This window comes from Halorubellus salinus (assembly GCF_020567525.1).
GTDB classification, from domain to species: Archaea; Halobacteriota; Halobacteria; order Halobacteriales; family Natrialbaceae; genus Halorubellus; species Halorubellus salinus.
The window spans coordinates 444053-496958 of sequence record NZ_JAJCVI010000004.1; the positions used below are offsets into that span (position 1 = coordinate 444053).

68 protein-coding genes and 2 tRNA genes (1 of these 70 only partly in view) are annotated in these 52906 nt (G+C 67.4%); 48 read left to right on the forward strand and 22 right to left on the reverse strand.

Annotated elements, in window-relative coordinates; all coding sequences use genetic code 11:
* Nucleotides 1–88: 88 nt before the first annotated feature.
* The gene (locus LI336_RS13450) at nt 89–892 is read left to right on the forward strand and encodes a TrmB family transcriptional regulator (protein WP_227133648.1); all 804 of its coding nucleotides are present in this window, start codon (nt 89–91) and stop codon (nt 890–892) included.
* Between the two features lie 127 nt (nt 893–1019).
* Nucleotides 1020–1265 (forward strand): hypothetical protein, encoded by a 246-nt coding sequence (locus LI336_RS13455; RefSeq protein WP_227133649.1) that lies wholly within the window; start codon nt 1020–1022, stop codon nt 1263–1265.
* Between the two features lie 89 nt (nt 1266–1354).
* On the opposite strand, the gene mptA is transcribed toward LI336_RS13455, so the two are convergent.
* Entirely contained in the window at nt 1355–2284 is a 930-nt protein-coding gene (mptA, locus tag LI336_RS13460; protein WP_227133650.1) for a GTP cyclohydrolase MptA, read from the reverse strand.
* Nucleotides 2285–2392: 108 nt separating this feature from the next.
* Nucleotides 2393–3232 (reverse strand): NAD(+)/NADH kinase, encoded by an 840-nt coding sequence (locus LI336_RS13465; RefSeq protein WP_227133651.1) that lies wholly within the window; start codon nt 3230–3232, stop codon nt 2393–2395.
* Nucleotides 3233–3414: 182 nt separating this feature from the next.
* Between LI336_RS13465 and LI336_RS13470 the strand changes: the two genes are divergently transcribed.
* On the forward strand, nt 3415–4695 hold the full coding sequence (locus tag LI336_RS13470; RefSeq protein ID WP_227133652.1) for a KaiC domain-containing protein: 1281 nt from the start codon (nt 3415–3417) through the stop codon (nt 4693–4695).
* Here LI336_RS13470 and LI336_RS13475 read toward each other — a convergent pair.
* Nucleotides 4692–5171: an antitoxin VapB family protein gene (locus tag LI336_RS13475; RefSeq protein WP_227133653.1), complete on the reverse strand. Its 480-nt coding sequence runs from the start codon at nt 5169–5171 to the stop codon at nt 4692–4694. The two genes, LI336_RS13470 and LI336_RS13475, sit on opposite strands and share 4 nt — an antisense overlap.
* Nucleotides 5172–5263: 92 nt before the next feature.
* On the reverse strand, nt 5264–5545 hold the full coding sequence (locus LI336_RS13480; RefSeq protein WP_227133654.1) for a hypothetical protein: 282 nt from the start codon (nt 5543–5545) through the stop codon (nt 5264–5266).
* A 199-nt stretch (nt 5546–5744) separates the two neighbouring features.
* Between LI336_RS13480 and LI336_RS13485 the strand changes: the two genes are divergently transcribed.
* From LI336_RS13485 to LI336_RS13515, 7 genes are all read left to right on the forward strand, one after another.
* Nucleotides 5745–6407, forward strand: a complete 663-nt coding sequence (locus tag LI336_RS13485; protein WP_227133655.1) for a helix-turn-helix domain-containing protein — start codon at nt 5745–5747, stop codon at nt 6405–6407.
* Nucleotides 6408–6485: 78 nt separating this feature from the next.
* Nucleotides 6486–7133 (forward strand): DUF7344 domain-containing protein, encoded by a 648-nt coding sequence (locus tag LI336_RS13490; protein WP_227133656.1) that lies wholly within the window; start codon nt 6486–6488, stop codon nt 7131–7133.
* Nucleotides 7133–7384, forward strand: coding sequence for a HalOD1 output domain-containing protein (locus LI336_RS13495; protein ID WP_227133657.1), 252 nt, complete (start codon nt 7133–7135; stop codon nt 7382–7384). Before LI336_RS13490 ends, LI336_RS13495 begins: the two co-directional genes overlap by 1 nt.
* Before the next feature lie 85 nt (nt 7385–7469).
* Nucleotides 7470–8765, forward strand: coding sequence for a DNA double-strand break repair nuclease NurA (locus LI336_RS13500; RefSeq protein WP_227133658.1), 1296 nt, complete (start codon nt 7470–7472; stop codon nt 8763–8765).
* 169 nt (nt 8766–8934) lie between these two features.
* A complete protein-coding gene (locus LI336_RS13505; protein ID WP_227133659.1) occupies nt 8935–10332 on the forward strand; it encodes an FAD-binding oxidoreductase in 1398 nt (465 codons plus the stop codon).
* A 92-nt stretch (nt 10333–10424) separates the two neighbouring features.
* Nucleotides 10425–10658 carry a SelT/SelW/SelH family protein gene (locus tag LI336_RS13510; RefSeq protein WP_227133660.1) on the forward strand — a complete coding sequence of 78 codons (234 nt, stop codon included), beginning with the start codon at nt 10425–10427 and terminating at the stop codon, nt 10656–10658.
* Nucleotides 10659–10724: 66 nt separating this feature from the next.
* Nucleotides 10725–11573 (forward strand): bile acid:sodium symporter family protein, encoded by an 849-nt coding sequence (locus LI336_RS13515; RefSeq protein ID WP_227133661.1) that lies wholly within the window; start codon nt 10725–10727, stop codon nt 11571–11573.
* A gap of 24 nt (nt 11574–11597) precedes the next feature.
* On the opposite strand, the gene LI336_RS13520 is transcribed toward LI336_RS13515, so the two are convergent.
* Entirely contained in the window at nt 11598–11933 is a 336-nt protein-coding gene (locus tag LI336_RS13520) for a DUF7113 family protein (protein ID WP_227133662.1), read from the reverse strand.
* A gap of 251 nt (nt 11934–12184) precedes the next feature.
* Here LI336_RS13520 and LI336_RS13525 point away from each other — a divergent pair, with 251 nt between their 5' ends.
* The 3 genes from LI336_RS13525 (at nt 12185) to LI336_RS13535 (ending at nt 15633) form a co-directional block, all read left to right on the forward strand.
* Nucleotides 12185–14029 (forward strand): ATP-binding protein, encoded by a 1845-nt coding sequence (locus LI336_RS13525; RefSeq protein WP_227133663.1) that lies wholly within the window; start codon nt 12185–12187, stop codon nt 14027–14029.
* 137 nt (nt 14030–14166) lie between these two features.
* Nucleotides 14167–14721 (forward strand): universal stress protein, encoded by a 555-nt coding sequence (locus LI336_RS13530; protein WP_368408379.1) that lies wholly within the window; start codon nt 14167–14169, stop codon nt 14719–14721.
* 39 nt (nt 14722–14760) lie between these two features.
* Entirely contained in the window at nt 14761–15633 is an 873-nt protein-coding gene (locus tag LI336_RS13535; protein WP_227133664.1) for a hypothetical protein, read from the forward strand.
* A gap of 33 nt (nt 15634–15666) precedes the next feature.
* Here LI336_RS13535 and LI336_RS13540 read toward each other — a convergent pair whose 3' ends face one another.
* From LI336_RS13540 to LI336_RS13555, 4 genes are all read right to left on the reverse strand, one after another.
* Nucleotides 15667–16158: a double winged helix-containing putative transcriptional regulator gene (locus LI336_RS13540; protein WP_227133665.1), complete on the reverse strand. Its 492-nt coding sequence runs from the start codon at nt 16156–16158 to the stop codon at nt 15667–15669.
* 3 nt (nt 16159–16161) lie between these two features.
* Nucleotides 16162–17097: a methenyltetrahydromethanopterin cyclohydrolase gene (gene mch / locus LI336_RS13545; protein WP_227133666.1), complete on the reverse strand. Its 936-nt coding sequence runs from the start codon at nt 17095–17097 to the stop codon at nt 16162–16164.
* 141 nt (nt 17098–17238) lie between these two features.
* On the reverse strand, nt 17239–17553 hold the full coding sequence (locus LI336_RS13550; RefSeq protein ID WP_227133667.1) for a thiamine-binding protein: 315 nt from the start codon (nt 17551–17553) through the stop codon (nt 17239–17241).
* A 64-nt stretch (nt 17554–17617) separates the two neighbouring features.
* The gene (locus tag LI336_RS13555) at nt 17618–18073 is read right to left on the reverse strand and encodes a universal stress protein (RefSeq protein WP_227133668.1); all 456 of its coding nucleotides are present in this window, start codon (nt 18071–18073) and stop codon (nt 17618–17620) included.
* A 279-nt stretch (nt 18074–18352) separates the two neighbouring features.
* Here LI336_RS13555 and LI336_RS13560 point away from each other — a divergent pair, with 279 nt between their 5' ends.
* Nucleotides 18353–19249: a plastocyanin/azurin family copper-binding protein gene (locus LI336_RS13560; RefSeq protein ID WP_227133669.1), complete on the forward strand. Its 897-nt coding sequence runs from the start codon at nt 18353–18355 to the stop codon at nt 19247–19249.
* A 205-nt stretch (nt 19250–19454) separates the two neighbouring features.
* Here LI336_RS13560 and LI336_RS13565 read toward each other — a convergent pair.
* Nucleotides 19455–19525: transfer RNA gene (locus tag LI336_RS13565), tRNA-Gly, on the reverse strand.
* A 330-nt stretch (nt 19526–19855) separates the two neighbouring features.
* Between LI336_RS13565 and LI336_RS13570 the strand changes: the two genes are divergently transcribed.
* From LI336_RS13570 to secY, 25 genes are read left to right on the forward strand one after another with little or no spacing between them, the layout of a single operon-like run.
* A complete protein-coding gene (locus tag LI336_RS13570) occupies nt 19856–20701 on the forward strand; it encodes a putative RNA uridine N3 methyltransferase (protein WP_227133670.1) in 846 nt (281 codons plus the stop codon).
* A gap of 4 nt (nt 20702–20705) precedes the next feature.
* Nucleotides 20706–21722 (forward strand): 50S ribosomal protein L3, encoded by a 1017-nt coding sequence (locus tag LI336_RS13575; RefSeq protein WP_227133671.1) that lies wholly within the window; start codon nt 20706–20708, stop codon nt 21720–21722.
* 3 nt (nt 21723–21725) lie between these two features.
* Nucleotides 21726–22478: a 50S ribosomal protein L4 gene (gene rpl4p / locus LI336_RS13580; RefSeq protein WP_227133672.1), complete on the forward strand. Its 753-nt coding sequence runs from the start codon at nt 21726–21728 to the stop codon at nt 22476–22478.
* Nucleotides 22475–22732 (forward strand): 50S ribosomal protein L23, encoded by a 258-nt coding sequence (locus LI336_RS13585; protein WP_227133673.1) that lies wholly within the window; start codon nt 22475–22477, stop codon nt 22730–22732. The genes rpl4p and LI336_RS13585 overlap by 4 nt, the downstream gene beginning before the upstream one ends.
* Nucleotides 22733–22734: 2 nt before the next feature.
* A complete protein-coding gene (locus LI336_RS13590; protein WP_227133674.1) occupies nt 22735–23457 on the forward strand; it encodes a 50S ribosomal protein L2 in 723 nt (240 codons plus the stop codon).
* Complete coding sequence (locus tag LI336_RS13595) at nt 23454–23885, forward strand: 30S ribosomal protein S19 (RefSeq protein WP_227133675.1); 432 nt, start codon at nt 23454–23456, stop codon at nt 23883–23885. The genes LI336_RS13590 and LI336_RS13595 overlap by 4 nt, the downstream gene beginning before the upstream one ends.
* 3 nt (nt 23886–23888) lie before the next feature.
* Nucleotides 23889–24350, forward strand: coding sequence for a 50S ribosomal protein L22 (locus LI336_RS13600; RefSeq protein WP_227133676.1), 462 nt, complete (start codon nt 23889–23891; stop codon nt 24348–24350).
* Entirely contained in the window at nt 24350–25297 is a 948-nt protein-coding gene (locus tag LI336_RS13605) for a 30S ribosomal protein S3 (RefSeq protein WP_227133677.1), read from the forward strand. Before LI336_RS13600 ends, LI336_RS13605 begins: the two co-directional genes overlap by 1 nt.
* A gap of 3 nt (nt 25298–25300) precedes the next feature.
* Nucleotides 25301–25507 carry a 50S ribosomal protein L29 gene (gene rpmC, locus LI336_RS13610; RefSeq protein ID WP_227133678.1) on the forward strand — a complete coding sequence of 69 codons (207 nt, stop codon included), beginning with the start codon at nt 25301–25303 and terminating at the stop codon, nt 25505–25507.
* 6 nt (nt 25508–25513) lie between these two features.
* On the forward strand, nt 25514–25909 hold the full coding sequence (locus LI336_RS13615; protein WP_227133679.1) for a ribonuclease P protein component 1: 396 nt from the start codon (nt 25514–25516) through the stop codon (nt 25907–25909).
* The gene (locus tag LI336_RS13620; RefSeq protein WP_227133680.1) at nt 25900–26235 is read left to right on the forward strand and encodes a 30S ribosomal protein S17; all 336 of its coding nucleotides are present in this window, start codon (nt 25900–25902) and stop codon (nt 26233–26235) included. The genes LI336_RS13615 and LI336_RS13620 overlap by 10 nt, the downstream gene beginning before the upstream one ends.
* Complete coding sequence (locus tag LI336_RS13625; RefSeq protein ID WP_227133681.1) at nt 26235–26633, forward strand: 50S ribosomal protein L14; 399 nt, start codon at nt 26235–26237, stop codon at nt 26631–26633. Before LI336_RS13620 ends, LI336_RS13625 begins: the two co-directional genes overlap by 1 nt.
* Nucleotides 26630–26986, forward strand: a complete 357-nt coding sequence (rplX, locus tag LI336_RS13630) for a 50S ribosomal protein L24 (RefSeq protein ID WP_227133682.1) — start codon at nt 26630–26632, stop codon at nt 26984–26986. Before LI336_RS13625 ends, rplX begins: the two co-directional genes overlap by 4 nt.
* Nucleotides 26983–27693, forward strand: coding sequence for a 30S ribosomal protein S4e (locus tag LI336_RS13635; protein WP_227133683.1), 711 nt, complete (start codon nt 26983–26985; stop codon nt 27691–27693). The genes rplX and LI336_RS13635 overlap by 4 nt, the downstream gene beginning before the upstream one ends.
* Nucleotides 27693–28223 (forward strand): 50S ribosomal protein L5, encoded by a 531-nt coding sequence (locus LI336_RS13640; RefSeq protein ID WP_368408380.1) that lies wholly within the window; start codon nt 27693–27695, stop codon nt 28221–28223. The genes LI336_RS13635 and LI336_RS13640 overlap by 1 nt, the downstream gene beginning before the upstream one ends.
* Complete coding sequence (locus LI336_RS13645; protein ID WP_227133684.1) at nt 28216–28398, forward strand: 30S ribosomal protein S14; 183 nt, start codon at nt 28216–28218, stop codon at nt 28396–28398. Before LI336_RS13640 ends, LI336_RS13645 begins: the two co-directional genes overlap by 8 nt.
* 2 nt (nt 28399–28400) lie before the next feature.
* Entirely contained in the window at nt 28401–28793 is a 393-nt protein-coding gene (locus LI336_RS13650; protein WP_227133685.1) for a 30S ribosomal protein S8, read from the forward strand.
* Nucleotides 28794–29330 carry a 50S ribosomal protein L6 gene (locus LI336_RS13655; RefSeq protein ID WP_227133797.1) on the forward strand — a complete coding sequence of 179 codons (537 nt, stop codon included), beginning with the start codon at nt 28794–28796 and terminating at the stop codon, nt 29328–29330. It begins immediately after the preceding gene.
* Nucleotides 29331–29333: 3 nt separating this feature from the next.
* Nucleotides 29334–30041 (forward strand): 50S ribosomal protein L32e, encoded by a 708-nt coding sequence (locus LI336_RS13660; RefSeq protein WP_227133686.1) that lies wholly within the window; start codon nt 29334–29336, stop codon nt 30039–30041.
* Nucleotides 30034–30483, forward strand: coding sequence for a 50S ribosomal protein L19e (locus LI336_RS13665; protein ID WP_227133687.1), 450 nt, complete (start codon nt 30034–30036; stop codon nt 30481–30483). Before LI336_RS13660 ends, LI336_RS13665 begins: the two co-directional genes overlap by 8 nt.
* Nucleotides 30483–31034 carry a 50S ribosomal protein L18 gene (locus LI336_RS13670; protein WP_227133688.1) on the forward strand — a complete coding sequence of 184 codons (552 nt, stop codon included), beginning with the start codon at nt 30483–30485 and terminating at the stop codon, nt 31032–31034. The genes LI336_RS13665 and LI336_RS13670 overlap by 1 nt, the downstream gene beginning before the upstream one ends.
* Entirely contained in the window at nt 31031–31687 is a 657-nt protein-coding gene (locus LI336_RS13675) for a 30S ribosomal protein S5 (RefSeq protein WP_227133689.1), read from the forward strand. Before LI336_RS13670 ends, LI336_RS13675 begins: the two co-directional genes overlap by 4 nt.
* Nucleotides 31684–32148 (forward strand): 50S ribosomal protein L30, encoded by a 465-nt coding sequence (rpmD, locus tag LI336_RS13680; RefSeq protein ID WP_227133690.1) that lies wholly within the window; start codon nt 31684–31686, stop codon nt 32146–32148. The genes LI336_RS13675 and rpmD overlap by 4 nt, the downstream gene beginning before the upstream one ends.
* Nucleotides 32149–32150: 2 nt before the next feature.
* Complete coding sequence (locus LI336_RS13685; RefSeq protein WP_227133691.1) at nt 32151–32642, forward strand: uL15m family ribosomal protein; 492 nt, start codon at nt 32151–32153, stop codon at nt 32640–32642.
* Between the two features lie 3 nt (nt 32643–32645).
* The gene (secY, locus tag LI336_RS13690; protein ID WP_227133692.1) at nt 32646–34133 is read left to right on the forward strand and encodes a preprotein translocase subunit SecY; all 1488 of its coding nucleotides are present in this window, start codon (nt 32646–32648) and stop codon (nt 34131–34133) included.
* 679 nt (nt 34134–34812) lie between these two features.
* Here secY and LI336_RS13695 read toward each other — a convergent pair.
* The 4 genes from LI336_RS13695 to LI336_RS13705 all read right to left on the reverse strand — a co-directional run bounded on the left by LI336_RS13695 (nt 34813) and on the right by LI336_RS13705 (nt 38539).
* Complete coding sequence (locus LI336_RS13695; RefSeq protein ID WP_227133693.1) at nt 34813–37068, reverse strand: amino acid permease; 2256 nt, start codon at nt 37066–37068, stop codon at nt 34813–34815.
* Nucleotides 37065–37523 carry a universal stress protein gene (locus tag LI336_RS13700; protein WP_227133694.1) on the reverse strand — a complete coding sequence of 153 codons (459 nt, stop codon included), beginning with the start codon at nt 37521–37523 and terminating at the stop codon, nt 37065–37067. Before LI336_RS13700 ends, LI336_RS13695 begins: the two co-directional genes overlap by 4 nt.
* Complete coding sequence (locus tag LI336_RS20210; RefSeq protein WP_264475427.1) at nt 37520–37642, reverse strand: hypothetical protein; 123 nt, start codon at nt 37640–37642, stop codon at nt 37520–37522. Before LI336_RS20210 ends, LI336_RS13700 begins: the two co-directional genes overlap by 4 nt.
* Before the next feature lie 201 nt (nt 37643–37843).
* Nucleotides 37844–38539: a DUF7504 family protein gene (locus tag LI336_RS13705; RefSeq protein ID WP_227133695.1), complete on the reverse strand. Its 696-nt coding sequence runs from the start codon at nt 38537–38539 to the stop codon at nt 37844–37846.
* Between the two features lie 226 nt (nt 38540–38765).
* Here LI336_RS13705 and LI336_RS13710 point away from each other — a divergent pair, with 226 nt between their 5' ends.
* From LI336_RS13710 to LI336_RS13730, 5 genes are all read left to right on the forward strand, one after another.
* Nucleotides 38766–39257 (forward strand): hypothetical protein, encoded by a 492-nt coding sequence (locus LI336_RS13710; protein ID WP_227133696.1) that lies wholly within the window; start codon nt 38766–38768, stop codon nt 39255–39257.
* A 714-nt stretch (nt 39258–39971) separates the two neighbouring features.
* Entirely contained in the window at nt 39972–40376 is a 405-nt protein-coding gene (locus tag LI336_RS13715; RefSeq protein WP_227133697.1) for a type IV pilin domain-containing protein, read from the forward strand.
* A gap of 3 nt (nt 40377–40379) precedes the next feature.
* Nucleotides 40380–40811: a type IV pilin domain-containing protein gene (locus LI336_RS13720; RefSeq protein WP_227133698.1), complete on the forward strand. Its 432-nt coding sequence runs from the start codon at nt 40380–40382 to the stop codon at nt 40809–40811.
* A gap of 69 nt (nt 40812–40880) precedes the next feature.
* Nucleotides 40881–41345 (forward strand): type IV pilin domain-containing protein, encoded by a 465-nt coding sequence (locus LI336_RS13725; protein WP_227133699.1) that lies wholly within the window; start codon nt 40881–40883, stop codon nt 41343–41345.
* Nucleotides 41346–41448: 103 nt separating this feature from the next.
* Entirely contained in the window at nt 41449–41841 is a 393-nt protein-coding gene (locus LI336_RS13730) for a DUF8023 family protein (protein WP_227133700.1), read from the forward strand.
* Nucleotides 41842–41946: 105 nt separating this feature from the next.
* Here the strand turns inward: LI336_RS13730 and LI336_RS13735 are convergent.
* The 5 genes from LI336_RS13735 to LI336_RS13755 form a co-directional block, all read right to left on the reverse strand.
* Nucleotides 41947–42017 (reverse strand) — tRNA-Pro (locus LI336_RS13735).
* Nucleotides 42018–42083: 66 nt separating this feature from the next.
* The gene (locus LI336_RS13740) at nt 42084–43010 is read right to left on the reverse strand and encodes an RNA-guided pseudouridylation complex pseudouridine synthase subunit Cbf5 (RefSeq protein ID WP_368408385.1); all 927 of its coding nucleotides are present in this window, start codon (nt 43008–43010) and stop codon (nt 42084–42086) included.
* Nucleotides 43007–43594 (reverse strand): (d)CMP kinase, encoded by a 588-nt coding sequence (cmk, locus tag LI336_RS13745; protein WP_227133702.1) that lies wholly within the window; start codon nt 43592–43594, stop codon nt 43007–43009. Before cmk ends, LI336_RS13740 begins: the two co-directional genes overlap by 4 nt.
* 108 nt (nt 43595–43702) lie before the next feature.
* The gene (locus LI336_RS13750; protein ID WP_227133703.1) at nt 43703–44629 is read right to left on the reverse strand and encodes a DUF106 domain-containing protein; all 927 of its coding nucleotides are present in this window, start codon (nt 44627–44629) and stop codon (nt 43703–43705) included.
* Nucleotides 44630–44738: 109 nt separating this feature from the next.
* The gene (locus tag LI336_RS13755; RefSeq protein WP_227133704.1) at nt 44739–45386 is read right to left on the reverse strand and encodes an adenylate kinase; all 648 of its coding nucleotides are present in this window, start codon (nt 45384–45386) and stop codon (nt 44739–44741) included.
* A 164-nt stretch (nt 45387–45550) separates the two neighbouring features.
* On the opposite strand from LI336_RS13755, the gene gpmI reads away from it, so the two are divergent.
* The 4 genes from gpmI (at nt 45551) to LI336_RS13775 (ending at nt 49330) form a co-directional block, all read left to right on the forward strand.
* A complete protein-coding gene (gene gpmI / locus LI336_RS13760; protein ID WP_227133705.1) occupies nt 45551–47101 on the forward strand; it encodes a 2,3-bisphosphoglycerate-independent phosphoglycerate mutase in 1551 nt (516 codons plus the stop codon).
* Between the two features lie 132 nt (nt 47102–47233).
* Nucleotides 47234–47857 carry a ferredoxin Fer gene (gene fer / locus LI336_RS13765; RefSeq protein WP_227133706.1) on the forward strand — a complete coding sequence of 208 codons (624 nt, stop codon included), beginning with the start codon at nt 47234–47236 and terminating at the stop codon, nt 47855–47857.
* A gap of 91 nt (nt 47858–47948) precedes the next feature.
* Complete coding sequence (locus LI336_RS13770) at nt 47949–48743, forward strand: hypothetical protein (RefSeq protein WP_227133707.1); 795 nt, start codon at nt 47949–47951, stop codon at nt 48741–48743.
* Between the two features lie 143 nt (nt 48744–48886).
* Entirely contained in the window at nt 48887–49330 is a 444-nt protein-coding gene (locus LI336_RS13775) for a methylated-DNA--[protein]-cysteine S-methyltransferase (protein WP_227133708.1), read from the forward strand.
* Nucleotides 49331–49405: 75 nt separating this feature from the next.
* On the opposite strand, the gene nadC is transcribed toward LI336_RS13775, so the two are convergent.
* The 3 genes in view from nadC to nadA are tightly spaced (at most 34 nt apart) and all read right to left on the reverse strand, a layout consistent with a single transcriptional unit that may run on beyond the window.
* Nucleotides 49406–50236 carry a carboxylating nicotinate-nucleotide diphosphorylase gene (nadC, locus tag LI336_RS13780; RefSeq protein WP_227133709.1) on the reverse strand — a complete coding sequence of 277 codons (831 nt, stop codon included), beginning with the start codon at nt 50234–50236 and terminating at the stop codon, nt 49406–49408.
* Nucleotides 50237–50270: 34 nt separating this feature from the next.
* Nucleotides 50271–51869: an L-aspartate oxidase gene (locus LI336_RS13785; RefSeq protein ID WP_227133710.1), complete on the reverse strand. Its 1599-nt coding sequence runs from the start codon at nt 51867–51869 to the stop codon at nt 50271–50273.
* A gap of 2 nt (nt 51870–51871) precedes the next feature.
* On the reverse strand, nt 51872–52906 hold the 3' portion of the coding sequence (gene nadA, locus LI336_RS13790; RefSeq protein ID WP_368408381.1) for a quinolinate synthase NadA. It continues 99 nt past the right edge of the window; 1035 of the gene's 1134 nt are visible here — the last part of the coding sequence; the start codon falls outside the window, past its right edge; the stop codon is at nt 51872–51874.

Below are 52906 nucleotides of genomic sequence, written 5' to 3' on the forward strand. Positions count from 1 at the left end.
CGACGCCGTCGCGTCCGCCACCCGGCGCGGCCGGCGCGCCCTACAACTACCGATGTGTTTATGGTTCTCCACTCTGTTTGGGTTTACTATGGCCAGCCTGCGAGACCTCGGGTTGTCGGAGTACGAGGCACGAGCGTACCGTGCACTCCTCAACACCGGCCCGACAACCGCCAAAGAGTTGTCCCGGGCGAGCGACGTCCCGATGGGTCGCATCTACGACGTCCTGAACAGCATCGAGCAGTACAACCTCGTCCGCAGCCAGACCGCCTCGCGCCCGAAGAAGTACGTCGCGGTCGAACCCGCGACCGCCCTCGACCGGCTGCTCGAGGACAAGAAACGCGAGCTGGAGGAGAAAGCCGAGCAGTATCAGAACATCGTCGACGAACTCTCGGACGAACTCGACGCGGCCGAACCCGTCGAGGAGCAGTTCTGGACGGCTGCGGTCGGCCAGGAGGAGACCACCGACCTCCTCTTGGAGCGGCTCACGGCCGCGGACGACCGCATCGTGATGGTCGCGAGCGACCCGAGCCCGCAGTTCAACGTCGCCGAGATCGGCGAATCCATCATCGAGGAGATGGAGAACGCCCTCGAACGTGGCGTCGACGTGGACGTCCTCATGACCCGCGAGATGGTCGCCTCGCTCAGCGAGGAGGTCGGCCGCCGGTACCGCGAGCGCCTCACCGACGACCCGAACTTCAACGTCCGCACGAGCGAGGAGGTCACCGGGACGTTCAACCTCATCGACGACATCGAGGTCGTCATCCAGGTCCCCAACCCGCTCGGTGGCACCGAAGCGTTCGCGATGATCGACCTCAAGGACCCCGAGTTCGCCGCGGACGTCTTCGACCAGTTCAACCCGACGTGGCAGAGCGGCGAACCGCTCTCGTTCTGAAAGAGGCATCGAAAGCGCCGTTCTCTGGCTTCGGTGGCGGCGGACGAGTATCGCTACGCGCTCGCGCCGAGCACCGAACAGGTCGACGGACGATACCGTTTTGTTCGTGGCTCTGTCAGATAGCGGCATGCCAGCGACAACGGGTGCCTCGCACGGGTTCGCGGCGTTCGCGACGCTCCTCATCGGCACGATGTTCTCGAAGTTCGTCTGGGAGCTCCTCCCGCCGCTGGGCGAACTCTCACTGCTCGTCATCGGAACACTGCGACAGCTCGGGTTGGCGGTCCCGGCGAGCAGGCAGTTCGCCGGAACCATCGTCGTGATGGTCGGCCTGTCGTTCCTCTGGGGTGTCCTGTACCACGTCAGTCGACACTGAGAAGGTCGGTGTCGGGAACGGTATCGAGAACGTTCGGTGTCTCGACGGGTATCGAGAACGGTCGGCGTCGCGGTCCGCGGCCGACCCGTTCAGTCGTCCGCGAGTTCGTTGCGGAGGGTGCCGACCTCGGCGACGCGCTCGGCGTGGGCGTTGTGCTGGTGGATGCTCTCGTCGTTTGACTGCTTCATGGTGACGACGGCGTCGTCCGCGAGGTCCGGGAACTCCTTCGCAACACCTTCGGCCATCGACCGCACGCAGTCCTCGACGAACTTCGCGTTCGAGTGGCTCTCGTAGGTCATGTAGTCCTCGTCCGGGCGCTTCGCGAGGTTGTAGATGCGCGCGCTCATCGAGTCCCTGGCGACCTCCACGAGCTCCATGAGGTCGACCTCGGGTGCGCCGTCGGTCTCGACGGTGAGCGTCGCGTGCCCGCGCTGGCTGTGCCCCGGCTGGGGGACCTCGTCGAGGAACGCCTCCGCGGTGTCGTCGTCCACGCCGAGGTCGTCGAGCACCGAGCGGGCACGCGCGGCGCTCATCCCCTGCGAGCACGGACACACCGTCATCCCGACGACGCGCGCACCGACCTCCTCGCGCGTCCCGTCCTCGGTCGCGGTCGCACCGGCGATGACGTCGACCGTGCTCTGGGTCTCGCGCTCGCTCTCGGGCGTCTGCTCGCGCGTCACGAGCTCCGCCTCCATCCGGACCTCGGCCCTGCTCGTGTAATCGTGCTTGTCGAGCAAGCGTTCCGCGGCGTCACCACACACGTCCTCGACGCGATAGGCTTCGTCCCGTGTCGCCGCCTCCAGGGTCTCGTCGATGACCTCCATGTTCCGACTCATGTCCGCGCCCTTCCGCCACGACGGCAGGTCGACGAACACCTCGAACTCCGCCATGAGGACGATCGGTCGCTTCTCGGGGCGGGCAAGCTTCACGAGCTTCTCGACGCCCGTGACTCCGACCTGGTTGAGGCCGACGGTGACGTCCGGGCTCGCCGCCTGGACGTCCGGCAGTTCCTGACTCATTGCTCAAAGAAAGGTGCGACGGATGTTTGTACCTAACGAAGGGGGAACCGACCACGAGAACCCGAATATCGGGTTCGAATGGGCTTCACGCCGGTGTTCTCGGCGCAATCAGTTGAGCTTGTTGAGGGCTTCGAAGAAGTTCACGGGCGGCCCCGCGACCCGCACGGGGTCCGCGGCCGTTCCGACCTCCACGGCCGCTGGCGGATCGAGCTTGCGGGTCTCCCGTCCGTCGCTGATGACGTGCGCGCAGTCGGCTTCGTCGACGCGGACCGTGATGGTCTGGTCGCGCGAGAGGACGAGCGACGGCATCGCGTCGGTCGCACACATCTCCGTGACGACGTAGTCGCCGGCGGCGGGTGCGACGAGCGGGCCGCCTTCGCTGAGGTTGTACGCCGTCGAGCCGGTCGCGGTCGCGACGAGGATGCCGTCGGCGTGCCCGCCGGAGTAGAGTTCGCCGTCGACGCGCACCTCGAACCCGGCGCCGGCGCCGTGCCCGCGCTGGGGCCCCTGGACGACGATCTCGTTCATCGCGGGCGGTAGCGACCACGCGTCGCCGTTCTCGCCCGTGCCGGTCGCGGCGAGTCGTGGGAGTGCGCGCGAACGCACCGTCCCGGTCTCGCGGAACCGCTCGACCTCCGCGACGAGCGCGTCGTGTGCGTCCTCGGGCGAGACGGCGTTCAGGAACCCGACCTCGCCGAGGTTCACGCCGAGGATGGGGACGGAGTTCGCGCCACGGGCCGCGTAGAGGAAGGTGCCGTCTCCGCCGATGCTGCAGACGAGGTCGCACGCTCGCATCTCGTGGGCGGGGACGCCGTCGACGTCGAGTTCGCTCGCGGTCGCCTCGTCGACGGCGACGGCGACGTCGCGGGCCCGGAGCTCGTCTCGGAGCTCGCTGGCGAGGCCCGCGGCGCGCACGTTCCCTTTCTGGGCGACGACACCTACGTGCATGTCCCCGCCTACCACCCGCCCGGTGAAAAACCCCGCGTCGTGCGGCGACCGGCCGCGGCCGACCCTGGTTGCGATATCGCGGTCGACGTGGACGGCAACAAGGTTGATACGTTTCGGCCCCCTCGCTGGGCACACGCACGCTCGCGCGGCCCTCTGTCGTGGTCGTGCGGGTCCTATCGACGATGAGTGAGGACGAAGAGGAAGACTGGTTCGAGCGCGCACTCGAGGAGACGCCGTCCGAGGACGCCCCCGACGACTGGGACGAGTGGGCTGGCGACGACGTCGATAGCGACGACGTCGACGCGCGCAACGCCGGGGACGTCGACGACCCGGGGACCGACGACGCAGGCACCGGCGACGACGCTGGCAGTGCGCTCGGCGACGGTGACGCGACCGAGCCGTCGAGCGAAGCGACCGTCGACGCCGACCTCGTCGACCAGACCGGGGGCGGGGCGTCGCCGACGGCGAACGACGACGACGGCGGTGACGCGGATTCGGGTGGCGGGCTGTTCGACGACGACTTCGCGGCTGCGATGGGTGACGCGCCGGACGTCGCCGGCCCCAGTGGCGGCCAAGGCGGTTCCGGCGGGGCCGTCGGCCCTGGCGGCGGTGGCGGTCTCTCCGGTGGCGAGTTCGGGATGGGCGGCGACCTGGACGTCGACGACGAGTTCGGGATGGGGGTCGACGACGACTTCGGGATGGGTGGCGGCGACTTCGGGATGGGCGGTGGCGGCGGGTTCGACGCCGAGGAGGAGTACGAGACGGACCTGCCCCGCATCGACCTCGGTATCGACGGGCTCGACGAGATGATCCAGGGTGGCGTCCCCGAGCGCTCGCTGATGGTCACCATCGGCTCCGCGGGCACCGGGAAGACGACGTTCGCGCTCCAGTTCCTCCACGAAGCGCTCGAGCAGGGCGACCGCGGCATCTACATCACGCTCGAGGAGTCCCGCGAGCGCGTCATCAACTCCGCGAGCGAGAAGGGGCTCGAGTTCGACAAGTACGCGGACAACGGCCAGCTCGCCGTCGTCGACCTCGACCCCGTCGAGATGGCGAACTCGCTCCGGTCGATCCGCTCGGAGCTCCCGCGACTCATCGAGTCCTTCGACGCCACGCGGCTCGTCCTCGACTCCGTGTCGCTCCTCGAGATGATGTACGACGACCGCGCGAAACGCCGGAACGAGATCTACGACTTCACGAACTCCCTGAAGAACGCGGGCGTGACGACGATGCTGACGAGCGAGGCGAGCGACGAGCACGCCTACACGAGCCGGCACGGCATCGTCGAGTACCTCACGGACGCGGTGTTCGTCCTCCAGTACGTCCGGCCGGACGACTTCCGCGAGACCCGGCTCGCCATCGAGATACAGAAGATCCGTGACGCGAACCACTCCCGGGAGACCAAGCCCTACGAGATAACGAACGAGGGCATCTCGGTGTACCGGCAGGCGAACATCTTCTAGGCGTCGTCGCGGTCGGACGCGTCGGCGTCCGCATCGGCGTCGTCCTCGTCGTCGCGTTCGTCCTCCAGCGTGGCGACGATGCCGTCGAGTTCCGCGGGGTCGGCGTCGGCGATCCGTTCGAGGAGTGCCTCGGTTCGCTCGCGGTCCTCGGGGTCGAGGACGGCGGCGAGTTCGCCGAGTGCGGCGTCGACGTCGGCGGGGGCGACCTCGGGCTCGGGTATCTCCTCGGGTTCGACCGCGGTCGCGTCGGTCGTGGGGTCGGTCGCGAGCGCGTCCGGGACGACGGGGTCATCCGGGAGCGGCGTCGACAGCGGGTCGGCGTCGACGGTCGCGGGGTCGGGGCTGAGGCCGAGCAGGCGCTCCAGGGTCTCGTTCGCGGACTCGTCGGGCATCCCCATCGCCTGAAGGTGGTCGTGGACGCGTTCGCTGACCGCGATGGTGCGTGGCTCGCGGTCGGTGGCGTCGTCGGATGGCATACGCGAACACTCGGGCGCGACGGGGAAGAAACGGTCGGACGTGACCGGGGGGAAGGCCGAAGAAACGGTCGGGTGCGACCGGGGAGCGGGCGTTACTCGCGAGCGCGTTCGCGGGGTTGGCGTGGTTCGTGGTCGTGTTCGGTGCCGCAGTCCGCGCAGACGCTGGCGCGACCCGGGCGGGTGCGCTGGGCGGCGACGGCGCCGCAGTCGTCGCACACCATGAACAGGCGTTTCTCCGGGGGGACGCCGGCCTCGAACGTGACCTCGATCCAGGCGTCGTCGTTCGCGGGGTCGAAGAGGCGGACGCCGTCGTCGGTACGCCGCCAGTCGACGGGCTCCTCGGTGCCGCGCTCGGGGGTCGCGGGGTCGCTCATCTACCCGACGCTGACGCCCGCAGAAACATAAACACATTGATAGAAATTAGTTCGGTCGCGAGTAAATCAGGGCTCGGTCGTTCGAACCGGCGACTCACGGGCCGCCCGCGCCGCGAGCGCGAACACGCGCACCAGGAACCCCGATCCTGTCAAACAGCTCAATATCGGGTATTTCACCGAGGACGCCGTACGATGACGTATGAGCGTCTTCGCCGAGTTCCACATCCAGACCGACGCGTTCGCGCTCGAGTCCACGTTCGAAGCGGCCCCGGACACCGTCATCGAGATCGAGCGGGTCGCAGCGACCACCGACCTCCTCACGCCGTACTTCTGGGTGTCAGAAGGCGACTTCGACGACTTCGAAGCCGCCGCCGGCGCAGACAGCTCCATCGAGAACCTCGAACGAATCGACGAGTTCGACGAGTCCATCCTCTATCGCGCGAACTGGACGGAGAACATCGAATCCATCGTCTACGCCTACACCCAGATCGGTGCGGTCATCCTCGAAGCTACCGGCTCAGCCGACGTCTGGGAGCTCCAGATGCGTTTCGACAATCAGCAGCGCCTCGAACAGTTCCAGGAGTACTGCGTCGAGCACGGCCTCCCCTTCGAACTCCAGCGGCTCCACGACGTCGCCAGCCCCAAGACCAGCCGACAATACGAACTCACCGAGAAACAGCGCGACGCGCTCGTGACCGCCTGGGAGACCGGCTACTTCCGGACCGACACCGACACCACGCTAGAGGCCGTCGCGAACGAACTCGACATCTCCCAGCAAACGCTCTCGAACCGGCTGCGACGCGGCTACGATTCGCTCATCGAGAACACGCTCGCGGTGACACCTCCCGACGAAGACACGTAACCCGCCCCGTCTTAAGCCATTGAAAGTACAATGCCGACATTCCTCCCCGCAGCACTCGTTCCTTCAGGCAGAGAACCCATGGCTTCCAGCGACACACAGCAGGATACGATCCGGTGGGCGACGGAGGTAACAGGCGACGCGCTCTCGGCGCTCGCGAACGAACGTCGGCGCACGGTTCTCGAGACACTCGAACGCCGGTCGTCCGCGACCCCGGCGGAACTCGCGACGCGCGTCGCGGCGACCGAGCACGACACGTCCCTGGCGGCCGTCCCGGCCGATACACGACGGGTCGTCGAACGGAGCCTGCATCACCGACATCTCCCGACGCTCGAGGACGCCCGACTCGTCAACTGGACGGGGGACACGGTCACGCTGGCGCGACGGGCGACCGTCGAGGTCTGGGAGCACCTGCAGGCGCTCGAGACGGACGCACTCGACTGGAACGAACTCTTCTCGATACTCGAGAGCGAGCGCTGTCGAGCGGTCCTCTCGACGCTCGCGATCGGAGCGGACCGCGTCGAGAGGCGAGCGGTCGCGACGACCGTCGCCTCGGCGGACGCCTTCGAAACGGCGAGCGTCGACGAGACGGAGATCGAGTTACATCACGCCCTGCTCCCGAAACTCGAGCGAACCGACCTCGTGACGTACGACGCCAACGCTGGCCTCGTCCACGTCGACGGCCCCATCGAGTCGGTCGAACGAATCGTCGCGTCGGTCGCGCACTGATGCGGGGATACCAGCGTCGGTCGGCGGAGACGCCGGCCGAAGCCGCCTACAACGCCGTCTCGGAGGTCACCGGGTGCGGTCCCCTGGAGCTGCCGCCGATAGCGAACGCGATCAACTCCGAGGCGATGGACGCGTTCGTCGACGAATCGCGAACGCTCCGGGAGTACTCCATCACGTTCGAGTACGCCGGCTGCGACGTCACACTCAGCGACGACGAAGTGCTCGTAGAGCGACTCGACGGCGCGAACTGACCGCCGTGAACGCCACTCGCCGGGCGCTCACCTCATCGTCGACCCGACCATCGCGCTTAAGCGAATCCCCCGCCGTGTCGAAGACGTGACGCTCGACCCCGTGCACTACGAGGGCATCGCGCGCCTCGCCAAGCGCATCCAGTACGACGTCGACGAGAGCGACCACCGCGACGTCGCCGAGACCGTCTGGGACGAGTACCTCGACCCGCTCGTGCACGACGGCAACCGCGTCCTCGAACCGCTCGACGAGCAGCGCCGGCTCGTCGCCGACGTCGAGGACGTCGCGCTCGCAGACACCGCGTTCGACTCCGTGCACGGGCTGGACGCCGGCACCATCAACCCGACGACGTTCTCGAACGGGCTCGTGCTCGACATCGCGCAGGCCGCGATGAGCGCGACGCCGAGCGACCTCGACCTCCACCGCGGCCGCACGATGGTCATGACCGTGCACTCCGCGGACGCGACCGTCGCGTTCGACGAGGACGACTGGACGATGAACGACGCCGGCTACGTCCGCACGCAGATACGGCAGGCGCCCCGCGTCAACCGCTTCGAGGAAGGCGTCGTGCACGCACTCAGCCTGTACCGCGCCGAATCCGAGCACGCGCGCACGAACGCGGACGTCGTCGACGACCTCCTCGTCCTCGACGGCCCCATCTACCCGACGGGCCTGCTGCGGTGGGCGGACCAGCATCCCGAACTCAAGACGGTGCTCGAGGAGGAGGACCAGCCCGAGGAGGTCGTCGAGAACTACGTCCGGCTCGTCGAGCGGTTCGTCGAGAAGGACGTTCCGCTCGTCGGGTTCGTGAAGAACCCCGCGGGGAACGCCATCACGCGCGTCGTCCGGGACTCGTTCGGGCAGGCGCCGTGGGTGGACGACGCCGCGATGTTCAAGCGCCTCCTCGAACGCGGCGAGCTGGTCGCCGACGAGGACGCGCGCGACGCCGGCGACGACGGCCCGACGCCGCGGCGGTTCGAGCGCGACACGAGCGCGCTCACCGCGACGTCGTGGTTCGTCTCCCGGGGCGGCACCGACCGCGTCCTGTCGCGGCACGGCGACGCCCTCGGCGTCGACCGCCGGCTCGACGACGAAGCCTACGAGGTGACGTTCTGCGCGATATACGACCCGCGGACCGACGTCCTCTACAGGCTCGAAGCGCCGTACGCGGTCACGCGCCACGAGAGCCAGCGGGAAGCACTCCAGCAGTGGGCGCTTGCGTCCGTCGCCGCCGAACGCGGCCCGCCCCTGGCAGTCGGGAAAGCCGACGAACTCGCGAAGATCGGCGGTCGCGAGAAGCGCTCGCTCCGCGAGACCCTCGAGGAGACGTTCCAGTCCCGGCGCGCCCGCCAGTACGACGACGTCCGCTGGGGCGACGAGTAGTCAGCGGCGACGAGACCCGACGGGATCCGCGGACTGCGCCGAGTACCGCCCCAGCGACGACGTCCTGCGATACCGTGTCACCCGATTGTTGAGTACACCACTGCTGCGTGAAAATGTCTCTCCTTCACGCCCTCACGACGCGTAATACACCCGGAGCGAATAAATCAACATGTCCTTAACGACACGCAACACCGACGACCAGGCCATCTCCGACTTCGCGGCGACGTTCCGCGGAACCGTCATCAGCCCGGACGACGAGGGCTACGACGAGGCCCGAACCGTCTGGAACGGGATGATAGACGAACGCCCCGCGCTCGTCGCGCAGTGCGCCGGACCCGCCGACGTCATCGCGTCGGTGAACTTCGCGCGCGAACACGAATACGCGATCTCCGTCAAAGGCGGCGGGCACAACATCGCCGGACGCGCCGTCAAGGACGACGCCTTCGTGATCGACCTGTCGCGGATGAAATCGGTTCGCGTCGACCCGGACGCCAGGACCGCGCGCGTCGAACCGGGCGTCGTCCTGCAGGAACTCGACCACGAGACCCAGGCGTTCGGGCTCGCGACGCCCGCCGGCTACAACTCGACGACCGGTGTCGCCGGTCTCACCCTCGGCGGCGGCTGGGGCTGGCTCTCGCGCAAACACGGCCTGACCGTGGACAACCTCATCTCCGCCGACGTCGTCACCGCCGACGGCGAACTCGTTCACGCGAGCGAGAACGAGAACCCGGACCTCTTCTGGGGGCTCCGCGGCGGCGGCGGGAACTTCGGGGTCGTCACGTCCTTCGAGTTCCAACTGCACGAGGTCGGCCCCACGGTGCTGTCCGGCCCGATCGTCCACCCGTTCGACGACGCCAGAGCGGTCCTCTCGGCGTACCGTGACTTCACAGCGGACGCGCCCAACGAAGCGACGGTCTGGTGCGTCATCAGGCACGCGCCGCCGTTGGAGTTCATCCCGGAGGAATGGCACGGCCGGAAGGTCCTCATCCTCGCGGCGTTCTACGCAGGCGAGATGGCTGAGGGCGAGCGGGTGCTCCAGCCCCTCCGCGACGTCGGCGACCCCATCGCCGACGCCATCGGCCCGCACCCCTACACGGGCTGGCAGCAGGCGTTCGACGGACTCGCCCCGGCCGGGAACCGACACTACTGGAAGTCCCACAACTTCGACGAACTGACCGACGAGATGATCGAGACGTTCGTCGAGTACGGCGGAACCATCCCGACCCCGGAGACGGAGATCGCGATCCCGAACCTCGGCGGCGCGATGAACGAGCGACCCGTCGATTCGACGGCGTACCCGCACCGCAACTTCGAGTTCACGATGGTCCTCCACACGCAGTGGACGGACCCCGAACAGGACGAGGAATGCATCGCGTGGGCACGCGAGATGCACGAGGCGATGACCCCGCACGCGACCGGCGGCGTCTACGCCAACTTCGTCCCCGAGACGGACGGCGACCAGCAAGCCGCGTACGGCGAGAACTACGACCGGTTGGTCGAGGTCAAGAACCGGTGGGACCCGGAGAACGTCTTCCGGTTGAACCACAACGTCGAACCCAGCGAGTGACCGTCGCCCCCCGACGGCCGGGCTGGTTCGGAACTATCCGGTGCGCGCACGCCAGGACCGTTTTTAGGTAGCTGGCGTGACGATGAGGGCCCATGGCTTCAGTCGAGATCGAGTACTGCGTGCCGTGTGGTCACCGAGCGAACGCCATAGAGACGGCCGACGCCATCCTCGACGTGCACGCCGACGCCGTCGACGCCGTGAACCTCGTCCCCGGCGGCGGCGGTGTCTTCGAGGTCCGGATGGACGGCGAGATGGTCCTGGACACCGACGAGGAGGGGTACGACCGGGACGCCATCGTCGAGCGCATCGGCGACGCGGTCGCGTGAGCCCCACCGCGGTGGGGCGGTAGGATGGAGTGGGGTTCGGTCGTCGACGACAACCTCCTCTGATGGGTGCTCGCCGCGGTCGCCGCGGGCGTCCTCGTCCCGGAACTCGCCGTCGTCACCGACTACGCGACGCCGATCCTCGCGGTGATGGTCGGGAGCGTCTCGCTCACCCTGACCGTCGACCGCTTCCGGACGGTCGAGCCCCGCGGCGTCGCGGGCGCGCTCGCCGGGCACGTCGCGATGCCCGCGGTCGCGAGCGCGGTCGCGAGCGCGCTCGACCTCGCGCCCGCGGTCGTCGCCGGGTTCGTCGTCCTCGGCGCGGTCACGCCGGAACTGGTGACGCCGACGATGACCGAACTCGCGGACGGCGACACCGCGCTCGCGATGACGGTGCTCGTCGTCGCCGGTGTCGGCGCGACCGCGTTCGTCCCGCTCGCGGCGTTCCTCGGGGACGCCGTCGCCGTCGACTCCGCCCGCATCGTCGAGGGACTCGTGCTCGCGGTCGTCGCACCGATGCTCGCCGCCATCGTCGTCCAGCACGCGTTCGACGAGCGCGTTGGCGCGCACGAGGACGCGTACGGGACGGTGTCGGCCGTCGCCGTCGTCGCCATCATCGGCGGCGTCGCCGCGGCGAACGCCGACCTCTTGCGCGCGACTCCCGCGCGTACCGCCGTCGTCGCCTTCGGCGCGCTCGCGCTGAACCTCGCCGGCTACGCCATCGGCTACCTCGGTGGTCTGGGCGGCACTCGCGAAACCCGCATCGCGACGACGCTCTCGGTCGGGATGCGCGACTTCGCGGTCGCCGCCGCGCTCGTCGTCGCCGCCGGCTTCCCGACCGCCGCGAGCCTCCCCGCGGTCACGTTCGGCGTCGTCGAGATGACGACGAGCGCACTGCTCGCGAGTCGACTCGGCTGAAGGACTCTTGGGCGACCCGAGCAGTCAGGCGTGCTCGACCTTCTCGACGCTGACCTCGACGGCCTCGGGGTCCACGCCGATGCGCGCGAACTGCGTGCGGACGTGCTCGCGAGCCGCCTCCACGGCCTGGTCGCGCGTGTCGAACCCGCGCGGCATCGGCGAGTCGAACGCCACGTGAACCTCGCGGCCGTCGACCTCCTGGATGCTCCCGCCGCTCTCGACCTCGTAGAACTCGTCGCAGACCCACACGTACGGCGCGTCCTCGTCGGGCGCGCCCTGGAACTGCGGCGCGCGCTCCCCGCGCTCGTAGACGGTGCCGGTCAGCTCGGTCCCACCGGCAGCGCCGCGGACTAGTAACATGATTCGACTGACGGCCCGCAGCCGAATAAGGGGAGTGGGTCCCACCGCCAGCACCAGCATACGCCGCCCGCCAGGGCGGCGTTTCGAGTCGTGGGTCGGGGTGTGCTGGGGCGGCGTTTCGAGTTGCGGTTCGGGGTGTGCCAGGGCGGCGTTTCGAGTCGTGGGTCGGTGCGCGCCGCGAGGTGTTCCTCGTGGGGCGTGGTCGTGCGTGCGTGAAAAGCGGTATGGTGCTCGCGGTGTGAGGGTGTGCTATGACTGACCTCGGTGACTTCGGGGATTTCGCTGGTGACGACGACGAGGACGGCGCGGGTGACGGTGGCGAGTCGGGGCCCGCTGGGGGTGCTGGGGCCGACGGTGATGGTGACGGGGCGGCCGTCGGAGACGACTTCGAGCGCGTGGACGTGTCGCCGGCGGGGAGCGACGACGGCATCGGGACGGTGGCGGTGTCGGCGGGCCTCCAGATCGCGGAACGCGAGGAGGACACGCAGTTGCGGGCGTACGTGACGACCGGGAACCGCCCGCAGGTCCGCATCGGCAAGTACCTCCTGGTGCCGTACCCGGACGGCGAGAAGCTGTTCTGTCGCATCACGGGCCTCGAGTACGAGCAGGCGTTCGTGAGCGACGACGCGAACGAGATCCACGCGCGCCGCGCGATGCGACGGGACGGTATCGACGAGGCTGATTACAAGTTCATGGCGACGCTCGACCCGATGAGCGTCATCTTCCGCGACGAGAGCGACGACGAACTGAAGCGGCGGATGGTCGACCGCGTCCCGAAGCCGGAGACGGTGGTGCGGGTGGCGAGCGACACCGCGGAGATCAAGACGGGGTTGAAGATGCCGGACGACGGCGTGTTCCTCGGGCACCTCTCCGTCGGCGGGGAGAAGGTGCGGACGGCCGCGGAGCCGCCGACCATCGACTACCGCTTGAAGGACGACTACAGCGAGGGCGACCCGCTCCTGTTCCGGCACACGCTCGTCGCGGGTGGGACGGGGAGCGGGAAGACCCACGGCGCGAAGAACGTCCTCCGGCAGTTCCTCGCCGAGGAGCGCACGTACCCGATGGAGGGCGGTCGCGAGAGCCGGCCCGCGGTGGTGATGTTCGACCCGCAGGACGAGTACGCGCAGATGCACGACGACAACCCCGCGGTCGCCGACGACGACGCGTTCCGTCGGCGACTGGAGCGCGAGGACGTCGCGTACGGCGGCGTGGACGATACGACGGCGTTCGTGCCGAAGGTCGGGTCGGCGACGTACAGCGCCGACCATCATCGCGCGGAGCAGGTCGAGTTCACCATCCCGTTCAGTATGGTGCGGTCGCGACCGTGGCTCGTCGCGAGCGCCGGCCTGAACGACAACCAGTACCCCGCGCTCAAGCTCCTGCTCTCTCGGTTCTTCGAAGACTACGGGAACTCGGGGACGTACTCGCAGTTCCGGTCGTTCCTCGACGACCCGGCGCTGAAGGAGGAGCTCGACGAGAGCGGGCGCGTGCACGAGGCGACGTTCGACGCCATCAAACGCCGGACGTACGGGTTCGGGGACGTCTTCGACCAGAGCGCGCGCGCCATCACGGACATGGTGAACGAGTTCGTGCGCCCGGGCGGCCTGAGCGTCGTCCCGACGTATCACGTGACGGATTCGCGCCAGACGACGACGGTCGTGCTCGCCCTGGCGAGCCTCCTCGTCGACCAGAAGCTCTCGAACGACCCGCGCTACGAGCGCATCAAGGAGACGCCGCTCGTGCTCGGGATGGACGAGGCGCACAACTTCCTGACGGACGCGGAGGACGTGCAGGCGCGGAAGGTCATCTCGAAGTTCACGGACGCCGCGAAGCAGGGGCGCAAGGAGCGCCTCGGGTTGTTCCTCATCACGCAGGACCCCCAGGACGTCGCCGACCCGGTGTTCAAGCAGGTGAACACGACCGTCGTCCTGAACCTCGGCGACGAGGACGCCATCTCCGCGGTGAACATCCCCCGGAACCTCGAGGACAAGGTGCCGTACATGGAGAAGGGCCAGATGGTCGTGTACTCGCCGGACAACTCGGAGCCGGTGGAGATCGTGGGGCTCTCGAAGTGCCTCACGAAGCACGGCCGGTGAAGCGCTCGGTGGCGGCCCGAGTCGTGGGGTGACCGGCCGCGACGGAGCGGCGGTTCGTGGTAGTGGACGGGTTCCGTCCCGGTGAACCGTCCTGAACGGTCGAATTACTTATCCCACCTACTGTGCTATTTGGTACCATGTCTGTGCACGTGCTCGTGGCGTACGACGACTCCACGCAGGCCGACCGCGCGCTGGCGTTCGCGCAGGAATCGTTCCCGGACGCCCACGTCACGCTGCTCACAGTCATCGACCCCGCCGACGCCGGCTCGCGGCGCCGCCTCTCGCTCCCCCCGCTGGGCGACGAGTGGCTCGCTCGTGCCCGCGAGAACGCCGAGGACCACCTCGCCGACGCGACCGAGCGGGCTCGCGACGCCGGCGTCGACGTCGACGCCGTCATCGAGGTCGGGCGGCCCGCGAACACCATCGTCGGGTACGCCGAGGACCACGCCGTCGACCACGTCGTCATGGGGAGCCACGGCCGCTCGGGCGTCACGCGCATCCTCCTCGGCAGCGTCGCCGAGAGCGTCATCCGACGCTCGCCCGTCCCCGTCACCGTCGCCCGCGCCGACGCGACGCGCGCCGACTCGACGAGCGCCGACTCGACGAGCGCCGAGGACGCCACGGGAAGCGAGTCGACGAACGGCTCGCCAGAGGACGCCGCGAACGAGGTCTCCGGCGAAGGCTCCGCCTGACCAGCATCCTTTTCACGTTAGGTTCCGAACATTTACCGTATGGAAACCAGCGACGGCGACGTCGTCGCCTGGCAGATAGCGCCCACGGACACGCGCTTCGGTCGCCTCTGTGGGTACGCGCTCGTCGGCGTGCTCGGCGCGTTCGCGTTCTTGGCGCTGGCGGCCGTCGCCATCGCGGTCGCGGCCGCCGTCGCGGGCGGCGACGGTGGCACGGTCTTCGTCGTCGTCGTGCTCGTCCTCGTCGGCGGCCCGTTCTCCGCCGTCGCGCTCGTCCCGTTCCTCGACGCCGACCAGCGCCCCGACGACCTCTGGTCGACCGAGACGTTCGACCCCGGCGCGCTCCACCCGCTCGGCGTCGCCGCGAGCGTCGTGCTCGCCGCCGCCGGTCTCCTCGCGACGGTCGCCAGCGACAGCGTCCTCGCGGTCTACCCGCTCGTCGGCGTCCTCTTCGTCGCCTCGATGGGGCTCGCCATCGGCGGCCCCTCGGGGCGCGTCGACCGCGACGCCGGCACGCTCACCGTCCACGGGAATACGCACCCGCTCGCCGACCTCGCCGCCGTCCGCGCCGTCGACGTCGGCGGTCTCGTCCTCGTCAACACCCGGTTCGTCGCGCGCCCCGGCGGCCGCGACGCCCCCCTCCTGTTCACGATACCGCGCGACGCCTACGACCAGGTCCGCGCCGAACTCGACGCCGGCGTCGCCGCCGACAGCACCGTCGACGCCACGCGCTCGCGCGCCGACTGCATCGCCATCGTCACCGCCGGCGTCGGGTCGCTCGCACTCGCCGCCGCCCTCGTCGGACTCGGCGCGACCAGCAGCGTCGACGGCGCCGGCGTCCTCTCCTTCGTCGCGGCGTTCCCCGCGCTGTTCGGCGTCCTCTTCCTCGCCCTCGCCGCACGACGCAGCGCGTGAGCGCACCGCCTCCTCCCAGCGACGCGACCCGCGCTACGCGACCCGATACCGGCCATCGCTGGTCGTCTCGAGCGCGCCGAACAGGACGAGCCAGTCGAGCTCGCGCGCGACCGTCTCCCCCCAGACCTCGCGCCAGTTCGTCGGGTACTTGTTGCGCTCGTACTGCGGCACGCCCTCGGCGACCGCATCGAACACCGCGTCCGCAGACACCGGGTCGTCCGCCGCCGCGACCGCGTCGCTGACCGCTGGCGCGAGGTATACGCCGTCCAGGAACCGCCCCGCGAGCTCCTCCGCGTCGACGTCCTCGCGCGTCCTCGCGTACCCGCGTTCGTGCTCGGCGACGAGCCCGAGCGCGCGCAGGAACGTCAACCACTTCGCGGCCTCGTCGCGCTCCGGGAACCCCACGCGCTCCATGAGTCGCGTACAGCAATCGTCCTGCGTATCCGGGACGAGCGGCACCGCCTGCCGCGACTCGAACACGCGGTCGACCGACGCCGGCGGACGCGGCACGTGCTTGAAGCGCATCGCCTACGAGAGGTCGAAGCTCTCCGCGAGCAGTTCCTCGTCCGTCTCCCCGAACACGTGCGTCGGCCCACCGCGGACGTCGACCGTGACCTTCGCGGGCGCGAACACGTCCTTGGGGATCTGCTGGAAGTTCCAGTCCTTCTCCTCGAACACCTGCATGAACGGCTCGCCGTACGTCTCCGCGGCGGTACTCGCGACCTCGTCGAACCGGTCGAACCCCTGGTCGACGACGACGTGCACCTCGCCGCCGTACGCGAGCGCGTCGTTCGTGCGCGCCATCGCCTCGTCCTCCGTCGGCGCGACCGGCGCGACCGGCGCGCGAGCGTTCACCGAGAGGATAGAGAGCGGGTCGTACCCGAGCTCCGCGAGCCGGAACGTCGCGAGTTCGCCCGCTCGCGCCGCCATGCTCACGCTCCCCGCCATGCTCGCCGTCGGGAACGCCAGCAGGAACACGCTCTCGACGTTCGTCTCCGTCAGGTCCGCGACGTGCTCCGCCACCGCCTCGTCGGGGAGCGTCTCCGTCTCCACCGCGAGCGCCGTCAGGTCGAACGCGTCGTGGTACCCGATGGTGCGGAAGACGTCCTCCTCGCCGACGAGCGCACGCGCCGGCCCGCTCCCCAGGCCCTCGAAGTCGTCGACGCTGACCTCCCAGCCGGCCTTCTGCGAGCACAACAGCGCGTACGCCGGGTGGTCGGTCGACAACTGGACGTGACTCAACGGCGCACCCGCGACGTCGCCGAGCTCCGCCTGCACGGTCGCCAGCCCCGCGGTCTGGATCTCCGAGAGCAGGAGTCCCGCCTCCAGCCCACCGTCGAAGTCCACGCCGAAGTCGAGGACCGTGGCCTCGTTCTCCAGTTCGAACGCCCCAACGTGCAACTGCTCCGCGAAGTCGATGGCCTCGTCGACGAGCTCGATGGCCATCCGATTCAGACTCTCCATACCCCCGCTAGCGCGCCCTCACGAATAAAAGACGCCAGTCTGGCGACGACCAACGGGAGTCGCCGAACGAGCGGCGCGGCGACCGGCAGGAGCCGCGTCGCTCGCGGTCAGTAGTGATGATGCGGGTAGTCGAAAGCGCCCTCAGTCCCGGGTCGAGCGGGCGTCGCGCCCGAGTTCCTCCTCGACGCGGTCGACCTTCGAGCGCGCGGTCGCGTCCACGGTGCGCTTGTCGTCTATCTTCAGGAACGTGGAGACGCGGTCGCCGTCGACGGCGGCGTGTGCGGCGCTCGCGGCCGCGAACACGGTCTCGGCGTCGTCGGCTTCGATGGTCGTCCCCATCGGCGTCGTCTCGTACGCGACGTCGAACTCCTCGAGTGCGGCGACGGCCTTCGCGACCTCGCCAGCCATGCTATCCTCCGTGACCGGGGCCACCGACAGGAACGCTACGGTCGTCATACCCGAACGTTAGGCGAGCGCGACCGAAAGCGCGTCGACCGTCCTCGCCTGGAGCGCCGGGCGGTCACTCGTCGTAGAGCGACACCGTGACCAGCCCATCGAAGTTCAGGAGGATGCGCTGCGTGGCGTCACCGAAGAACGCCTTCCCGCTCGGCGACCGCCGGCGTCCCGAGACGAACATGTGGTCGCAGCCCTCGTCCTCGGCGATATCGATGGCGTCCCGCTCGAGGCGGCCGACCACACCGAGGTACTCGACGTCGACGTCGTGCTCCTCGACGACTCGACGACCCGCCTCCTTCGCGATGTGGGTCGCCTCCCGTTCCGCCTCGTCGATGGAGAACGTGCCGCCGCCGCTCCCGGTCTCCAGTCGCGTCGCCATCCGATCCTCGTACTCGTCCTCCGGCATCACGTGCAGGAGCACGAGCTCGGCGTCGACGCCCTCGCACAGCTCCACGGCCTCCTCGACGAGTGCCTCCGTCGCACCTGTGTCCATCCGAACGACTGCCAGTGCTTTCTCCATATCCCGACCTGTCACGTGGTCTCCGGAAAAACGTTTCCAGTACGCGTCAACAAACCCTTTGGTACCAACTCACGTCCAGTAGATTCGGGAATCTCGGCGCCCACGTGGCCTCGACGCCGACTGTCCGGCGACGCGACGCCAGCGCACTAATCCTCTCGTACTGGTCGATGCGGCGCGAACGAACCCGCACCGCTCGACCGGCGAGTAAGCCGCAGTGATGCACTCGTGACCGTCGAGAACGCACCTATAACAATCCGCTCGCGGACCGTCTTACGGACGATGCCCCGAGAATCCCATACATCATCGACAGCGACCACGCGACGCCCAGTCCTGAAGACGCTCGCCGCTACCGGCGCCGTCGGCGCGCTCGCCGCGACGACGCTCGGCGCCGACGAACGCCACACGGGCGGCACACGCCAGCTCGCGAGTCTCGACGAACACACGGACACCGTCCACACGGTCGAGACACGCATCGCCGAGCCGTCGACGAACCCCAACCGGCCCACGGACTTCTTCTACGAACCGACCGGCCTGCACGTCCAGCCGGGCGACGTCGTCCGCTGGCGGTTCGTCACCCCCGACCACAACGTGGTGAGCATGCATCCTGCCTACGGGATGCGACGACGCGTTCCCCTCGGCGTCGACGCGTTCTCCTCGCCGCTCCTCGGGTTCGAAGCGGACTCGATTCCCGGCGACATGGTCGACCCGCCGGGGATGCCGGGCGAGGACGAACCAGAGGCGAACGCCACCGCGACGACGACCACGTCGACGAATGCGACGACGACCACGTCGACGAATGCGACGACGGCCGCGTCACCGCCGAACGCGGGGCCCGTGCCAGCCACGTGGCTGCTCGCGTTCGACACGCCCGGCGTCTACGACGTCATCTGTTCGCCCCACGAGGGGTTCGGGATGGCGATGCGCGTCGTCGTCGGCGACGACACCGAGGCTCCGTTCGAGACCAGCGACCCGGCGGCACTCCCCGAACCGCGCCTCGGCCCGGTCGGCCTCTCCCGGATAACCCTCACCGACCCCGCACTCGAACCCGACGCCATCGTCGACGCCGGGACCGTCTCCTGGCTCGACCTCCAGGCGAACGGCGGCGGCGACGGAGACGACGGCGAAGAGTCCGACGGCGACGACGACACCAGCACCGGCACGGAGACCGCGAGCTGAGCACGCACCCACACGAGCGCACCGACTTGCACCGCTACGCGGTGCTCGTCGGCGTTGTCGTCGAGAGAAGTGCGCAGACTGGGATTTGAACCACGGTCGCACGGTCCTCGCTTCGCTCGGCTGCGTGCTCCCTGATTCAAATCCCCGTTCCCGATCTCGTGCTTTCGGACTCCTCGCTACGCTCGTCGTTTCGAAAGCACGAAAATGCGCAGACTGGGATTTGAACCCAGGTTGTGACCATGGCAAGGTCACGTGATACCACTACACTATCTGCGCGCGGTCACGCTTTCGCGTACCTAATCGTAGTGGCCGGGTTACAGATAAGGGTTCCGAATCGTGGCGCGTTCGTGACGTGGAACCACCACAGGGCGACGGGGTCGAGACCCGAAAGCTACCTTCTCTTCGCGTGCGCGAGCGCTCGCGCGAGCCCAGTCGCGCGGCCGCCGTGCGACACCAACCCACGACAACGCGTCACCTTGTGAACGCGAAACACGCGGCTAGTGGCCTGAGAGCGCCTCACAACACCGAAACCAATCCGGCACCCTTTTATGGCGCGTTCGAATACAATCGGCACAGTCTAGTGACGAGGCGAGAAAGCGTCACGGCATGACCACCAGCGTACTCGTGCCGTCCTCACTCACCCGGGAAGCCGAGGACAAACGCGAGGCAACTCGCAAACTCGGTTACGTCGCCCGCGCGGCGACCATCTTCCGGGCGGACCGACTCGTCGTCTTCCCCGACGAAGACGGCGAACGGAAACGAGGCGGCGACTTCGTACGCACCGTACTCGAATACGCCGCAACGCCCCCCTACCTCAAACGCGAGGCATGGGGAAAACGGCCAGAACTCGAGTACGTCGGTGTCCTGCCGCCGCTTCTCCCGGCGTCACAGACCGGCTCCGAATCGAACGATTCGGAGTCGTTAAGACAGGGAATCGTGACCGAGGTCGGACCTGAAGGGCGCGTCCGGGTCAATTGCGGACTGCAACACCCGATCTCCCTCAACGTCCCTCCCGAGATGGAGGTGGCTGAGGGAGAGCGCGTGACCGTCAGGGTCTCTTCGAGACGACCGGTTCGTGCGCGACTCGTCGACGCCCCCCTACCGGGGTTCGACGTGGAGCAATCGACCATATCGGCAGCACTCGGCCGTGAGGACGCGGGCGTGACCATCGCCGCTTCACGACACGGGGAGGAACTCTCCGTGTCCAGGCTGGACACGCTCGCCGGGCGCATCCACGACGACGGACTGACCGTCGTCTTCGGGGCGCCCGACAGAGGACTGCCGCCAATCCTCGGCGTCGACGCCGACGCCGTGGACTCGAACACCGTCGAATCCGGTGACCTACCCGGGTTCGACCTCTGGGTGAATTCGATCCCGAACCAGGGCAGCGAGGTCGTGCGAACCGAAGAAGCGATGTTCGCGACACTCGGCTGCCTCACCCTAACGAGGTAACAGCATGCCACAACCAAGCAGACCACGCAAAGGCTCGCTCGGATTCGGCCCACGAGTTCGCGCGTCTAGCGAGACGCCGCGGTTCAACTCGTGGCCCGAGGACGATGGACAGCCGACGCTGCAGGCTTTCGCCGGCTACAAGGCCGGCATGACGCACGTGGTGATGATCAACGACGAGTCCGACTCCCCCCGCGAAGGGATGGAGGAGACCGTTCCCGTGACCATCATCGAGACCCCGCCGATGAAGGCGGTCGCCCTGCGAGCGTACGAGAACACACCTTACGGCAAGCAGCCGCTCACCGAAGTCTGGGCGCCCGAGGTCGACGACGACCTCGACCGCGTCCTCGACGTCCCGGAGGACGTCGACTTCGAGACGAAGGCCGACGACTTCCGCGCGACCGTCGACGAGGCGGACATCGCGGACGTGCGTGCGATCACGCACACGACGCCGCGGAGCGTCCCGTCGGTCCCGAAGAAGAAGCCCGACGTCATGGAGTCCCGCATCGGCGGTGGCTCCATCGACGACCGCGTCGACTACGGTCTCGAGCTCCTCGAGGACGGCGGCGCGCACGACACCACGGACGTCTTCCGCGAGGGCGAACTCGCTGACGTCGCCGGTGTCACGAAGGGGAAGGGCACCCAGGGTCCCGTCAAGCGCTGGGGCGTCCAGAAGCGGAAGGGCAAGCACGCCCGTCAGGGCTGGCGGCGCCGCATCGGGAACCTCGGTCCGTGGAACCCGAGCCGCGTTCGCTCGACGGTCCCCCAGCAAGGGCAGACCGGCTACCACCAGCGCACCGAGCTCAACAAGCGTATCCTCGGGCTCGGTGACGGTGACGACGCGAACGTCGACGGCGGCTTCGTCAACTACGGCGAGGTCGACGGTCCGTACACGCTCGTCAAGGGGAGCGTGCCTGGTCCCGACCAGCGCCTGCTCCGACTTCGTCCGGCCATCCGACCGAACGAGCAACCGCGCCTCGACCCCGAGGTCCGGTACGTCTCCACAGCATCGAACCAGGGCTAAATCATGAACGCGACAATCTACGACCTGGACGGCGACGAGTCCGACTCGCTCGAGCTGCCGGAGGTCTTCGGGACGCAGTACCGCCCGGACCTCATCAAGCGAGCGGTCGGCGTCGCACAGGCAAACGCGAAACAGGACTACGGAGCGGACCCGCACGCGGGGCTCCGGACGTCCGCGGAATCGCCCGGCTCCGGGCGTGGCATGGCGCACGTGCCGCGCACGAACGGTCAGGGTGCGCGCGTCCCCCAGACTGTCGGGGGTCGCAAGGCGCACCCGCCGAAGGCCGAGAAAGAGCAGGGGAAGTCGATCAACAAGAAGGAACGCAAGCTCGCGTTCCGTTCCGCGGTTGCGGCGACCGTGGACGCAGAGCGCGTGGCCGAGCGCGGCCACGAGTTCGACGACGACCTCGACCTTCCTGTCGTCGTGTCCGACGAGTTCGAGGACCTCGCGAAGACCAAGGAGGTCGTCGCGCTCCTCGAAGCGCTCGGGCTCGACGCGGACGTCGAGCGCGCCGACGAGGGGCGTTCGGTTCGTGCAGGCCAGGGGAAGGCTCGTGGCCGGAAGTACACGGAGCCGTCGTCCGTCCTGTTCGTCACGTCGAGTGACGCCGGGCCGTCGAAGGCCGCGCGGAACCTCGCCGGTGCCGACGTCGCCACCGCGGCGAACGTCGACGTCGAGGACCTCGCGCCCGGCACGCACGCCGGTCGCCTCACCGTCTGGACGGAGTCCGCCGTCGCGGAGGTGAACGAGCGATGAGTGCCGACGTCATTCGGTTCCCGCTCGTCACCGAGAAGGCGATGAACGACATGGACTTCGAGAACAAGCTCCAGTTCGTCGTGCACGACGAAGCCTCGAAGATCGACGTCCGCGAGGCCGTCGAGTCGCAGTTCGAGGTCGACGTGACCGACGTGAACACGATGATCACGATGAAGGGCCAGAAGAAGGCGATCGTCCGTCTCAGCGAGGAGGACGACGCGCAGGAAGTGGCCTCCCGCATCGGGGTGTTCTAAGAATGGGACGCAGAATCCAGGGGCAGCGACGCGGTCGTGGTGGCTCGACGTTCCGAGCCCCCAGTCACCGCTACAAGGCTGACCTCTCACACAAGAAGCTCGAGGAATCGGACGTCGTCGCGGGCGAGGTCGTCGACATCGAGCACGACCCCGCTCGCTCCGCGCCCGTCGCGGCCGTCGAGTTCGAGGACGGCGATCGTCGTCTCGTGCTCGCGCCCGAAGGGATCGCGGTCGGCGACGAACTGCAGGTTGGTATCTCCTCGGAGATCAAGCCCGGCAACACGATGCCGCTGGCGGAGATCCCCGAGGGTGTTCCCGTGTGTAACGTGGAGCGCCAGCCGGGTGACGGTGGGAAGTTCGCGCGTGCATCGGGTACGAGCGCGGACCTCATCACGCACGACCGCGACGCCGCGGTCGTCCAGTTGCCCAGCGGCGAGATGAAGCGCCTGTCGCCGGACTGCCGCGCCACGGTCGGCGTGGTCGCCGGTGGCGGTCGAACGGAGAAGCCGTTCGTGAAGGCAGGGAACAAGTACCACAAGATGCGTGCTCGCGGTGGCAAGTGGCCGACCGTGCGTGGTGTGGCGATGAACGCCGTCGACCACCCGTTCGGTGGCGGTGGCCGCCAGCACCCGGGTCAGCCCAAGTCCGTGTCGCGGAACGCGCCGCCGGGCCGCAAGGTCGGCGACATCTCCTCCCGACGCACGGGCCGAGGTGGTAACAAATGACGAATCAGGAATACCGAACCGGCCGGGACGAGGACGAGGAGTTCACGTACCGCGGCCACACGCTCGACGAACTCCAGGAACTCGACCTGGAGGACGTCGCGGAACTGCTGCCCGCTCGCCAGCGGCGAAGTATCGAACGCGGCCTCTCCGTGGAGAAGCAGAAGCTCATCGAGGAGGCTCGCGACGCGACCGAAGAGGACACCGCGAACAACCCGCTCCGCACGCACCTGCGCGACATGGTCGTGCTGCCGGAGTTCGTCGGCCTCACGTTCGCCGTCTACAACGGCCAGGAGTTCGAGCGCGTTCGAGTGGAGCCCGAGATGATCGGGCACTACCTCGGCGAGTTCCAGCTCACGCGGACGTCCGTCGAGCACGGACAGGCCGGTATCGGGGCGACGCGGTCCTCGAAGTTCGTGCCACTCAAGTAAACCATGGGAATCAGTTACAGCGTCGACGCGGATCCGGATTCGACGGCGAAAGCCATGCTCCGGGAGCGTCACATGAGCAACAAGCACAGCAAGGCCATCGCGCGAGAGATCAAGGGGATGACCGTCGCGGACGCGCAAGCGTACCTCGACGACGTCATCGCCGGCGACCGCTCGGTGCCGTTCAAGCAGCACAACAGCGGTGTCGGGCACCGTAGCGACATCGACGGCTGGGACGCCGGTCGCTTCCCCGAGAAGGCCAGCAAGGCGTTCAAGGAACTGCTCACGAACGTCGCCGCGAACGCCGATCATCAGGGGTTCGACGGTGAATCCATGGAGATCGTGCACTGTGCGGCACACAAGGTCGGCGAGTCCCAGGGCCGCAAGCCTCGTGCGATGGGGCGAGCGTCGCCGTGGAACACGCCGGAGGTCGACGTCGAAATCGTCGTCGAGGAGGTCGAAGCATAATGGCTGACGAACATCAATTCATCCAGGACGGGATGCAGCGCTCCCAGATCGACGAGTTCTTCGCCGAAGAGCTCGGTCGCGCCGGCTACGGCGGCATGGAGATGGCGCCGACGCCGATGGGCATGCAGATCGTCCTCAAGGCGGAGAAGCCCGGGATGGTCATCGGGAAGGGTGGGAAGAACATCCGGAAGGTCACCACCCAGCTCGAGGAGCGCTTCAACCTCGAGGACCCCCAGATCGACGTGCAGGAGGTCGACGAACCCGACCTGAACGCGCGTATCGTCGCGGACCGTCTCGCGAACGCGCTCGAGCGTGGCTGGTACTTCCGGAAGGCCGGTCACACTACCTTGGAGCGCATCATGGACGCTGGCGCACTCGGCGCCGAAATCGTCCTGAGCGGGAAGGTCACGGGCGCACGGTCGCGCGTCGAGAAGTTCAACGACGGGTACATCAAGCACAACGGCGAGCCCGCTGAGGAGGTCGTCGACCACGGCCAGGGCGTCGCGGTGATGAAGCTCGGCACCATCGGTGTCGACGTGAAGATCATCCCGCCGGGTGCGGAACTCCCCGACGACTTCGGCGTGCACCCCGACATGGACGTCAACGAGGTCGCGCCCGAGGCCGTCGAGGCCAACGAGGCGGCGGACCTCATCGAGGAACCCGACGACGAGGAGCTCGCAGCCATCCAGGAGGAGGCTCAGGCCGACGCCGACGCCGACGACGAAGCGCCCGCCGAGGGCGACGAGGACGTCGACGCGGTCGACGAGGACGTCGTCGAGGAGGTCATCGAGGACGAACTCGACGAGGAGGTCGTCGACGAGGACGTCGACGTCCCGACCGACGACGACATCGAGGAGGACTTCGAGGACCTCGACGAGGCCGTCGAAGCCGAAGCCGAAGAGCTCATGGACGAGATGGACGACGAAGCAGAGGACACGGAGGAGTAAGTCATGGCGATTCTCCACATCGAAGAGATCCGCGACATGACGGCCACCGAACGCGAAGAGGAGCTGGCGGAGCTCGAGACCGAGCTCCTGAACACGAAGGCGGTGCAGGCAGCCGGTGGTGCGCCCGAGAACCCCGGGCGTGTGAGCGAACTGAAGAAGACGATCGCTCGCATCAAGACGATCCAGACGGAAGAAGGCGACCACGAGTAAGCGACCATGGCACTGACACCCGAGACGCTCCCACGACACGAACTCAACGGCCTCCTCGTGGAGGTCGTCGATGCCGCGAACCCCGACCTCGTCGGGATAGCGGGGCGTGTCGTCCTCGAATCGAGGAACACGCTGCACGTCGAGGACGTGCGCGACGGGGAGGCTCGGGTGCGGCAAGTGCCCAAGGAGTCCGCGGTGTTCGAGTTCCAGGTCACAGATGAAGCCGCCGACCGCGAGAAGCGGTCGGGGACCACGTCGAAACTCGGCCGGGATACTGCTGGCGTCCGCGCCGGTCAGTCCGGGTCGGGCGACGGCGTGGCCTACGTTACGGTGGATGGCGACCGGTTGCTCTCACGACCCGCACTCCGATCGGAAACTGCAGGTGATTCGAAATGGCGATAGGACTGAACGTACCAGAACCGGAGGACTCCTGTGCTGACGAGGACTGTCCGTTCCACGGCTCGCTTGCCGTGCGCGGCCAGACCCTCGAAGGCACGGTAGCCTCCACCGACATGGATAAGACCGTCGTCGTCGAGCGAGAGTACGACGTGCGAGTCCCCAAGTACGACCGCTACATGAAGCGGCGTTCGCGGGTACCCGCCCATGCACCGACGTGCATGGAACTCTCGGAAGGCGACACGGTCCGCATCGCAGAGACACGACCGCTCTCGAAAACGAAATCTCACGTCGTCGTCGAAGTGCTCGACGGCGAGGGAGGTGACGCCTGATGGAAGCCCTGAAGGCCGACGTCACGCAGGGCCTGGAGAAGGGCTCGCTCGTGGCGTGTTCGGACAACACGGGCGCTCGTGAAGTGAAGATCATCAGCGTCGCCGGCTACCACGGCACGAAGAACCGACACCCGAAGGCGGGCGTCGGTGACAAGGTGACGGTCTCGGTGACCAAGGGGACGCCCGAAGAGCGTCGTCAGGTCAAGGAAGCCGTCATCATCCGCCAGCGCAAGCCCATCCGTCGTCCCGACGGCACTCGCGTCAAGTTCGAGGACAACGCAGCCGTCCTCGTGAACGAGAACGAGGAGCCTCAGGGCACGGAGATCAAGGGCCCGATCGCGCGTGAGGTGGCCGAACGATTCGGTTCGATTGCGTCCACTGCGACGATGATAGTATGACACGACAACCAACCAAACAGCGAAATCAGACCGAGCGTGCTTCGCTTCACGAGAAGCAGAAGCAGGTTCGTTCGACGCTCTCCGAGGACCTCCGCGAGGAGTTCGACCGGCGTCGCGCTCGCGTGAACGTGGGCGACACGGTCGAGGTGCTCCGCGGCGACTTCGCGGGGACCGAGGGCGAAGTGCTCGACGTCGACCTCCGAGAGGCGGTCGTGCACGTCGAGGACGTCACGCTCGAGAAGGCCGACGGCGAGGACGTCCCGCGCGCTCTCGACGCGTCGAACCTCCGCATCACGGACCTCGACCTCGAGGACGATGTGCGCGAGGCACGCCTCAGAGGTGATGACGAATGACGAAACACCAGAAGCGACTCTCGGTTCCGAAGTCTTGGCCGGTCGAGCGCAAGACCGAGACGTTCACCGTGAAGGCCGACGCCGGCCCGCACGGCGAGGAGGGTGTCCCGCTGGTCATCCTGCTCCGTGACGTTCTCGGGTACGTCGACTCGAAGAAGGAAGCTCGCTACGCCCTGAATCAGGGGTCGGTGCTCGTGAACGGCGACGCCGTCAGCGACGAGCAGCGCCCCATCGGGATGTTCGACATCATCGCGTTCACCGAGCGCGGCGAGCACTACCGCGTGTTCCCCGACGAAGGCGGTCGCCTCGCGCTCACGCCCATCGACGCGGATGCGGCGGACGCGAAGCTCGGGAAAATCACGGGCAAGCAACAGGTCACTGGTGGCGACACGCAGCTCGCGCTCCACGACGGGCAGACGATCCAGCTCGAGGATGCGAGCGAGTACGCCGCGAAGGACTCGATCGTCGTCGACTTCGAGAACGACGAGATCGTCGCGCACTTCCCCTACGAGGAGGGTGCGCTCGTCACGGCAGTTCGCGGCAGTCACGCCGGCGAGATCGGCGAGGTCGCGGACATCGCCGTCACGCACGGCAGCGGGTCGAACACGGTGACCGTCGAGCAGGACGATGGCTCCTACGACACCGTCGAGGAGTACGTCGTCGTGATCGACGAGAACTTCACCGCCTCCACGGGGGGTGAGGACTGATGGCGGAGAGCGAGTCCGCCGAGTTCCACGAGATGCGCGAACCCACGATCGAGAAGGTCGTCGTCCACATGGGCGTCGGCGAAGGTGGGCGTGCGCTCGCGGACGCGGAGGACATCATCGAGAGCGTCACCGGCCAGCAGTCCGTTCGGACGAAGGCCAAGTCGACGATGCCGGACTTCGGTATCCGTCAGGGTGACCCGATCGGTGCGAAGGTCACGCTGCGCGGCGAGGACGCCGTCGAGTTCCTCGAGACCGCGCTCCCGCTCGCGGAACTGTCGACGACGCAGTTCGACGACACCGGGAACTTCAGTTTCGGCGTCGACGAGCACACGGACTTCCCGAGCCAGGAGTACGACCCGAACGTCGGGATCTACGGCCTGGACGTGACCGTGAACCTCGTGCGGCCGGGCTACCGCGTCGCGAAGCGCGACAAGCGCACGCAGAGCCTGCCGTCGAAACACCGACTGAACCCGGAGGACGCGGTTCGATTCGTCGAATCGACGTTCGACGCGGAGGTTAACGATGAGTGAAAGCGAACAAGAGCGCGAGCAGACTGGAGAGCACGCCGCAAAGCGGACCGGTCAGCTGGAGGAATGCCAGCGTTGCGGCCGAGAGCAGGGCCTCGTCGGGAAGTACGACATCTGGCTCTGCCGACAGTGCTTCCGAGAGATCGCTCGCGACATGGGCTTCAAGAAGTACCGATAACAATGACAGCAAGCGACCCGTTCAGCAACGCGCTCTCCGGCCTCGATAACGCCGAGAGCGTCGGGCATCTCACGCACAAGGTATCGCCCGCTTCGAACGAGATCGGTAGCGTACTCGAGGTCTTCTACGACCGCGGGTACATCGACGGCTTCGAGTACGTCGACGACGGCAAATCCGGCGAGTTCGAAATCGAATTGAAAGGCCAGATCAACGAGTGTGGCCCCGTCAAGCCCCGGTATTCGGTTGGCGCGGACGAGTTCGAGCGCTGGGAGAAGCGGTTCCTTCCGGCGCGGGACTACGGCGCGCTCATCGTGACGACGAGTCACGGTGTCATGAGTCACTACGAGGCTCGTGACAAGGGCATCGGCGGTCAGGTCATCGCGTACGTGTACTGAATCATGCGAGTAGAACTACAGATTCCGGACGACGTAACCGCCGACGTGGATCATCTCGACCTTACGGTCGAGGGTCCGAACGGAGCCGTCACACGACGGCTCTGGTACCCGGACGTCTCCGTCGACGTCGAGGACGAGATGGTCGTCATCTCCTCTGACGCGGACGACGCGAAGACGACGGCGACGGTCGGAACGTTCGAGAGTCACGTCCAGAACATGTTCCACGGTGTCACCGAGGGCTGGGAGTACGAGATGGAGGTCTTCTACTCTCACTTCCCGATGCAGGTGGCCGTCGAGAACGGCGAGGTCGTGATCGAGAACTTCCTCGGCGAGAAGGCACCGCGACGGACGACTATCCACGGCGACACCGACGTCTCTGTCGATGGTGAGGAACTCACCATCAGCGGTGCGGACAAGGAGGCAGTTGGGCAGACCGCCGCGGACATCGAACAGCTCACGAAGGTCTCCGGGAAGGACACGCGCGTCTTCCAGGACGGCGTGTACATCACCCAGAAACCCCGCAAAGGAGGTGCCTGATAGATGGCTGACGAACCCGAGAAACTCGAAGATATTAGCGGTGTCGGGCCGTCGAAGGCCGACGCGCTCGAGGACGCCGGCTACGAGTCCGTCGAGGACATCAAGGCTGCGTCCCAGTCCGAGCTCGCGGAGGTCGACGGCGTCGGGAACGCGCTCGCTGCGCGTATCAAGGCCGACGTCGGTGACCTCGAGGTTAGTGAGGACACCGAGGCGGAGATCGAGGACGACGAGTCCGAGGCCGAGGAAGCCGAGGAGGACGTCGAGACCGAACTCCAGCCGCGTGGCCTGACCGAGAAGACGCCGTCGCTTTCCGAGGAGGAGGAGCGGCTCCTCGAGCAGCGTCGTCGTGTCGGCAAACCCCAGTTCAACCGCCAGGATTACCACAAGAAGAAGCGGACGCCGACCTCGTGGCGGAAGCCGCGCGGCCAGCTGTCCAAGCAGCGACGTGGTGTGAAGGGCAAGGGCGACAAGGTGCAGGCTGGCTTCCGGACGCCGAAGGCGGTGCGCGGCAAGCATCCCTCCGGCTTCGAGGAGGTTCGCGTGCACAACGTGGACGACCTCGAGGGCGTGGACGGTGACACGGAAGCGGTCCGTATCGCGTCCGGGGTCGGTGCTCGCAAGCGCGAGCGCATCGAGGAGTACGCCGAGGACGCCGAGATCCGCGTCCTGAACCCGACCTACGTCGAAGTGGAGGTCGATTCCGATGAGTGATCTGTCCGCACAGAAGCGACTGGCTGCGGACGTCCTCGACGTCGGGAAGAGCCGCGTCTGGTTCGACCCCGACCAGCAGGGCGAGATCGCGGAAGCGATCACGCGCGAGGACATCCGCGAGCTCGTCGACGACGGCACGATTCGAGCAGAGGAGAAGAAGGGTATCTCGAAGGGGCGGTCGCGCGAGCGCAAAGCGAAGCGCGCGTACGGCCACCAGAAGGGCCCGGGTTCCCGCAAGGGGAAGGCCGGTGCTCGCGAGGACTCGAAGGATGCGTGGGAGAAGCGCATTCGCGCGCAGCGAAAGAAGCTCAACGAACTCCGCGGGAACGGCGACATCGACCGTTCGCAGTACCGCGAGCTCTACAACAAGGCTCGTGGTGGAGAGTTCCGGAGCGTCCAGTACCTGCTGAACTACATCGACAACAACTACGGTGACGAATAATGGCGACAGGACCACGATACAAGGTTCCGATGCGACGTCGCCGCGAGGTCCGTACGGACTACCATCAGAGGTTGCGCCTCCTGAAATCCGGGAAGCCGCGCCTGGTCGCTCGAAAGAGCAACCGGCACGTCACGGCGCAGCTGGTGCTCCCTGGTCCGGACGGTGACGATACGCTCGCGGCTGCACACTCGAGCGATCTCGAAGAATTTGGATGGGAGGCTCCGACGGGGAACCTTCCGGCTGCGTACCTGACCGGCCTTCTGGCTGGGCAGCGCGCGGTCGAGGCTGGTCTCGAGGAGGCGGTCCTCGACATCGGTCTGAACACGGCGACGCCTGGCAGTAAGGTGTTCGCTATCCAGGAGGGCGCGATCGACGCGGGCCTGGAGATCCCTCACAACGACGCGGTGCTCGCGGAGTGGCCGCGGAACCGCGGTGAGCACATCGCCGAGTATGCAGAACAGCTCGACGAACCGCTCTATCAGGGCGAGTTCGACGCAACAGATCTTCCCGAGCACTTCGACGAAGTGCGGGAAACCCTCATCGAACAATGAGCAACAATAACTACAACGACGGCTGGGAACCCGTCACTCGCCTCGGTAAGAAGGTGCAGGAGGGCGACATCGAGACGATGGAGCAGGCCCTCAACTCCGGGCTTCCGCTGAAGGAGGCCGAGGTCGTCGACCAGCTCCTGCCGGGGCTGGACGACGAGGTGCTGGACATCAACATGGTCCAGCGCATGACTGACTCCGGGCGACGGGTGAAGTTCCGCTGTGTCGTCGCCATCGGCAACCGCGACGGGTACGTCGGGTACGCCGAGGGTCGTGACGACCAGGTCGGTGCTGCCATCCAGAAGGCCATCGACATCGCGAAGTTGAACATCATCGACGTGCCCCGTGGCTCGGGGTCGTGGGAGGACCGTTCGACGAAGCCGCACTCGCTCACGCACAAGACGAGCGGGAAGGCGGGTTCGGTCGAGGTCGAACTCATTCCGGCGCCGCTCGGGCTCGGGCTCGCGGCGAGCGAGACGGTTCGGAACGTCCTGGAGCTCGCTGGCGTGGAGGACGCGTGGACGAAGTCCTACGGGAACACGCGGACGACGGTGAACCTGGCGAAGGCGACGTTCAACGCGCTCCAGAACGCCTCGCAGTCTCGTGGTGCTCGCACGCGCGGGCAGTCCGAGGGTGCGGGGGAGGTAGAACAATGAAGGCCGTCGTTCAGCTCCGCGGTGAGGTCGACATGGCTGGCGACATCAAGGACACGCTGGAGATGCTGAACGTCCACGAGGTCAATCACTGTGCGCTGGTTCCGGAGACGGACAGCTACACGGGGATGTTGACGAAGGTCAACGACTACGTGGCGATGGGCGAACCCAGCGAGGACGTCCTTGCGACGGTTCTCTCGAAGCGCGCGGAGCCCCTCGAGGGCGACGCTGACGTGGACGGCGAGTACCTCGCCGAGCACACGGACTTCGAGGACTTCGAGGGCCTTGCGGCGGCGTTGATCGCGGAGGAGACGACGCTCCGCGAGCAGGGACTGGCACCGTGCCTGCGCCTGCACCCGCCCCGGAAGGGCCACGACGGCATCAAGCACCCCACGCAGGAGAGCGGCCAGATCGGCAAGCACTCCACTGGGGACATCGACGGCCTCCTCAAGGCGATGCGATAACCATGAGTAAGAAACGTAGACAGCGTGGCTCGCGCACGCACGGTGGCGGCACACACAAGAACCGGCGTGGTGCCGGGAACCGTGGTGGGCGTGGTCGCGCAGGACGGACGAAGCACGAGTTCCACAACTACGAGCCGATCGGCAAACACGGCTTCAAGCGCCCGCAGGACGCGCAGGACGACGTCGTCGAGATCTCGGTGCAGAAGCTCGACGAGGACGCTGTCCTGTACGCTGCTGAGGGTGACGCTGAGAAGGACGGCGACGCGTACGTCATCGACGCGCGTGACGTCGTCGAGGACGCGTGGGAGGCTGACGCGGTGAAGGTCCTCGGGAACGGGCAGGTTCGGAACGAACTGCACGTGACGGCGGACGCGTTCACGGCGAGTGCCCGCGGCCTCATCGAGGAAGCCGGTGGCAGTGCGGAGCTCTCCGAGCGCGGCGAGGCGCTCGCCGAATCGGAAGACACTCAGGCATCGGACGACGACGAGGAGTAATCTATGGGATGGAAGGAGGCTGCGGAACCGGTACTCACGCGGATGCCCACGGTCCAGCGACCGGAGGGTCACGTGCCGTTCAAGCGCAAACTGATGTGGACCGGTGGCGTGCTCGTGTTGTACTTCTTCCTCACGAGCGTCCCCCTCTGGGGGCTGCCGGCTGGCGGTGGCCAGGACCTGTTCGGGCAGTTCCGCGCGATCCTCGCGGGCGGCCAGTTCACGGTGCTGCACCTCGGTATCGGACCGATCGTCACGGCGAGCATCGTCCTGCAGTTGCTCGGGGGCGCGAACCTCCTCGGGTTGGACACGGACGATCCGCGTGATCAGGTGCTCTATCAGGGCCTCCAGAAACTCCTCGTCGTGTTCATGGTGATATTGACGGGGCTCCCGATGGTCCTCAGCGGGTTCCTGCCTGCGGATCAGGCGCTCGCCCAGCAACTCGGTATCGGTATCGCTGGCGTCCAGGGCCTGTTGTTCGCCCAGATCTTCGCGGGTGGCCTCCTCATCCTGTTCATGGACGAGGTCATCTCGAAGTGGGGTGTCGGGTCCGGTATCGGGTTGTTCATCGTCGCGGGTGTCTCCGAGAGTCTCGTCACGGGTATCATCGGGCCGCGGAACGGCTTGATCTTCAACTGGGCGGGGATGGTGCTCGGTGATACGGCGCTGTCGGTGGACAACGTCCTTGGTTCGCAAGGCCAGGTCATCGCGCTCATCACGACGCTCGCGATCTTCGTAATCGTCGTGTACGCGGAGTCGGTCCGTATCGAGATCCCGCTGAGTCACGCTCGCGTGAAGGGTGCACGTGGTCGGTTCCCCGTGAAGCTCATCTACGCGAGCGTCCTGCCGATGATCCTCGTTCGCGCGCTGCAGGCGAACCTCCAGTTCCTCGGGCGTATCATCGTCTCGCAGGCTGGGTCGCCGACGGCGGACGGTCGCGTGGTCATCGAGTTGCTCGGCGTGCAGATGCCGTGGCTCGGGTTGTACTCGCAGACGGCGCAGGGACCGAACAGTCCGGTTGGCGGACTGTTCTACTACATGGCGCCGATCCGCCAGCCGACCGACTGGATGTGGTGGCTGGCGAGCGGTCCGAGCCAGGAGATCTGGCAGGTCGTGACCCGGGTCACGGTCGACCTGACGTTCATGATCATCGGCGGTGCGATCTTCGCCATCTTCTGGGTGGAGACCGCCGACATGGGTCCGCGGTCGACCGCGAAGCAGATCCAGAACTCCGGGATGCAGATCCCCGGGTTCCGTCAGAACGTCGGTGTCATCGAGAAGGTCATGGAGCGGTACATCCCGCACGTGACGGTCATCGGTGGTGCGCTCGTTGGACTGCTGGCGGTCATGGCGAACATGCTCGGTACCATCGGTGGTGTCTCCGGGACTGGGCTGCTGCTCGCGGTCTCCATCACGTACAAGCTGTACGAGGAGATCGCCGAGGAGCAACTCATGGAGATGCATCCGATGATGCGCCAGATGTTCGGCGACTGACCGCGGTTCTCTCCTTTCTCTCTCTTCGATTCCGCGTTCGACCAGCGCCGGGTGCGTTCGGTCGGGCGTGGGTCGTCCGTGGTCGTCGGCGCGTTGCGGGTCGATTGATGCCGGCTGGATTGGGGTGGGTCGTCGACGTCGTACTGCGTGCTCTGTTCGTTCGACGTCGACAGGCCAGTGGGGCGACGGCGCGAGGTCGGCGGTGATCTGGCGTCTTGCAGTCGGTGCTCGCGGGTGGTAGGGTCGCGTGGTGGTGGTGGCCAGCAGTGCGGGTCGTCGGTCGTCGACGCGGACCACGCGAACGGTCAGTCACGTTTGTCCGTAGCGTGCGAGTACTGTTCGGGTGGTTGGTGCCCGAGTCGTCGTTCCGCGAGCCGCGGTGGACGTTCGACGCGCTCGTGTGGAGTGTGGCGTCGAGTACGACGCGTCCGACCCGTGGGTACGTCCGGGTTCGAGGGGGAGTCCGGCCTGTGGGGGTCGGTTCGTGGGCCGTGCCCACCCGTCTCCTGCGCTCGGGTCGACGGCGTACGCGTGCGGTGACTGTGGACGGCGGACGACCGACGTGCTCGCACTGGCCGTCGGCGCACTGGCGCCGGAGGCGGACCGACGTGACGGAGTGGGTCCGGACAGTCGTCCGAAGACGCGGACGGGTGTCGACGAGGACGCGTGACGGAGGTGGCTACTCGCTCCCGAGGAGGCGTTCTTTGAGCGACCGGCGGCGTTTCTTCTCGGCGAGGAGCACCGAGCAGTCGACGTCGTCGACGACGTCCATGACGAGCGTGCCGCCGAGGAGGCGGTTGATGAGGCCGCGTTCGGTCGCGCCGACGAGGAGCATGGTGGCGTCCCTGGCGCGGCGTTCGATTGCTTCTTCGACGTCGCCGTCCTCGATCGTGAACTCGGCGTCCTTCAGGTCGTGGTCGACCGCCCAGTTCGCGAGGAACTCGCCGGCGTCGTCCCGGCTCTCGTCGTCGTCGCGCACGTACAGGAGTTCGACCGTCGAGTCGTACTCTTCGCGAAGGTCGCGTGCGACGGCCGCGGAGAGGTCGCTGTCGGGGCCGCCAGCGGTCGGCACGAGGAGGTGGTCGGGGTCGAACCCGCGGTCCTTGAGGACGAGGAAGTCACAGGGGACCTCGCTCGTCAGTTCGTCGACGCGCGATTCGGCGCGGCCGTGCGAGTGCGGCCCCCAGCCCATCACGCAGACGTCCGCGTTGTACGTGCGGGCGGCGTCGAACACCTCCTCGAACGCGCGATGGGAGATGATGGTGTGGGTCTCGACGTCCACGCCGAACGTCTCGGCGTCCTCGCGGGCGGCTTCGAGGAGGTCGTCGTTCGTGCCGTCGAGCGCGTCGACGTTGTCGCGAGCGTGCTCGAGCGTCGTCTGGTCGGGGACCGTCACGATGTGGGTCGCGATGACGGTGCCGTCGTTCTGTTTGGCGAGGGCGCTCGCGAGCGTGATGAGGTCCTTCTCGTGTTTCGGGTTCGCGAGCGGCACCATCACGCGGTAGTCGCCGCCGTCCGGAGCAACCGAGTCAGCGGCTGAGACCGCTGCCTTGGGCATGTCGTCCCGCCGACTGAGGATGTACTGACCGAGGATTCCCTGCTTGTCGGCACGAGTTCTGGCGTAGAAGAGGTACCAGCCCAGGCCGACGGCGATGAAGACGAGACTCAACTGGATTTCCTCGGGTTTCATCTGCGTGATGAGCCCGAACGAGAGTAGCGCGCCGAGGATCGGCGTCAGCGGGTAGAACGGGACCGTGAAGTCCGGGTCGTACTCTTCGGGGTCCGCCTCCCGCATCACGATGAGACCGAGGTTCATCAGTCCGTACACGACGAGGTGGAGGACGCTCCCGGCTTTCGCGAGGACCTCCACGTTGCCGTACGCGATGAATGCGAGGATGAAGGCGCCCGTCACGACGATGGAGCGGTACGGGGTCGCGAACTTCGGATGTATCTCGTTGAGTTTCGCGGTGATGAGTTTGTCTCGCCCCATCGCGAAGTTGATGCGCGAGGACGCGAGGATGCTCGCGTTCGCACTCGACGCGGTTGCGAGCAACCCGGCGAACACGATGAGGCCGCCGCCGAGCCACGCGAGGCCGAGGAGGTTCCCGAACGAGATCTCGGCGACGTGCACGACCGGTGATGGGATGGTGGCGAGGGTCTTCCAGTTCTCGACGCTCATCAGGACGACCATGATGATCGCGTACATGATCGTCACGATGACGACCGAGCCGACGATGGCCAGCGGGAGGTTCCGCCCGGGGTTCTTGATCTCTTCGGCGACAGTCGTGATCTTCGCGAACCCGAGGTAGGAGACGAAGATGAGCGCGGTCCCAGGGAGGATAGCGCCGTAACCGCCGGTCTCGGCGGGTGCGAACGGCCGGAGCGTCGAGAGGTCCGCGCTGAAGAACCCGATGACGGTGACGGCCGTGAGGATGGCGACGAGCGTGATGACGATGATGTTCTGGAGTCGTCCGGTCTCCTTCGCGCCGACGTAGTTCACGGCGACGAAGACGGCGCCAGCGACGAGGGCGGCGATCTGGATGGAAGAGAGTGAGAACCCGAAGAGGTCCACGCCAGGAACGCCGACGATGTCGACGAGGAAATCGCCGAACCCGAGCATGTAGAACGCCGATGCGAACGCGAGCCCGATCCAGTTCCCCATGCCGGCGATAGAGCCGAACAGCGGGCCGAGCGCGTGGTTGACGTAGTAGTAGCTTCCGCCGGCCTTTGGCATCGCGGTGCCGAGTTCGGACGCCGACAGCGCGGTGAAAAGCGAGATGACGCCGCCGACGATGAACGAGATGGCGATGACGGGCCCGGCTTCACCCGCGGCCTGCCCGGGGAGGACGAAGATGCCGGCGCCGATCATGGTGCCGACGCCGATGGTGAGCGCGGCGAGCGGGCCGAGGTCCTTGGCGAGTTCCTCGTCGCTCATGATTCGGCCTCGTCAGTCGACGCTGTGCCGCGTGATCTGTCTGGGAGGACGACCACGGGGCGGTCGTTCTCGGTGACGAGGTCGCGGGCCGTGTCGCCGGTGAGGAACTGGAGCCACCGCGACCCCTCTCGAGGCGTGAACGCGACCGCGGACGCGTCGATGTCGGCGGCCGCCTCGAAGACGGTGTCGGCGACGTCCGTCCCGTAGTCGATGCGGGTCTCGACGCTGACGTCGGCGGTCCGGCAGTGCGCTTCGACGTGGTCGAATATCTCTCGGGCGCGGTCCTCGCGTTGCTCCACGCCAGCCTTGTCGACCCCCCCACCGGCCTTCTCGATGACGTGACAGACGACGATTGTCGCCCCAGCGTCCAGCCGTGGGAGGAGCGCTCGCAGCGTCGCCTCCGCGTCCGCCTCGCTCGCCACCGGCACGAGCGGGTACGCGAGCAGGTCCGTCATCCACCACCACCTCCGTCTGGCGTCGACGTGGCGACCGTCGGTTCGCCGTCGCGACGACCGCGGCGAGAGACGGTCGCGGCGCGCTCCCGACAGCGGCCGCTTCCAGTGAATCGTGACATACGCCTGCTTGCGCGCCCCCGCTACGTAATACTTGGCTCTCGACACCGTGCCTGCCCGGAGTTCTGCGTTCCCGACGGTGCGCCTTCCGGAAGTTCCGCGGTCCCGGCGGTGCGCCTTCCGGAAGTTCCGCGTCCTCCCGTTGTTCGCGTCGACGATGACCGCGAGTCGACGCCAGAGATCGGGACGATTCGGCGAGAAATTCACCGGACGCGGACGTCACCGATCCGGTCGGGCGTGGTCGGCTCGACGGCCGTCCACTCCCGGGGCGTCCCGGTGATGCCTCGACATCGAAGTTCGCGGCTCTCCCCTCGTCGTCGGACGTCCACTCGCCCCCCGAACAGGTGCGCGAGCTGGGCGAGGTCGGCCTCGTCAGTCGTGTTCGTGTACGTCGGATAGACGCCGAGGGCGTCGGGTGCGTCGGCGAGCACGAGCAACTGGTGGGTGAACCGCGCGACCGTCTGGACGTCCCCGCCGAGGACGAGTCGCGACAGCGAATCGAACACGACGTGCCGCGTCGACACCCCGCGGTCGAACAGCGTCGACAGGCACTCGTGGACCGCTTGACTCGTGCCCGTGAGATCCATCGGGGACCGCATCCGCCAGTGCAGTGGCCGCGGGTTCGCGCGTACCGCGTCGCCCTGTGGTCGCGCGTCCACGACCGCCACGTCGTCGCGAGCGACGCCCGAGACGCGCCGCTCGATGCGGTCGACGAGCGTCCGCGGTTCGAGGTCCGTCGTCACCGCGACCACGCCGTCACCGTCGCCCGCGGCCCGGTCTAGCAGTCCCGTCGGGACGCCCCGGAGCACGTCCTTCGACGGTCCCGCGACGAGGACGCTCCCGGTGTCGCCGAGACTCCCATCCGCGATGGCGCTCGCTACGTCGTTACCCTCTGACATGGTATCCCACCACGCTGCATTCGACAGAAAGAGGACACTCAACGGCTTAACGCTGACGGCAGCCCGTTCCTCGACGTGACGTGGAATCGGCGACGACGGTCGGAACTCCAGGCGGACTCCCGACCGATTCCGAACGGACTCCCGACGGAGTTCGGACGGAGTTCGCACGATCGATACTACCGCACTCGCCAGTGACGCTCCTGGAGGCACGACCCTCCACCCCACCATGACACACTCAACCAGACGCCGCGTGCTCGCGATTGCTGCCGCAACCGCCGCGACCGGCGCCGTCTCCACGGTCACGGCGACCCCCGGCAAGGGCGACGAACGCGGGAACGCCCGGTCGTTCGGCGCCGTGTACGCCAACGACGTCCTCTGGCGCACGAACGTCGTCGAGGTACTCGACAGCGAACCATCCCGCAGCGACGCGATCTACTTCCTGCACGACGGTACCCAGCCGATTGTCGGTAACTCGAGCGCGGACGACGCGCAGCTATCCCTGTTCGTCTCCGAATCAGCGCCCGGCGGCCGGGACTGGAACGGCGGCCAGTGGGTGCACTACAGCGCGGAGATAACCGACCTCGACGCGTTCAACGCCGACGCCCCCCTCACCCGCGACACCGACGTCCTCGACACCGACTACATCGACGTCACCAAAGGCCGCCCCAGCTTCGGCCCACCGAACTACTTCATCTGCCCACTCAACGGCAACGCCTGACGCGAACACGCACCTGAACGCGACCACGACGACGGGACCACGGCCGCACCCGCCTGCTGCTCCTTGGTCCTATTTTCGCGACGCACGCACTCGTCGCTACGCTTTCGCTCCCATCGACCCTCTCTCGGAGTCGGCCACGGGCTTGGTCGAGTTCCTTCGCGAGCTCGTACGCACTCGCCTCGGGATGGTCGTCGACGTAGTTCTGGTACGTGCGGTAGTCCTCGACCAACTCCTCTGCGGACGGGTTCGGCCGGTCGTAGGTTCCGATTACGCGATCCTCGGTGGGGACTGCATTCAGCGGCGGAATCGGCGGTAAGGGGTATAAGCGCACGGTGTATTCAATTGAGCGAGGGAGGCATCCCTCGACCCACACCGTGGCTGCGCGCCCGGCGCGCACTCCACGTTCTCCGGCTGCCGACTCCAAGAAGTATATAAATGTTATCCTACGGGTTTAGAACGACAGATTCGTATCAGAATTATATTGTATATGTTGGTGTCCCAACATCGATTAATTAAACCGCAAAACTTGACCGGTTTTGAACGGTCTTCAAGCCGACGTTGAACGCGAGAAATCCGACCTATACCAAATTCCAGACACACTTGACAGAGGTGGTTTGGAACCGATGGCCGACGGGATTAAGTAAGTCGCTTCTAATCTCATTGGTAACATCGGCACGGTGGGTGAACCGTCAGCCGGTGTGGGAAAATACAACAATGCAACTGAAGAACCTCTTCGCGGACGAGGACGCCGTGTCGCCGGTCATCGGGGTCATCCTGATGGTCGCGATCACAGTCATCCTCGCAGCCGTGATCGGCGCGTTCGTACTCGGCATCGGTGGCAGTCAGGACCAGGCCCCGCAGGCCTCCTTCCAATGGAGCAGCAGTGGCACTGCCGTTGTCCATTCAGGAGGTGATGCGCTGGACTCCACCAACCTTGGTCAATCCACCGCGTCAGATGGGTGTGACAATCCCGGCAGTGCTCCTGGTGTAGTCTCGGACACCAACATTCAGGCTGGCGAAAACGTGCTTAACGACGTCGGAGGATGTGGCTCAGCTACGATCGTCTGGAGTTCTCCGAGCTCCGATAGCACGAACATCATCGGCGAGCTCAATCGCTAAATAATGCAACTAAAGAATCTCTTCGCGGACGAGGACGCAGTGTCGCCGGTTATCGGGGTTATCCTAATGGTCGCGATTACGGTTATCCTTGCAGCCGTGATCGGCGCGTTCGTACTCGGAATTGGCGGGAGCCAGACGCAGACGCCTCAGGCCAGCTGGGAGTGGAGTTCCGGTAGTGCATCCGGTACATTGGCCTGTGACGTCAGCGTAGATGGTAGTAGCAGTGGCTCCACGTTTCATGTAACCCATCAGGGTGGCGATGAACTTGAGAGTGATAACCTTGCGATCGGTGGCACCGACTGTACTGACGGGAATACAGTAAACGCTGGAACCCCTCTGCAAGTCAGTGATGTCCAAAGCGACACGACGGTTTCGCTGGTTTGGAAGAGCCCCTCTAGCAGCGATACCAGCATCCTGTCGAGCTACGACGCCTAAACGGATACACTGTCTTTCTTGGTTTCTTTTTATAAACCGTAGAGCGCCGAAGCGCAAAATAAATACAAAATGAAGCTAAGCAGGCTACTCATTGAGGATGATGCTGTGTCGTCGACCATCGGGGTGGTATTGACGGTCGCGGTGACGGTCATCCTCGCAGCGGCTGTGGGGACGTTCGCGCTCGGCCTGGCGGAAGAGTCGACGAAGCAGACGCCGTCAGCGTCGATCGAAGTGGAATGGGACACGGTCGGGGGAGACGACGTGGTCGATATCACCATCCTCGGTGGCGATAGCGTGAAGTCGCGGTTCGTCAATGTCGTCCACCAGGACGGCACCGAACTGTGGAGCGACGGCACGACGAACGGCGTCTCGATTTACGACAACAAGAAATGGGGTGGCGACGAGATACAGTCCGGAGACACCCTCGGACTACAGGAAGACTCCAGCAATGTCTTCCAATCCGACGACACCGTGAAGGTCATCTGGAACAACGGGCAGAAGTCGCAGGTCCTGGGGTCGGGCACGCTGAATTGACGCTTTTCTCGCACTCATAACCGACAATCCCTGGCGTGGGGAGCGACTCTCGGCTCGGTGAGAGGTTTTTACGTTGGTTTCTGGTCGCTAAAGCCGTAGCATCATGACTACTGGCGGCTTCGACTCCGAGGACGCTCCTGGCTTCGCGGCCATCGTCCTCGGGGCCATCGGCCTGACCGAGATCGGCACCATCAGTATCTACGGGTTCAGTCTCAGCGACACCGCGTTCTCGCTGGGGAGTACCGCCGTGACGTGGGCGGCACTCCTCGTCGTCGCTGGCGCCGTCTGGATCTCCATCACGAACGAGGTCGCCATCGGCGACTGGATCGGGATGGTCTCGGACGGTGACGACCCGCAGAACCAGAACAAGAACCTGGAGACGGCGCCGGCGTCGCCGCCTACGCCGGCTAACCAACTCCCTTCGCACCCCTACCCATGTCCATCAACCCGTTCTCGGCCGCTTCGGGTGGGTATACCCTCCGGTGATGGAGAGTGACGGTATGAGAAGTGGGACCACGGTCGCTTGCGACGCTCGCTCCCTGGTCCCATTGTCGCGACGCGCGCACTCGTCGCTACGCTCCTCGTTTGGCGTCGCGAAAAGTGGGACCGCCGAGAGTCGAACTCGGGTCCTACGGACCCCATCCGCAGAGGATACCACTACCCCACGGTCCCTGTACTCTGACGATTGGTCGGTTCGTGTTTAAGGGTGTCGTTTCGGGTGCGCCGGCTCGTGGTTTGCTAGACGAGCACGCGCTCGAGAGTGACGACCTCGCCGCTTTCTGCACCTGGGTCGCCGGTGAGGCGGCCGAGGGCGACGACGGCGTCGTTCGGCGTGTAGGCGGCGACGATGCCGTCGACGGTCTCGGGGTCGGGCGCGTCGATGACGCCGGGTGCGTAGATGGGGGCGCCGTCGGCGACGGATTCGGCGGCGCTCGGCGCGATGGTCACCTTCGGGAGGTGGGAGAGCGCGCGTTCGGCGGGCTGGAGGACGTCACGGAGCGCCTCGGGGTCGTCGTGGTCGAGCCAGTCGTGGATGGCGTCGACGAGGTCGTGGAGCGTGACGAGCGTGGTGTCGTCGAACGGCGTGGTCGCGGTCCGCCGGAGGTGCCCCATGTGTGCGCCGGTGCCGGCGGCGAGCCCGATATCGTGACAGAGCTTCCGGATGTACGTCCCGGGCTCGCAGCGGATGCGGAGGAGTGCGCGACGCTGCTCGACCTCGAGGACGTCCAGGTCGAATATCTCGCGCGTACGGAGTCGCCGCGAGACCGCGGACTTCCGCGGGGGCTTCTGGTAAATGTCGCCTTCGAACTCCGCGACGACGGCTTCCAGGTCGCTCGGGGCGTCGGCGTGCAGTTCGAGGACGCTCACGTACTCCTTTTCGCCTTCGCCGAACGCTTGCGCGACGCGGGTCGCGTCGCCGGTGAGTATCGGGAGACACCCCGTGACCTTCGGGTCGAGCGTCCCGGCGTGTGCTGCGCCGTCGACCGAGAGGTCCTCGCGAGCACGCCCCGCTGCCTGTGCGTCCGCGAGCGCGTCGCTCGCCGCGTCGCGCACCCACGCCGCGACCTGGTGTGCGCTCGGCCCCGGCGGCTTGTCGAGGTTGACGACGCCGAACGCGAGGAGTTCGGCGGGCGTCCGGTCGGCGGGCGCGGACCGGAGCATCAGTGGTCGACGGCGAGGTCGACCGTGAGGTCGACGGGTTCCATGCCCTCGTCCGTCGCCGAGTCGTACGCTTCGACGGCGTCCACGAGGAGGTCGACCATCGCGTCCTCGCCCCAGCGCGCGGTGTTCATCGACAGGTCGTAGATGGAGCGGTCCTCGATGTCGATGCCGTAGTATTCCATGTAGCGTTTCGCTTCGCTGGATTCGCGCGCGGCGGTCTCCTCGGCGGCGGCCTCGGGGTCCTTCCCCTCGCGGTCGGCGATACGGGCACCGCGCACGGAGACTGGTGCGTCCAGCCAGAACCGGAAGTCCGCGTGGTCGCCGGCGAGCCAGCCCGCGAGCCGGGATTCCAGCACCACGTCCTCGCGTTCCCGAGCGATCTCCTGGAGGCGCGCGTCGAGGTCGCGGTCGATCTGGTCGTCCTCTTCGGCGAGCTTGTTGAACTCGAGTGGCGTGTAGCCGCGTTCGTCGGCGAGCTCTCGGAAGATGTCGCCACCGGAGATGTGCTCCAGATCGAACGCGTCGGCCAGCGCCGGTGCGGCAGTACTCTTGCCGCTACCCGGTGGGCCGGAGACGGTCAACAACATACACTCTCTCGGACCGTCGCGGTAAAAGGAATTGTGACTTCGCGCGACGTTCGGGCGACCGACGACGCTAGGAGGAACGACGGCGATTGGGAACCGTCGACCGCGCGTTCAGGACGGCGTGGGGGTGTCGAGGTCGAGCGCCTTCCGCATCACCTGCGTGAACCCCATCGAGCACAGGAAGTAGAACGCAATCCAGGCGGGGAGCGGGCCGATGCTCCCGTTCTTCCACGTCACTTCCCCGGCGAACGGCATCACGACGGTCTGCTCGAGGCCCTGGAGGTGGCCGGCGCCGCCGCGCGTGCCGATCATCCAGTACATCCAGAGGAACGCGGGGATGGTGAGGAGCGTGATCCACGCCATCGGGCGGAAGTTCTCCTTCATCATGTTCATCTGGTCGCCCATCGCGTCCATGCGTTCCTCCTGGATGCGGTCGACGGCGGCGTCGTCACCGCGCTCTTTCGCCTCCTTCTCGCGTTCCTGGAGCGCCTGGAACTTCTCCTGGTACGCCGCGACCTTGTCCTGGTCGACCATGTTCGCTTGCAGGAGCGACGAGTACAGCCCCGTCACGAGCGAGATCGCGAGGATGACCGCGTAGAACGGGAGCGCGGCGTCCAGTGGCCCGAGGACGACGTCGACGATGCCGCCGACGACCTGCCGGATCGGGTCGAAGTAGTAGCCGGCCATGAGCAGGAGCGTCCCGACGCCCGCGAGCTTGTCGCGGGTCTTCCAGCTCGACCCGGAGTCCTCGACCTCGGGGATGTCCTCTATCTCGTAGTCGTCGTCGCCGTCGACGTTCCCGTCGAGGACGTCCGCGACGGCGTCCGCGTCGGCGAACTCGAAGCCGTCGTCGCCGTCGACGAGGATGTCCTTCTCGAGGAGGCGACCCCATTGGCCGGACGAGATGTCGTCCTTCACGTCCTTCCAGCGGACCACGCCGTCGTTCTCGTCGGCGACTTCGCGAACGGTCTCGAGCGCTTCGCGCATCTCCGCGCTCTCGTTCGCGAGTGTCGCCGCTTTCTCAGCGGTTCGCGCCATTTGCAGGCCCTAAGCGATGGCGGGTAAAGAAGCTTTTACTCTCCGTCGCGTCCGGTGCCAGACCGAACCCGACGGTGACGGGCGGTCTCGCGAGCCCCTGGATGGCCTCTCAGGCGTTGGTTTCGATGGCGGCTTCGACGTCCTCCCAGACGGCGTCGGGTGCGCGTTCGCCGTCGACGGCGACGAAGTCGTCGCGATCGCTGTAGTGGTCGATGACGGGCTGGGTGTTGTCGTCGAAGACGTCGAGGCGGTTCTCGACGGATTCGGGCTGGTCGTCCTCGCGCTGGACGAGGTCGCCGCCGCAGTCGTCGCAGACGCCCTCGGTCTCGGGCTGGTCGAACTCGACGTGGTAGTTCGTCCCGCAGTCGTCGCAGACGCGTCGGCCGGTGAGGCGGTCGACGAGTTCGCCGCGGGAGACGTCGAGGTGCAGGATGACGTCGAGGTCGGTCATGTCCTCTAGCTCTTCGGCCTGTTCGAGGTTCCGCGGGTAGCCGTCGAGGACGTAGCCGTCCGCGGTCGAGAGCGCTTCCTCGACGATGGCGTTGACGACGGCGTCGGGGACGAGGTCGCCGGCTTCCATGTACGCGCGGGGCGTGTCGTACTCGGTGTCCATGTCGCTGATGTCCATGTCCTTGTTCGCGCGGAGCGCGTCGCCGGTGGTGACGTGCTCGACGCCGAACGCGTCGGCGATGCGTGCGGACTGCGTGCCTTTGCCTGCGCCCGGTGCGCCGAGGATGAGTACGTGCGGTTTGCTCATACACGGGTGGTCACGGGCCGGGGTTAAATGGTTGTAGAAACGCGCTCGATGTTACCGCGAGTGGCCGCGGTCGGTGTCACCGCGAACGCGGTCGACCGGCTCGCGACTGGCTGGTGGTTGCGTCGAGCGAACGGTACTTGTGACCGGCGTGCGACGCGTGGCGTATGGACGTTTCACTCGTCGTGCTCGACGGCTGGGGATTGAACGACGACCCGGGTGAGCACCGGGATGCGGTGGCGGCGGCGCATACGCCGGTGTTCGACCGGTTGAGTCGACAGGGGGCGCGCGGTCGGTTGTCGGTGTCGGGGCGTCGCGTCGGCCTCCCGGACGGCCAGATGGGGAACTCGGAGGTCGGGCATCTGAACATCGGCGCGGGACGCGTGGTCCGCCAGGAGTACACGCGCATCAGTGACGCCATCGAGGACGGGTCGTTCTTCGAGAACGACGGGTTGGCGTCGGCGTTCGAGTACGCCGCGGACACGGGTGGGCGCGTGCACTTCGTCGGCCTCGTGAGCGACGGTGGCGTGCACTCGAGTCAGGCGCACCTGCACGCGCTCGTCGAGATGGCGGCCGACCGCGGCGTGGACGCGGTGACGCACGCGTTCACGGACGGCCGCGACACCGCGCCCGAGTCGGGCGCGGGCTACCTCGCGGACCTCGAAGCGGTCGTGGACGACCACGGGACGGGCGACGTGGCGTCGGTGACGGGGCGATACTACGGGATGGACCGCGACCGGAACTGGGAGCGCACGCTGGCGGCGTACGACGCCATCGTCGACCGGGACGCCGAGCATCACGCCGAGTCGGCGGTCGAGGCGGTGGACGCGAGCTACGAGCGCGGTGACACGGACGAGTTCGTGGAGCCGACGACGGTCGGCGACCACGATGGACTGGAGTCGGGCGACGCGGTCGTGTTCTTCAATTTCCGCGCGGACCGCGCCCGACAGCTCACGCGGCTGCTCGCGAACGACCCGCCCGCGGACGACTCCGTCGCGGAGTCAGGCGTCGAGTGGCCCGAGGCACCGAAGCTCCGGCTGGTGACGATGACGGAGTACGACGAGGAGTTCGACGTGCCGGTCGCGTACCCGCCGACGTACCCCGAGGACGTCCTCGGGGAGGTGCTCGCGGACGCCGGGAAGACCCAGTTGCGGATGGCGGAGTCCGAGAAGTACGCGCACGTCACGTACTTCCTGAACGGCGGTCGCGAGGGCGCGTTCGACGGCGAGAGCCGGGAGATAATCGAGAGCCCGGACGTCCCGACGTACGACGAGACGCCCGCGATGAGCGCCGAACCGCTCACGGACGCGGCCATCGCGCGCATCGAGCGCGACGACCCGGACGTCCTCGTCCTGAACTACGCGAACCCCGACATGGTCGGACACACGGGCGACTACCGCGCGGCCGTGGAGGCCGTGGAGGCCGTCGACACCCAGCTCGGTCGGCTCGCGGAAGCCGTCCAGGCCGCGGGCGGTGACCTCGTCGTGACCGCCGACCACGGGAACGCCGACGACATGGGGACCCCCGAGGACCCGCATACGGCGCACACGTACAACGACGTCCCGTTCGTGTACGTCGACGCGGACGGCACCGACGGCGGCGTTCGCGTCCGCGAGGACGGGTCGCTGTGCGACGTCGCGCCGACGCTCCTGCACCTCGCGGACGTCCCGAAACCGGACGCGATGACCGGCGAATCGCTGCTCGTCGTCGACGACTGACCGCGAGCCACGAGGGCTGACCGCGACACGCGACCGAGTGCACCTCGCGACCACTGCCGAACGCGTGTGGCGTGATACCGCGAATCACGCCGCAGTGCGGGAGTTTATTTGATTCCTGTTGCTAGAGGACGTGTGCAGAGTCCGTTCGACGTGCTGGGGGTCGACCGGGACGCTGGCGAGGACGAGATCCGTCGCGCCTACCGTCAGCGCGCCAAGGAGACCCATCCCGATCAGGGCGGGACGCGCCGCCAGTTCCGGCTCGTGAAGGCCGCCTACGAGGAGCTATCCGCCGGCGGTGGCCGCGACTGGGACGAGGTCGCGACCGACGAGGAGGGCGAGACCCTCGCCCGGACCGAGTCCGTCGTCGAGTACCTCGACTACGACGCCATCGTCGAGCAAGGGTGGAGTCTCGACGACGACGACCTCTTCGAGAAGGCCAACCGCGTGCGGTTCGACGACGCCACGCACGGGACGTTCGTCGTCGAGGGCGACGACAGCGTGCTCGAAGCCGCCGAGGCTGCCGGGTTCGACTGGCCGTTCTCGTGTCGCGGTGGTGCGTGCGCGAACTGCGCCGTCGCGGTCGTCTCCGGCGAGATGGACGTCTTCCACGACCACGTCCTCCCCGAGCAGCTCACGGACCGCGGCATCCTGCTCTCGTGTATCGGGACGCCCGCGACGAGCGACATGCAGGTCGTGTTCAACGTCAAGGACCTCCCGGAGCTCGAGGAGCACCTGCTGCCGCCACGACCGAGCTGACCGACCCCGGGAAGGACGGACGGTGCGTTCGTGTTCGCGTTTCGTTTCTGACACCGGAAAGCCGAATACGTCGGCGACAGAACGTCCGGTCGTGTCTCAAGACTGGGCCAGCGCCGAGGGCGAGGACTGGTCGCTGACGACGCAGAACGGTAGTCTCGACCGCGAGCGCGTCGTCGCGGTCGCGTCGTCGGTCATCGAGCGATGGGAGCGCAGCCGTCACCTCGAGGTCGTCCGCGGGCGCGTCAGGAACCTCTTCGCCGCGTTCGCGCTCGTCGCCGTGGCGACGTGGCTGTTCGAGCCGCGCGGGCTCAGCGGGTTCGTCTTCCAGATGTGGTGGCTCGCGAGCCTCCCGCTCGCCGGCGTCACCGGCACCGTCTACGTGACGCTCCGGAACCCGAACCGGGTACGAGAGATCTGGTGGGACGACGGCGCGCTCGTCACGCTCGGACTCGTCGTCGTCGCCGTCCTCGCGAAGGCCGCGACGAGCGGCCCCGTGGCCCGGGTCGCGTGGCAGTTCCTGTTCGCGGAGGACTCGCCGACGAGCGTCGACTACGGGTACGACGCCGTCGGCGACGGTATCGACGGGAGCCGGGTCGCCGAGATACGCGAGTACGTCAACTGGGCGATACTCGGGTCGGTGGGTATCGTCCTCTTCGACTTCCTCGGCCGCGTGCTCTCCCGGGGCGGCCTCGACGCGGTCCTCGACCTCCTCGCCGGCGGCACCGGTACCGGTGGTGGGACTGGCGGCGGTGGTGGCGGCGTCCCGAGCCTGCCGGCGCTCCCGGCCGTCCCGACGGACCCGCTCTCGGTCGTCGGTCTCCTCGTCGCCGCCCTCGTCGTCGGTGCCGTCGTCGGCGTCGTCGTCGCCCTCCGGCGCGAACTGTAATCCCCGGGACTCGAAGCGTCCGGTCTCGTCGACGCCGGGCGGGCCGCCTCGACCTCGAGCGGCCGCCGTCCACGGGTCCCGGGTCGTGCACGCGAGGGCTTAAGCGACCGTCGAGCGAACCTTCCGTCGACCACCCGAGCCCCATGGATATCTCCTGTTTCGACACCACCGTCCGGATCGACGACGCGTTCGTCGACGCCGCGCCCGACGCCGTCCGCCGGGAACTCCGCGAGTACGAACGCGGCGAGCGCCGTACGTTCGACGTCGCCGTCGCCTACCCAGACGACTTCACGGGCGACGTGATGCGCGCGATGACCGCGATCCCCTACGGTGAGACGCGAACGTACGGCGCCCTCGCTCGCGACCTCGACACGAGCGCGGTCGCCGTCGGCGGCGCCTGCGCGCGCAACCCCGTCCCCGTCGTCGTCCCCTGCCATCGCGTCGTCGCGAGCGACGGCGGCCTCCGCGGGTACTCCGGCGGCGACGGCGTCGCCACGAAACGCCGGCTCCTCGAACACGAAGTGAGGAACGCGGAGACGAGCGACGCCGACGGCACCCGACAGTCGACGCTCCCCGGGCAGGACTGACGGAACGACACCCACCGGAGACGCCGACTCGCGAACACCTTCAGTCGGCGGTGCGGAACGAGTAGCGGAGTGCGTTCAGTCGGCGGTGCGGAACGAGTAGTCGAGGCTGGACGCGGAGTGCGTTAGGCTCCCCATGGAGATGACGTCGACGCCGGCGTCGGCGTACGCGGGGACGTCGCCGACGGTGATGCCGCCGGAGGCCTCGACGATGACCTCGCGGCCGGCGGCGACGGCGGCGTCCCGGACCGCGTCAGCGGTCGCCGCGGTCGCCTCGGGGGCCATGTTGTCGAGCAGGACGACGTCAGCGCCGGCGTCGACCGCGCGCACGGCCTGCTCGCGGGTCTCGGCCTCCACCTCGACCTTCGTCGCGAACGACGTGCGCTCGCGGAAGTGCGCGACCGCGTCCTCGAGTCCCATCTCGGCGACGTGGTTGTCCTTCACCATCACCATGTGCGAGAGGTCGAGGCGGTGGGTGTCGCCGCCACCGGCGACGACCGCGCGCTTCTCGACCCCACGCAGTCCCGGGGTGGTCTTCCGGGTCGCCGCGACCGCGACGTCGTCGCCGAACTCGCGGGCGGCGTCGACCGCGCGCCGCGTCTTCGTCGCCACGCCGGAGGCGTGCCCCGCGAGGTTGACCGCGACGCGCTCGGCGCGCAACGTCGCGCGCGCCGCGCCCTCGGTCCGCAGCAGCACGTCGCCGTCCCCGACTGCAGTCCCGTCGGCGACGCGCTCGACGACGTCGACGTCGAGGTACGCGAACACCGCCTCGGCGGCCGCGAGCCCCGCCGCGACGCCAGAGTCCTTCGCGACGAGCCGTCCCGTCGTCTCGCCGGGGACGTCGTTCGTCACGTCGTGATGCCCGACGTCCTCGCGCAGCCAGCGCTCGACGTCCGCGTCCGTGATCATCGTTGCCCCTCCCGTCGTGGTCGTCGCCCTCGCATCATTCTGCCTCCGGCGTCGGCGCCTCGGTCGCGCGCTCGTCCGCGTCGACGACGTAGTGACAGCCGACGCTCTCTGGGTTCTCCGCCGCGGCCTTCGCGACCAGGAGCGCGACGACGCTCGCGTTCCGCAACTCGAACAGGTCTCGCGCCGTCCGCGTGCGGACGTACGCGTCCACCTCGCCTTTGAGTCGACGCAGCGCCGCCTGCGCGCGCCCCAGGTCGGTTGCGTTCCGCCGGAGCCCGACGTGCTCGCTCGTCACGCGCCGGAGCCGTCGGAACTTGTCCGCGGCGAAGCGCTCGGGGAGCGCGGGGTCGCTGTTCCGGTACGACGGCGCCTCGACGACGAGCGTCTCGCTGTCCAGTGGCGTCCGGCCGACGGCGTCCCGGCCAGCGCGCAGCCCCCAGACGAGGCCCTCCAGGAGGCTCGTGGACGCGAGCCGGTTCGCGCCGTGCACGCCGGTGCGCGCGCACTCACCGACCGCGTACAGGCGGTCGAGGCTCGCGCGACCGTCGTGGTCGACGTCCACGCCACCACAGAGGAAGTGCTCGCACGGCGTCACGGGAATCCCGGACGTCCAGTCGACCTCGCGCTCCTCGCACTTCGCGGCGAGTCCGGGGAACGCCTCCGCGAACGGTTCGTCGAGCGGCGACACGTCCAGTCGGACCTCGCCGGTCGCCTCGCGCTCGGTCGCGACCGCTCGCGCGACGACGTCCCGCGGCGCGAGCTCCGCGTCCGCGTGATACTCGGGCATGAACCGCTCGCCGTCGCCGTTCACGAGGTGCGCGCCCTCCCCGCGGACCGCCTCCGAGAGGAGGAACGAGTCCTCGCCGTCGTAAGCGGTCGGGTGGAACTGCACGAACTCCATGTCCGCGACGTCGGCGCCCGCGAGCGCCGCCATCGCGATACCGTCACCCGTCGACCCCGCCGGGTTCGTCGACGTCTCGAAGCAGTCGCCGATACCGCCGGTCGCGAGCACCGTCGCGTCCGCGTACACCGCCTCGCCCTCGGGCGCACGCGGCGCGACCCCGTCCTCGTCGAACGCCTCCTCGGGCGCGCTCGCTTGCCGGTCCAGGACCGCGCCGTGCACGCGCCCCTCGTCGGTCACGAGGTCCAGCGCCGCGGTGTCCTCCAGTATCTCGACGTTCTCCACGTCGGCGAGGTGCGAGAGGAACGGTCGGAGGACGTGCTGGCCGGTCGCCGCGTCCACGTGCAGGATGCGCTCCTCGCTGTGGGCGGCCTCGCGAGCGAAGTCCAGCCCGCTGCCGTCGGCGTCGGTATCGAACGGGACGTTCAGCGTGTCGACGAGGACGTCCGTCACCGCCGCCGAGGCGTCTTCGACGAGCACGTCCACCGCCTCCGGGTCCGCGGTCCCCGCGCTCGCCTCGACGATGTCCGCCTTCAGCGACTCCGGGCGACCACGGGTCGTCGCGATGCCACCCTGCGCCCAGTCCGAGGACGCGTCCGCGGGCTTCTGCGCTTTCGTCACGAGCAGCACGTCCGCGTCGTCCCGCGCCGCCGCGAGCGCCGCCGCACACCCCGCGATACCGGAGCCGACGACGAGCACGTCCGCGACGCGCGGCGAGTTCGATTCCGTCATCGTCACACCTCCAGCATGCGGTCGAGCGCGACCTGCGCGAGCTCCTTCTCCTCGGGCGCGACCTCGACGACGTTGCGCTCGCGGCCCGCGACCAGTTCCTCCAGGACCCACGTCAGGTAGTTCGGGTCGATCTGGCGCATCGCGTTGCAGTCCATGCACGCGTCCCCACAGAGCGGGAGGACCTCGACGTCGGGATGCCAGCGGTCGAGGTGCTTCGCCAGGTGGATCTCGGTGCCGATCGCCCACGTGTCGCCGGGGTCGGCGTTCGCGACGGTCTCCGTTATCGTGGCAGTCGAGCCGACGACGTCCGCGGCCTCGACGACCTCGCGGCGACACTCGGGGTGGACGACGACGTTCGCGTCCGGGCGCTCCGCGCGCAGGTCCGCGACGTGCTTCGCGGCGAAGCGCTCGTGGACCTGACAGTAGCCGTCCCAGAGGACGATGTCGGCCTCCGCTGCCGCCGCGGCATCCTTGCCCTCGGGGTCCCATGGGTCCCACTCCGCGATCGAGTCCTCCATCCCGAGGTCGTACGCGGTGTTCTCGCCGAGGTGCTTGTCGGGGAGGAAGAGGACCTTGTCGCCGCGCTCGAACGCCCACTCGAACGCGGCCGCGGCGTTCGAACTCGTGCAGACGAGGCCGCCCTGCTCGGCGCAGAACGCCTTCAGGTCCGCGTACGAGTTCATGTACGTGATCGGGACGATCTCCGAACCGGGCGCGGCGGCCGTGATCTCCTTCCAGGCCGCGTCGACCTGGAGCGCTTCGGCCATCCCCGCCATCGGGCACGACGCCTCCATCGAGGGGAGGATGACGGACTGGTCGTCGTCCGTGATGATGTCCGCGCTCTCGGCCATGAACGTCACGCCGCCGAAGACGACGTACTTCGCGTCCGCATCGGCGGCCTCCTTGCTCAGCTGGTAGGAGTCGCCGACGAAGTCGCTGTGCTCGACGATCTCCCGGCGCTGGTAGTTGTGACCCAAGATGACGACGTCGTCGCCGAGCTCCGCCTTCGCGGCCTCGATGCGCTCCCGGCGCTCGCC

Excerpts from the sequence above, each read along its gene's own strand:
- rplX (WP_227133682.1), top strand. The coding sequence starts at position 26,630 with ATGACACGACAACCAACCAAACAGCGAAATCAGACCGAGCGTGCTTCG.
- LI336_RS13755 (WP_227133704.1), bottom strand. The coding sequence starts at position 45,386 with ATGAGCAAACCGCACGTACTCATCCTCGGCGCACCGGGCGCAGGCAAA.
- LI336_RS13530 (WP_368408379.1), top strand. The coding sequence starts at position 14,167 with ATGTCTGTGCACGTGCTCGTGGCGTACGACGACTCCACGCAGGCCGAC.
- LI336_RS13455 (WP_227133649.1), top strand. The coding sequence starts at position 1,020 with ATGCCAGCGACAACGGGTGCCTCGCACGGGTTCGCGGCGTTCGCGACG.
- LI336_RS13665 (WP_227133687.1), top strand. The coding sequence starts at position 30,034 with ATGAGTGATCTGTCCGCACAGAAGCGACTGGCTGCGGACGTCCTCGAC.
- rpmC (WP_227133678.1), top strand. The coding sequence starts at position 25,301 with ATGGCGATTCTCCACATCGAAGAGATCCGCGACATGACGGCCACCGAA.
- rpl4p (WP_227133672.1), top strand. The coding sequence starts at position 21,726 with ATGAACGCGACAATCTACGACCTGGACGGCGACGAGTCCGACTCGCTC.
- LI336_RS13520 (WP_227133662.1), bottom strand. The coding sequence starts at position 11,933 with ATGTTACTAGTCCGCGGCGCTGCCGGTGGGACCGAGCTGACCGGCACC.
- LI336_RS13620 (WP_227133680.1), top strand. The coding sequence starts at position 25,900 with ATGGCGATAGGACTGAACGTACCAGAACCGGAGGACTCCTGTGCTGAC.
- LI336_RS13485 (WP_227133655.1), top strand. The coding sequence starts at position 5,745 with ATGAGCGTCTTCGCCGAGTTCCACATCCAGACCGACGCGTTCGCGCTC.
- LI336_RS13510 (WP_227133660.1), top strand. The coding sequence starts at position 10,425 with ATGGCTTCAGTCGAGATCGAGTACTGCGTGCCGTGTGGTCACCGAGCG.
- LI336_RS13585 (WP_227133673.1), top strand. The coding sequence starts at position 22,475 with ATGAGTGCCGACGTCATTCGGTTCCCGCTCGTCACCGAGAAGGCGATG.
- LI336_RS13490 (WP_227133656.1), top strand. The coding sequence starts at position 6,486 with ATGGCTTCCAGCGACACACAGCAGGATACGATCCGGTGGGCGACGGAG.
- LI336_RS13720 (WP_227133698.1), top strand. The coding sequence starts at position 40,380 with ATGCAACTAAAGAATCTCTTCGCGGACGAGGACGCAGTGTCGCCGGTT.
- LI336_RS13525 (WP_227133663.1), top strand. The coding sequence starts at position 12,185 with ATGACTGACCTCGGTGACTTCGGGGATTTCGCTGGTGACGACGACGAG.
- LI336_RS13590 (WP_227133674.1), top strand. The coding sequence starts at position 22,735 with ATGGGACGCAGAATCCAGGGGCAGCGACGCGGTCGTGGTGGCTCGACG.
- LI336_RS13685 (WP_227133691.1), top strand. The coding sequence starts at position 32,151 with ATGAGTAAGAAACGTAGACAGCGTGGCTCGCGCACGCACGGTGGCGGC.
- LI336_RS13775 (WP_227133708.1), top strand. The coding sequence starts at position 48,887 with ATGGATATCTCCTGTTTCGACACCACCGTCCGGATCGACGACGCGTTC.
- gpmI (WP_227133705.1), top strand. The coding sequence starts at position 45,551 with ATGGACGTTTCACTCGTCGTGCTCGACGGCTGGGGATTGAACGACGAC.
- LI336_RS13560 (WP_227133669.1), top strand. The coding sequence starts at position 18,353 with ATGCCCCGAGAATCCCATACATCATCGACAGCGACCACGCGACGCCCA.
- LI336_RS13600 (WP_227133676.1), top strand. The coding sequence starts at position 23,889 with ATGGGAATCAGTTACAGCGTCGACGCGGATCCGGATTCGACGGCGAAA.
- secY (WP_227133692.1), top strand. The coding sequence starts at position 32,646 with ATGGGATGGAAGGAGGCTGCGGAACCGGTACTCACGCGGATGCCCACG.
- LI336_RS13470 (WP_227133652.1), top strand. The coding sequence starts at position 3,415 with ATGAGTGAGGACGAAGAGGAAGACTGGTTCGAGCGCGCACTCGAGGAG.
- LI336_RS13710 (WP_227133696.1), top strand. The coding sequence starts at position 38,766 with ATGACACACTCAACCAGACGCCGCGTGCTCGCGATTGCTGCCGCAACC.
- LI336_RS13750 (WP_227133703.1), bottom strand. The coding sequence starts at position 44,629 with ATGGCGCGAACCGCTGAGAAAGCGGCGACACTCGCGAACGAGAGCGCG.
- LI336_RS13465 (WP_227133651.1), bottom strand. The coding sequence starts at position 3,232 with ATGCACGTAGGTGTCGTCGCCCAGAAAGGGAACGTGCGCGCCGCGGGC.
- LI336_RS13625 (WP_227133681.1), top strand. The coding sequence starts at position 26,235 with ATGGAAGCCCTGAAGGCCGACGTCACGCAGGGCCTGGAGAAGGGCTCG.
- LI336_RS13595 (WP_227133675.1), top strand. The coding sequence starts at position 23,454 with ATGACGAATCAGGAATACCGAACCGGCCGGGACGAGGACGAGGAGTTC.
- LI336_RS13495 (WP_227133657.1), top strand. The coding sequence starts at position 7,133 with ATGCGGGGATACCAGCGTCGGTCGGCGGAGACGCCGGCCGAAGCCGCC.
- LI336_RS13700 (WP_227133694.1), bottom strand. The coding sequence starts at position 37,523 with ATGACGGACCTGCTCGCGTACCCGCTCGTGCCGGTGGCGAGCGAGGCG.
- LI336_RS13555 (WP_227133668.1), bottom strand. The coding sequence starts at position 18,073 with ATGGAGAAAGCACTGGCAGTCGTTCGGATGGACACAGGTGCGACGGAG.
- mch (WP_227133666.1), bottom strand. The coding sequence starts at position 17,097 with ATGGAGAGTCTGAATCGGATGGCCATCGAGCTCGTCGACGAGGCCATC.
- LI336_RS13505 (WP_227133659.1), top strand. The coding sequence starts at position 8,935 with ATGTCCTTAACGACACGCAACACCGACGACCAGGCCATCTCCGACTTC.
- LI336_RS13730 (WP_227133700.1), top strand. The coding sequence starts at position 41,449 with ATGACTACTGGCGGCTTCGACTCCGAGGACGCTCCTGGCTTCGCGGCC.
- LI336_RS13645 (WP_227133684.1), top strand. The coding sequence starts at position 28,216 with ATGAGTGAAAGCGAACAAGAGCGCGAGCAGACTGGAGAGCACGCCGCA.
- LI336_RS13475 (WP_227133653.1), bottom strand. The coding sequence starts at position 5,171 with ATGCCATCCGACGACGCCACCGACCGCGAGCCACGCACCATCGCGGTC.
- LI336_RS20210 (WP_264475427.1), bottom strand. The coding sequence starts at position 37,642 with ATGTCACGATTCACTGGAAGCGGCCGCTGTCGGGAGCGCGCCGCGACC.
- LI336_RS13575 (WP_227133671.1), top strand. The coding sequence starts at position 20,706 with ATGCCACAACCAAGCAGACCACGCAAAGGCTCGCTCGGATTCGGCCCA.
- LI336_RS13540 (WP_227133665.1), bottom strand. The coding sequence starts at position 16,158 with ATGCGCTTCAAGCACGTGCCGCGTCCGCCGGCGTCGGTCGACCGCGTG.
- LI336_RS13450 (WP_227133648.1), top strand. The coding sequence starts at position 89 with ATGGCCAGCCTGCGAGACCTCGGGTTGTCGGAGTACGAGGCACGAGCG.
- LI336_RS13550 (WP_227133667.1), bottom strand. The coding sequence starts at position 17,553 with ATGACGACCGTAGCGTTCCTGTCGGTGGCCCCGGTCACGGAGGATAGC.
- mptA (WP_227133650.1), bottom strand. The coding sequence starts at position 2,284 with ATGAGTCAGGAACTGCCGGACGTCCAGGCGGCGAGCCCGGACGTCACC.
- LI336_RS13640 (WP_368408380.1), top strand. The coding sequence starts at position 27,693 with ATGGCGGAGAGCGAGTCCGCCGAGTTCCACGAGATGCGCGAACCCACG.
- nadC (WP_227133709.1), bottom strand. The coding sequence starts at position 50,236 with ATGATCACGGACGCGGACGTCGAGCGCTGGCTGCGCGAGGACGTCGGG.
- LI336_RS13635 (WP_227133683.1), top strand. The coding sequence starts at position 26,983 with ATGACGAAACACCAGAAGCGACTCTCGGTTCCGAAGTCTTGGCCGGTC.
- LI336_RS13615 (WP_227133679.1), top strand. The coding sequence starts at position 25,514 with ATGGCACTGACACCCGAGACGCTCCCACGACACGAACTCAACGGCCTC.
- LI336_RS13725 (WP_227133699.1), top strand. The coding sequence starts at position 40,881 with ATGAAGCTAAGCAGGCTACTCATTGAGGATGATGCTGTGTCGTCGACC.
- LI336_RS13715 (WP_227133697.1), top strand. The coding sequence starts at position 39,972 with ATGCAACTGAAGAACCTCTTCGCGGACGAGGACGCCGTGTCGCCGGTC.
- LI336_RS13705 (WP_227133695.1), bottom strand. The coding sequence starts at position 38,539 with ATGTCAGAGGGTAACGACGTAGCGAGCGCCATCGCGGATGGGAGTCTC.
- LI336_RS13675 (WP_227133689.1), top strand. The coding sequence starts at position 31,031 with ATGAGCAACAATAACTACAACGACGGCTGGGAACCCGTCACTCGCCTC.
- LI336_RS13670 (WP_227133688.1), top strand. The coding sequence starts at position 30,483 with ATGGCGACAGGACCACGATACAAGGTTCCGATGCGACGTCGCCGCGAG.
- LI336_RS13660 (WP_227133686.1), top strand. The coding sequence starts at position 29,334 with ATGGCTGACGAACCCGAGAAACTCGAAGATATTAGCGGTGTCGGGCCG.
- LI336_RS13605 (WP_227133677.1), top strand. The coding sequence starts at position 24,350 with ATGGCTGACGAACATCAATTCATCCAGGACGGGATGCAGCGCTCCCAG.
- LI336_RS13695 (WP_227133693.1), bottom strand. The coding sequence starts at position 37,068 with ATGAGCGACGAGGAACTCGCCAAGGACCTCGGCCCGCTCGCCGCGCTC.
- LI336_RS13785 (WP_227133710.1), bottom strand. The coding sequence starts at position 51,869 with ATGACGGAATCGAACTCGCCGCGCGTCGCGGACGTGCTCGTCGTCGGC.
- LI336_RS13650 (WP_227133685.1), top strand. The coding sequence starts at position 28,401 with ATGACAGCAAGCGACCCGTTCAGCAACGCGCTCTCCGGCCTCGATAAC.
- rpmD (WP_227133690.1), top strand. The coding sequence starts at position 31,684 with ATGAAGGCCGTCGTTCAGCTCCGCGGTGAGGTCGACATGGCTGGCGAC.
- LI336_RS13570 (WP_227133670.1), top strand. The coding sequence starts at position 19,856 with ATGACCACCAGCGTACTCGTGCCGTCCTCACTCACCCGGGAAGCCGAG.
- LI336_RS13535 (WP_227133664.1), top strand. The coding sequence starts at position 14,761 with ATGGAAACCAGCGACGGCGACGTCGTCGCCTGGCAGATAGCGCCCACG.
- cmk (WP_227133702.1), bottom strand. The coding sequence starts at position 43,594 with ATGTTGTTGACCGTCTCCGGCCCACCGGGTAGCGGCAAGAGTACTGCC.
- LI336_RS13480 (WP_227133654.1), bottom strand. The coding sequence starts at position 5,545 with ATGAGCGACCCCGCGACCCCCGAGCGCGGCACCGAGGAGCCCGTCGAC.